Source organism: Burkholderia sp. Bp9090, from assembly GCF_003857985.1.
Lineage (GTDB): Bacteria > Pseudomonadota > Gammaproteobacteria > Burkholderiales > Burkholderiaceae > Burkholderia.
In genome coordinates, this window is record NZ_QTPV01000026.1 from 1 (window position 1) to 57,671 (window position 57,671).

General features: G+C 62.3%; 46 protein-coding genes, 1 tRNA gene, 2 pseudogenes and 1 CRISPR repeat array (1 of these 50 running past the window's edge). Of the genes and pseudogenes, 35 read left to right on the forward strand and 14 right to left on the reverse strand.

From position 1 onward, the window contains the following. Positions 1-596 (forward strand): AAA-associated domain-containing protein (locus tag DIE16_RS22310; RefSeq protein WP_185735501.1); only part of this gene is annotated, 596 nt, incomplete at its 5' end. Between the two features lie 70 nt (positions 597-666). Here DIE16_RS22310 and DIE16_RS22315 read toward each other — a convergent pair. Together DIE16_RS22315 and DIE16_RS22320 are read right to left on the reverse strand one after the other, a co-directional pair. After that, on the reverse strand, positions 667-1,161 hold the full coding sequence (locus DIE16_RS22315) for a hypothetical protein (protein ID WP_124893424.1): 495 nt from the start codon (positions 1,159-1,161) through the stop codon (positions 667-669). Continuing rightward, entirely contained in the window at positions 1,158-1,709 is a 552-nt protein-coding gene (locus DIE16_RS22320; protein WP_044846387.1) for a hypothetical protein, read from the reverse strand. The genes DIE16_RS22315 and DIE16_RS22320 overlap by 4 nt, the downstream gene beginning before the upstream one ends. Positions 1,710-1,996: 287 nt before the next feature. On the opposite strand from DIE16_RS22320, the gene DIE16_RS22325 reads away from it, so the two are divergent. From DIE16_RS22325 to DIE16_RS22335, 3 genes are all read left to right on the forward strand, one after another. After that, positions 1,997-2,182, forward strand: coding sequence for a hypothetical protein (locus DIE16_RS22325; RefSeq protein WP_059527452.1), 186 nt, complete (start codon positions 1,997-1,999; stop codon positions 2,180-2,182). A 150-nt stretch (positions 2,183-2,332) separates the two neighbouring features. Beyond that, complete coding sequence (gene otsA / locus DIE16_RS22330; RefSeq protein WP_124571286.1) at positions 2,333-3,754, forward strand: alpha,alpha-trehalose-phosphate synthase (UDP-forming); 1,422 nt, start codon at positions 2,333-2,335, stop codon at positions 3,752-3,754. 4 nt (positions 3,755-3,758) lie between these two features. Then, positions 3,759-4,340, forward strand: coding sequence for an AAA family ATPase (locus tag DIE16_RS22335; RefSeq protein WP_124893460.1), 582 nt, complete (start codon positions 3,759-3,761; stop codon positions 4,338-4,340). Positions 4,341-4,391: 51 nt separating this feature from the next. Here DIE16_RS22335 and DIE16_RS22340 read toward each other — a convergent pair whose 3' ends face one another. Both DIE16_RS22340 and DIE16_RS22345 read right to left on the reverse strand, forming a co-directional pair. After that, positions 4,392-5,759 carry an MFS transporter gene (locus DIE16_RS22340; protein ID WP_124893425.1) on the reverse strand — a complete coding sequence of 456 codons (1,368 nt, stop codon included), beginning with the start codon at positions 5,757-5,759 and terminating at the stop codon, positions 4,392-4,394. 181 nt (positions 5,760-5,940) lie between these two features. Beyond that, positions 5,941-6,321 (reverse strand): DUF5594 family protein, encoded by a 381-nt coding sequence (locus tag DIE16_RS22345; protein WP_124893426.1) that lies wholly within the window; start codon positions 6,319-6,321, stop codon positions 5,941-5,943. A 117-nt stretch (positions 6,322-6,438) separates the two neighbouring features. Between DIE16_RS22345 and DIE16_RS22350 the strand changes: the two genes are divergently transcribed. Continuing rightward, positions 6,439-6,825, forward strand: coding sequence for a hypothetical protein (locus DIE16_RS22350; protein WP_124893427.1), 387 nt, complete (start codon positions 6,439-6,441; stop codon positions 6,823-6,825). 184 nt (positions 6,826-7,009) lie between these two features. On the opposite strand, the gene DIE16_RS22355 is transcribed toward DIE16_RS22350, so the two are convergent. Beyond that, entirely contained in the window at positions 7,010-7,384 is a 375-nt protein-coding gene (locus DIE16_RS22355) for a hypothetical protein (protein WP_124487155.1), read from the reverse strand. A gap of 143 nt (positions 7,385-7,527) precedes the next feature. On the opposite strand from DIE16_RS22355, the gene eco reads away from it, so the two are divergent. Further along, entirely contained in the window at positions 7,528-8,028 is a 501-nt protein-coding gene (eco, locus tag DIE16_RS22360) for a serine protease inhibitor ecotin (RefSeq protein WP_044846395.1), read from the forward strand. 117 nt (positions 8,029-8,145) lie between these two features. Here the strand turns inward: eco and DIE16_RS37185 are convergent. Further along, a pseudogene (locus DIE16_RS37185) lies at positions 8,146-8,484 on the reverse strand (TetR family transcriptional regulator C-terminal domain-containing protein); the annotation flags it as partial. A gap of 144 nt (positions 8,485-8,628) precedes the next feature. Beyond that, positions 8,629-8,859 carry a hypothetical protein gene (locus tag DIE16_RS22370; RefSeq protein WP_124487156.1) on the reverse strand — a complete coding sequence of 77 codons (231 nt, stop codon included), beginning with the start codon at positions 8,857-8,859 and terminating at the stop codon, positions 8,629-8,631. Positions 8,860-8,878: 19 nt separating this feature from the next. Between DIE16_RS22370 and DIE16_RS22375 the strand changes: the two genes are divergently transcribed. Further along, entirely contained in the window at positions 8,879-9,997 is a 1,119-nt protein-coding gene (locus DIE16_RS22375) for a right-handed parallel beta-helix repeat-containing protein (RefSeq protein ID WP_124571291.1), read from the forward strand. 379 nt (positions 9,998-10,376) lie between these two features. Here DIE16_RS22375 and DIE16_RS22380 read toward each other — a convergent pair whose 3' ends face one another. Both DIE16_RS22380 and DIE16_RS22385 read right to left on the reverse strand, forming a co-directional pair. Next, positions 10,377-10,829 carry a hypothetical protein gene (locus DIE16_RS22380; RefSeq protein ID WP_124613460.1) on the reverse strand — a complete coding sequence of 151 codons (453 nt, stop codon included), beginning with the start codon at positions 10,827-10,829 and terminating at the stop codon, positions 10,377-10,379. 65 nt (positions 10,830-10,894) lie between these two features. Continuing rightward, positions 10,895-11,290 (reverse strand): hypothetical protein, encoded by a 396-nt coding sequence (locus DIE16_RS22385; RefSeq protein ID WP_124893428.1) that lies wholly within the window; start codon positions 11,288-11,290, stop codon positions 10,895-10,897. Positions 11,291-11,430: 140 nt separating this feature from the next. Here DIE16_RS22385 and DIE16_RS22390 point away from each other — a divergent pair, with 140 nt between their 5' ends. Beyond that, a complete protein-coding gene (locus DIE16_RS22390; protein ID WP_124893461.1) occupies positions 11,431-11,784 on the forward strand; it encodes a helix-turn-helix domain-containing protein in 354 nt (117 codons plus the stop codon). Positions 11,785-12,274: 490 nt separating this feature from the next. On the opposite strand, the gene DIE16_RS22395 is transcribed toward DIE16_RS22390, so the two are convergent. Further along, the gene (locus tag DIE16_RS22395; RefSeq protein WP_124893429.1) at positions 12,275-12,655 is read right to left on the reverse strand and encodes a hypothetical protein; all 381 of its coding nucleotides are present in this window, start codon (positions 12,653-12,655) and stop codon (positions 12,275-12,277) included. 23 nt (positions 12,656-12,678) lie between these two features. Between DIE16_RS22395 and DIE16_RS22400 the strand changes: the two genes are divergently transcribed. From DIE16_RS22400 to DIE16_RS22490, 18 genes and pseudogenes are all read left to right on the forward strand, one after another. Beyond that, the gene (locus tag DIE16_RS22400) at positions 12,679-13,200 is read left to right on the forward strand and encodes a hypothetical protein (protein ID WP_260434426.1); all 522 of its coding nucleotides are present in this window, start codon (positions 12,679-12,681) and stop codon (positions 13,198-13,200) included. Between the two features lie 9 nt (positions 13,201-13,209). Continuing rightward, positions 13,210-13,892, forward strand: a pseudogene (locus DIE16_RS22405) (P-loop NTPase). A gap of 27 nt (positions 13,893-13,919) precedes the next feature. Then, the gene (locus DIE16_RS37190; RefSeq protein WP_260434427.1) at positions 13,920-14,093 is read left to right on the forward strand and encodes a hypothetical protein; all 174 of its coding nucleotides are present in this window, start codon (positions 13,920-13,922) and stop codon (positions 14,091-14,093) included. Further along, positions 14,090-14,437 carry a site-specific integrase gene (locus DIE16_RS37195; protein ID WP_260434428.1) on the forward strand — a complete coding sequence of 116 codons (348 nt, stop codon included), beginning with the start codon at positions 14,090-14,092 and terminating at the stop codon, positions 14,435-14,437. Before DIE16_RS37190 ends, DIE16_RS37195 begins: the two co-directional genes overlap by 4 nt. A 523-nt stretch (positions 14,438-14,960) precedes the next feature. Further along, the gene (cas1f, locus tag DIE16_RS22420; protein WP_124893431.1) at positions 14,961-15,980 is read left to right on the forward strand and encodes a type I-F CRISPR-associated endonuclease Cas1f; all 1,020 of its coding nucleotides are present in this window, start codon (positions 14,961-14,963) and stop codon (positions 15,978-15,980) included. After that, positions 15,977-19,519: a type I-F CRISPR-associated helicase Cas3f gene (cas3f, locus tag DIE16_RS22425; protein ID WP_124893432.1), complete on the forward strand. Its 3,543-nt coding sequence runs from the start codon at positions 15,977-15,979 to the stop codon at positions 19,517-19,519. Before cas1f ends, cas3f begins: the two co-directional genes overlap by 4 nt. A 370-nt stretch (positions 19,520-19,889) precedes the next feature. Beyond that, entirely contained in the window at positions 19,890-21,278 is a 1,389-nt protein-coding gene (gene csy1, locus DIE16_RS22430; protein WP_124893433.1) for a type I-F CRISPR-associated protein Csy1, read from the forward strand. Further along, a complete protein-coding gene (csy2, locus tag DIE16_RS22435) occupies positions 21,275-22,321 on the forward strand; it encodes a type I-F CRISPR-associated protein Csy2 (RefSeq protein ID WP_124893434.1) in 1,047 nt (348 codons plus the stop codon). Before csy1 ends, csy2 begins: the two co-directional genes overlap by 4 nt. 79 nt (positions 22,322-22,400) lie before the next feature. Continuing rightward, on the forward strand, positions 22,401-23,417 hold the full coding sequence (gene csy3 / locus DIE16_RS22440) for a type I-F CRISPR-associated protein Csy3 (RefSeq protein ID WP_124893435.1): 1,017 nt from the start codon (positions 22,401-22,403) through the stop codon (positions 23,415-23,417). Between the two features lie 5 nt (positions 23,418-23,422). Next, positions 23,423-23,989, forward strand: coding sequence for a type I-F CRISPR-associated endoribonuclease Cas6/Csy4 (gene cas6f, locus DIE16_RS22445; protein ID WP_124893436.1), 567 nt, complete (start codon positions 23,423-23,425; stop codon positions 23,987-23,989). Between the two features lie 130 nt (positions 23,990-24,119). Beyond that, positions 24,120-24,626: direct repeats of the CRISPR family, unit length 27 nt; unit sequence TTCGCTGCCGCGTAGGCAGCTCAGAAA. A 472-nt stretch (positions 24,627-25,098) separates the two neighbouring features. Further along, entirely contained in the window at positions 25,099-25,524 is a 426-nt protein-coding gene (locus DIE16_RS22450; protein ID WP_124893437.1) for a hypothetical protein, read from the forward strand. A 785-nt stretch (positions 25,525-26,309) separates the two neighbouring features. Further along, on the forward strand, positions 26,310-28,595 hold the full coding sequence (locus DIE16_RS22460) for an ATP-dependent nuclease (RefSeq protein WP_409364463.1): 2,286 nt from the start codon (positions 26,310-26,312) through the stop codon (positions 28,593-28,595). Then, positions 28,592-30,466, forward strand: coding sequence for a UvrD-helicase domain-containing protein (locus tag DIE16_RS22465; protein ID WP_124893439.1), 1,875 nt, complete (start codon positions 28,592-28,594; stop codon positions 30,464-30,466). Before DIE16_RS22460 ends, DIE16_RS22465 begins: the two co-directional genes overlap by 4 nt. A gap of 47 nt (positions 30,467-30,513) precedes the next feature. Further along, the gene (locus tag DIE16_RS22470; RefSeq protein ID WP_185735502.1) at positions 30,514-30,837 is read left to right on the forward strand and encodes a hypothetical protein; all 324 of its coding nucleotides are present in this window, start codon (positions 30,514-30,516) and stop codon (positions 30,835-30,837) included. Between the two features lie 182 nt (positions 30,838-31,019). After that, positions 31,020-31,994: a DUF2971 domain-containing protein gene (locus DIE16_RS22475; protein ID WP_124893441.1), complete on the forward strand. Its 975-nt coding sequence runs from the start codon at positions 31,020-31,022 to the stop codon at positions 31,992-31,994. Between the two features lie 12 nt (positions 31,995-32,006). After that, positions 32,007-32,348, forward strand: coding sequence for a hypothetical protein (locus DIE16_RS22480; RefSeq protein ID WP_124893442.1), 342 nt, complete (start codon positions 32,007-32,009; stop codon positions 32,346-32,348). Between the two features lie 1,134 nt (positions 32,349-33,482). Continuing rightward, positions 33,483-42,878: a hemagglutinin repeat-containing protein gene (locus DIE16_RS22485; RefSeq protein WP_124893443.1), complete on the forward strand. Its 9,396-nt coding sequence runs from the start codon at positions 33,483-33,485 to the stop codon at positions 42,876-42,878. Between the two features lie 8 nt (positions 42,879-42,886). Continuing rightward, positions 42,887-43,240 carry a hypothetical protein gene (locus DIE16_RS22490; protein ID WP_260434429.1) on the forward strand — a complete coding sequence of 118 codons (354 nt, stop codon included), beginning with the start codon at positions 42,887-42,889 and terminating at the stop codon, positions 43,238-43,240. Here DIE16_RS22490 and DIE16_RS37200 read toward each other — a convergent pair. Then, positions 43,230-43,376 carry a hypothetical protein gene (locus tag DIE16_RS37200; protein WP_260434430.1) on the reverse strand — a complete coding sequence of 49 codons (147 nt, stop codon included), beginning with the start codon at positions 43,374-43,376 and terminating at the stop codon, positions 43,230-43,232. The two genes, DIE16_RS22490 and DIE16_RS37200, sit on opposite strands and share 11 nt — an antisense overlap. Between DIE16_RS37200 and bcpO the strand changes: the two genes are divergently transcribed. The 5 genes from bcpO to DIE16_RS22520 all read left to right on the forward strand — a co-directional run bounded on the left by bcpO (position 43,324) and on the right by DIE16_RS22520 (position 48,918). Continuing rightward, positions 43,324-43,476: a CDI system lipoprotein BcpO gene (gene bcpO, locus DIE16_RS22495; protein WP_231151932.1), complete on the forward strand. Its 153-nt coding sequence runs from the start codon at positions 43,324-43,326 to the stop codon at positions 43,474-43,476. The genes DIE16_RS37200 and bcpO overlap by 53 nt on opposite strands. Before the next feature lie 24 nt (positions 43,477-43,500). Then, positions 43,501-45,258, forward strand: a complete 1,758-nt coding sequence (locus DIE16_RS22500) for a ShlB/FhaC/HecB family hemolysin secretion/activation protein (protein WP_124893445.1) — start codon at positions 43,501-43,503, stop codon at positions 45,256-45,258. 403 nt (positions 45,259-45,661) lie between these two features. After that, a complete protein-coding gene (locus tag DIE16_RS37205) occupies positions 45,662-46,243 on the forward strand; it encodes a hypothetical protein (protein WP_124893447.1) in 582 nt (193 codons plus the stop codon). A 657-nt stretch (positions 46,244-46,900) separates the two neighbouring features. Beyond that, positions 46,901-47,335, forward strand: coding sequence for a hypothetical protein (locus tag DIE16_RS22515; RefSeq protein WP_243895233.1), 435 nt, complete (start codon positions 46,901-46,903; stop codon positions 47,333-47,335). Between the two features lie 140 nt (positions 47,336-47,475). Next, positions 47,476-48,918, forward strand: a complete 1,443-nt coding sequence (locus DIE16_RS22520) for a DUF746 domain-containing protein (protein ID WP_260434431.1) — start codon at positions 47,476-47,478, stop codon at positions 48,916-48,918. Between the two features lie 293 nt (positions 48,919-49,211). Here the strand turns inward: DIE16_RS22520 and DIE16_RS22525 are convergent, their stop codons facing one another. From DIE16_RS22525 to DIE16_RS22535, 3 genes are all read right to left on the reverse strand, one after another. Next, positions 49,212-50,399: a phage integrase central domain-containing protein gene (locus DIE16_RS22525; RefSeq protein ID WP_124893450.1), complete on the reverse strand. Its 1,188-nt coding sequence runs from the start codon at positions 50,397-50,399 to the stop codon at positions 49,212-49,214. A 163-nt stretch (positions 50,400-50,562) separates the two neighbouring features. Further along, positions 50,563-50,637, reverse strand: a tRNA-Arg gene (locus tag DIE16_RS22530). A 147-nt stretch (positions 50,638-50,784) separates the two neighbouring features. Next, a complete protein-coding gene (locus tag DIE16_RS22535; RefSeq protein WP_006478164.1) occupies positions 50,785-50,967 on the reverse strand; it encodes a rubredoxin in 183 nt (60 codons plus the stop codon). Between the two features lie 199 nt (positions 50,968-51,166). Between DIE16_RS22535 and DIE16_RS22540 the strand changes: the two genes are divergently transcribed. The 4 genes from DIE16_RS22540 to parC all read left to right on the forward strand — a co-directional run. Further along, on the forward strand, positions 51,167-51,574 hold the full coding sequence (locus DIE16_RS22540; RefSeq protein ID WP_124487169.1) for a DUF4399 domain-containing protein: 408 nt from the start codon (positions 51,167-51,169) through the stop codon (positions 51,572-51,574). Between the two features lie 217 nt (positions 51,575-51,791). Then, positions 51,792-53,777 carry an ATP-binding cassette domain-containing protein gene (locus tag DIE16_RS22550; protein WP_185640880.1) on the forward strand — a complete coding sequence of 662 codons (1,986 nt, stop codon included), beginning with the start codon at positions 51,792-51,794 and terminating at the stop codon, positions 53,775-53,777. 266 nt (positions 53,778-54,043) lie between these two features. Then, positions 54,044-56,026 (forward strand): DNA topoisomerase IV subunit B, encoded by a 1,983-nt coding sequence (locus DIE16_RS22555; RefSeq protein ID WP_124487170.1) that lies wholly within the window; start codon positions 54,044-54,046, stop codon positions 56,024-56,026. Between the two features lie 62 nt (positions 56,027-56,088). After that, positions 56,089-57,671 carry the 5' portion of a DNA topoisomerase IV subunit A gene (gene parC, locus DIE16_RS22560; protein WP_044846423.1) on the forward strand. 739 nt of this gene lie beyond the right edge of the window, so 1,583 of the gene's 2,322 nt are visible here — the first part of the coding sequence; it begins with the start codon at positions 56,089-56,091; its stop codon lies beyond the right edge, outside the window.

Consider the following 57,671-nt stretch of genomic DNA (forward strand, 5'->3'; position numbering starts at 1 on the left):
ATCCGCGCAACCGGCTGGATCCGGCCTTCCGCAAGCTGGTCGACGACATCTACGCGAAGATGACGGCCCGCCAGACCGGCGAGGCGACGAAGAAGGGGCTCGAGCTCGGCAGCTGGCTGCCGCAGGTGTCGACCAACCTGATGGCCGGCCTGATCGAGACGCTCGCGATGGCGCCGTACCACGGCCGTGCCGACATGCCGGAAATCGCGCGCACGCTGCATCTGGAGGTCGACGACCTGTTCCCGATCGCCGAAGTGCTGCAGTACCTCGGCTTCGCCGACGTGCGCGAAGGGGACGTGTTCCTGACGCCGCCGGGGCGTGTGTTCGCGGAATTCGGCACGCAGGAGCGCAAGCTGATGTTCGCGGATCACCTGCTGAAGCACGTGCCGCTCGCCGCGCGGATCAAGAAGGTGCTGAACGAGCGCCCGGGCCATCGTGCGCCGCGTGTGCGTTTCGAGCAGGAGCTGGAGGATTTCCTGTCGGACGGCGCGGCGGAGGAAACGCTCGACGCGGTGATCGACTGGGGTCGTTACGGCGAGATCTTCTCGTACAACGACCAGACCGAAATCTTCAGTCTCGAGGACGTCGAGTCCTGAGCCGTCGAGCCGGGCCGTCTGGCCCGGCATCCGCACGCACGGCGCCTGCCAGGCGCCGCGCATCGCATCGTTACTGCAGGTTACCCCACCGGTCGACCGCCGGTTCGGCCGACGCCCACTTCCAGTGCGTGCCTTGCTGGCACGCATTCGCGAAATACCAGTCGGCCTTGTCGCCGTCCTTCACCGAGAACGCGAATTCCTTGCACAGCGCAAGCGCCGTCGAGTACGCGCGCGTGACGCGCACCTCGCCCTCGCCGTTTTCGAGCGGCAGCGTGTTCTTCACGTTCCACGGCTTCACTTCGCCGACGGCCACGCTGCCGGCCGCCTTCGCGATCGCGTCCTGCTGGTTCTGATGGAGCTGTTTCATCGTGCGGTTGACGGCCTCGTCGGTCGCCGCCTGCACGGCGATCCCGACACCGACGCCGACGGCCGGGTTCGCGGTGACGAGGCCCGTCGCCGCGCCGGCGAGCGCGCCGCTCGCCGCGCCGACCGAGCCGCAGCCCGACAGCGCGGCGCTGGCCGCGCACAGCGCGCCGATCGCGGCGATTCGGATCGCGACGCTCATTGCAGCGCGCCCCAGCGTTCGGTCGCCGGTTCCGCCGACGCCCATTTCCACACGGGACCGTCGCGGCAGATCGTGGCGACGTAGAACGCCGATTGCGCGGCCTTGTCGGCCTTCGCGGGCGTGTCGACCGCGAACACGATTTCCTTGCAGTCGAGCGGGCCGATGCTGATCATCCGGCTGACCGTCACGCGGCCCTGTTCGTCATCCTCGATCGGAAACGAATGGTGCGTCGTCCACGGCGCGACGCCGCCGACGTCGAGCGGGCCGGCCGCCTTCGCGATCTGTTCCTGCGTGTAGCGGTGCGCGACGCGCTGCGTGTACTGGACGCCCGCACGCGCACCGGCGACGGCGCCGAGGCCGATGCCCGTCGCGACGGCGGCGTTGTTGGTGACCTTGGAGGCGATCGCGGCGCCCGCGATACCGGCGCCGGCGGTCGCGCCTTCGCTGTACAGCGAGTTGCAGCCGGACAGCAGTGCGGCGGTGGCGAGCGCGGCCAGCACGATGCGCGCCGGCGTGGCCCGGCGCGGCGGTTCGAAACCCATGTTCATCCCTGAGTGCAAGTCCTGTCTGGGTGAGCGGCGACGCATGCGCGCCCCCTTGCCGCGTCATTGTTTCGCAATGGTCATAGGAAAACTGCAAAGCTTTGACAAATGGCCGGCGGCGGGTCGCGCGCGTACGCGCGGCGCTATTGTCGGACAGATGGCGGAGCCGGGGTCAAAACGTTACAAATTGAAGGTAATTGTTACCGTGGCATGCGAGGAAGCGACCTAGACTGTTTTGTTATGGAATGTTTCTACGACGGCTCCGAGCCGCGCGCCATATGAGACACCCAGCCATGCGCCGTTCGAAACGGTTTTCTCCCCGGCCGCCCGATGCGGGTGCCGAGCGCCCGCGTCCGCAGACCGACGCGCCGGCTGGCGCGCCCGACGAGACGCCGTCCGACGGCGATCACAACCAGGGCGGCGCACGCCCGGAAGGGCTCGACTATCAACGCGACCTCGGCCAGGAGCAGGACGCTTGAGGCTGTCGCCGCTGTATTCCGCTGCCGCATTTCATTGCGCGCCTGGTTGCATCGCTCACATCTGAATCGCCGCGCGACTGCCTTCGGGCCGTCGCGTCCGCCTTGGCGCGCGCTGCGCGTCATTCAATCGAATCGAGGAGGGGAAGCCGCATGAGCAGATTGATCGTGGTATCGAACCGTGTCGCCGCCGGCGAGGACACGCGCCCGAGCGCAGGCGGTCTCGCGGTCGGCGTGATGGATGCGCTGAAGGAAACCGGCGGCGTCTGGTTCGGCTGGAACGGCGAGATCGTCGGTACGCCCGACACGCAACCGGCGATCCAGCGGGACGGCAACGTCACCTATGCGACGGTGGGGCTGACCCGGCGCGACTACGATCAGTACTACCGCGGTTTCTCGAACGCGACACTCTGGCCGGTGTTTCACTACCGCAGCGATCTCGCGCGCTTCGACCGGCAGGAGTACGCCGGTTATCTGCGCGTGAACGCGATGCTCGCGAAGCAGCTCGCCGCGCTGCTGCGGCCCGACGACCTGATCTGGGTGCACGACTATCACCTGCTGCCGTTCGCGCATTGCCTGCGCGAGCTCGGCGTGAAGAATCCGATCGGCTTCTTCCTGCACATTCCGTTTCCGTCGCCCGACATGCTGCGCGTCGTGCCGCCGCACGACGAGCTCGTGAAGTTCATGTGCGCGTACGACATCGCGGGTTTCCAGACCGACGCCGACAGGCAGGCGTTCACCGACTACATCGAGCGGCGCGGCATCGGCGCGGCGAGCGACGACGGGATGCTGCATGCGCACGGCCGCGTCGTGAAGGTCGCCGCCTATCCGATCGGCGTGCATCCGGATGCGATCGCCGAGGCGGCCGTCCAGTATGGCTCGCGCAAGCCGGTGAAGATGCTGCGCGACGCGCTCGGGGGCCGCAAGCTCGTGATGAGCGTCGACCGGCTCGACTATTCGAAGGGGCTCGTCGAGCGCTTCCAGTCGTTCGAGCGGATGCTCGCCAACCAGCCGGGCTGGCAGGGGCGCGTGTCGCTCGTGCAGATCGCGCCGCCGACGCGCTCCGACGTGCAGACCTACCAGCGCATTCGCGAGACGCTCGAAGGCGAGGCCGGCCGGATCAACGGCCGCTTCTCGCAGCTCGACTGGACGCCGATCCAGTACCTGAACCGCAAGTACGAGCGCAATCTGCTGATGGCGTTCTTCCGGATGTCGCAGGTCGGCTACGTGACGCCGTTGCGCGACGGGATGAATCTCGTTGCGAAGGAATACGTCGCGTCGCAGGACCCGGCCGATCCGGGCGTGCTCGTGCTGTCGGAGTTCGCGGGCGCGGCGGCCGAGCTGAGCGGCGCGCTGCTCGTCAATCCGTACGACCTGTCGCAGATGGCCGATGCGCTCGAGCGCGCGCTGTCGATGCCGCTCGCCGAGCGGCGGGCGCGGCACGAAGCGAACCTCGCGCGGCTGCGCGAGAACAACCTGTCGGTCTGGCGCGACACGTTCGTCGCCGACCTGCGCAGCGTCGCGGCGGCCGCGTCGGTCACGCGGCGCGCGGGCCGGCGGGCCGCGCATGTCTGAGCGGATGGCCGGGCGCGTGGAGGAGGGTGGCGCGGCGGACGATGCGGCCGCCCGCTTCTTCATCGTCACGGGCGGCCCCGGCTCCGGCAAGAGCACGTTGCTCGATGCGCTCGAGCGTACCGGTTTCGCGCGCTCGCACGAGGCCGGGCGCGGCGTGATCCGCGACCAGATGGCGATCGACGGCCCGGCGCTGCCGTGGCGCGACCGGGCCGCATTCGCCGAACTGATGCTGAACTGGGAGATGCGTTCGCACCATCTCGCGCGAGGCGCGCGCGGGCCCGTGTTCTTCGATCGCGGCGTGCCGGACGTGATCGGTTACCTGCGGCTGACGGGCCTTGCGGTGCCCGCACACGCGGAGGCCGCGGCGCGGCGCTTCCGCTATCACCGGCGTGTGTTCATCGCGCCGCCGTGGCCCGAGATCTACACGCACGACACCGAGCGCCGGCAGGATTTCGCGGAGGCCGTGCGCACCTACGACGCGATGGTCGACTGCTATACGGCGTATGGTTATCGGCTGATCGAGCTGCCGCGCGTGAGCGTGAAGGCGCGCGTGCGCTTCGTGATGGACGCGCTCGACGCTGCCTGAGTTGCGGGCGCGGCGCGCTGCGGCGTCAGGTCGCAGCGTGAAGTCGCCGCATCAGGCCGCAGCGTCGGGGCGCGGCGACGCGATGCGCAGCATGCTGACCACCGCGGCGACCGCCGCGAACACCGTGGCGACATAGAGCGCGATCGTCGGACCGCGGTCGGGCGCCAGCCCGAAAATCAGCGCGACGAGCGCGGCACCGAGCGTCTGGCCCGTCAGGCGCGCCGTGCTCAGCATCCCGCCCGCGCCGCCGCTGCGCTCGCGCGGCGCCGACGACAGCATCGCGCGATTGTTCGGCGACTGGAACAGCCCGAAGCCCGCGCCGCACAGCGCCATCCGCCACACGATGTCGACGGTACCCGGGTGCGCGCCGATCGTCGCGAGCGACAGCAGCCCGGCCGCGAACAGCGCGAGCCCGATGCCGCCGAGGATGCCGGCCGAATAGCGGTCCGACAGCACGCCCGCGAGCGGCGCGGCGAATACGATCACGAGCGGCCACGGCGTCATGTAGAGGCCGGTTTCGACCTGGGAGAAGCCGAGCGAATGCTGCAGCCAGAACGGCAGCGCGACGAACGCGAGCATCTGCGACGTGAACGACGCGACCGACGTGCAGATCGACAGCGCGAACATCGGGATGCGCATCAGGTCGACCGGCAGCAGCGGCGCCGGCTGCGACAGCTGGCGCTTCACGAAGAAGTAGCCGACGCCGAACGCGACGGCCAGCTCGGCCGCGACGTACGCGTGGCTTTCGCCGTGACCGAGCCCGTCGACGGCCATGATCAGCAGGCCGAACACGCAGGCGTTCATCAGCGCGCTCGGGAAATCGTACGGCGCGTCGTGCAGCGGGTTGGCCGGCAGCGCACGCAGGCTGCCGAACACCGCGGCGATGCCGATCGGCACATTGACCGCGAACAGCAAGGGCCACGACGCGAACGACAGGATCGCCGATGCGACCGTCGGGCCGATCGCCGACGACAGCGCGACCACCATCGCGTTGATCGACAGCCCGCGCCCGAGCATCGACGACGGGTAGATCATGCGCACCAGCGCCGCGTTGACGCTCATGATGCCGGCCGCACCGAACCCCTGGATCACGCGCATCACCGCGAGCGTCGGCAGCGAGCCGGCGAGCGCGCAGCCGAGCGACGCCGCGGTGAAGAGCGCAAGACCCGCGATGTAGATGCGGCGATAGCCGACGCGTTCGCCGAGCGACGCGAGCGGCAGCAGCGTGATCGTGACCGCGAGCTGGTACGCGTTGACGATCCAGATCGATGCGGCATCGGACGCGTGCAGGTCGCGCGCGATCGTCGGCAGCGCGACGTTCGCGATGGCGCCGTCGAGCACGGCGAGCGTGATGCCCAGTGCGACGCAGACGATCGCCCAGTAGCGTTGCGGAAGCGGCAGGCCGGTATCGGCGTTCATGGCGGGAGCTAAAGCGTGGTTGTCCGCGTGCCCGGGTGCCGGTTGCGTGCGCAACCATGCTTGCGGGTGGAGGCGGCGGTGGACGGTCCGGCCAGCCTGGCGGCGCCGGCGCGGGGCCGGTCGAGTGTATCACCGGGCCGAATCGCGCGACGCCGACACCGCCGCCGGCCGGCACGCGCGTTCAGCCTTCGAAATCGAGGCCGCCGAGCCGCACGAGCGGGTCGGCCTGCGTGCGCGACGCGAGGTCGATGTCGCGCGCGCCCTCCCATGCGCTCAGCTTCCGCGGCAGCGCGCTCAGGTAGTGCTCGAACCGCATGGGCCCGTCGGGCTCCATCAACCGTTCGATCTCGTCGGTGTCCCAGGTCAGTTCGAGGTTCAGCGGATGCACGAAGCCGCTCACGTGCTCGTGCGGCGCGCTGCGGATCCGCACGCGCGTCGGTTGCCCGTGGCCGCCGTACGGGACGACGTCGGTCAGCACGTGATCGGCGAAGAAGGCGGCGATCGCCTGCGCGATGCGCGGCGCGAATTCGGTATCGAAACGGCGGGCGGTTTCGGGCTGCATGAAGGCGTCTCCAGTGTGCCGAAAATCGTAGCACGGCCGTGCCGCGTTTCGGCGTGCGTGATACCCGTAATGGCGCGTTACCACTTGCTGCATCTATTACGGCCGGGCGCAGCCACAATGCATCGCATCCAGTACCACTTCGCGTGGGAGTCCATCATGAAAAAGATTGCCGCTGTATGTGTCCTCGCCGGTTCGCTTGCCGTGGCGGGCCCGGCGTCCGCGCATGGCCGCGACGGGGGCGCCGTCATCGGCGCGCTGATCGGCGGCGCGGTGCTCGGCGCGATCGTGACGTCGGCGATGAATCCGCCCGTCGCGTATCAGGCGCCGGCCTATCAGCCGCCGACGTACTACCAGGCACCGGCCTACCAGCAGCCGGCTTATCCGACCTACCAGCAGGCGCAATACCAGGACGACGGCCCGAGCTATTGCTACGACCGTTATCAGCGCGCGTACGTGTGCGGCGCGCCCGTGTCGGGCGGCTATGCGCAGCCGGCGGGGTGGTAAGAAGCGGGCACGCGCATGAGGCGCGGGCAGGTTCGGCGTTGCGTAGCCGGCCGCCCCGGTTTCCGGTGGAGCGGACGACAAAAGGCCCTCGCGGTGATGCGAGGGCCTTGCTTTTTGACGGTCGTCTAGCGGCTCGTATCGGCCTTACGTGGGGCGTGCGTGGATACAAACGGTTGCAATTGCGTCAGTGGCGATGGCCGCCGCCGTTGCCTTGGCCGCGCCCGCCGCCGTCGTCATTCCAGTCGGCGCGGCGTCCGTCGCCGCGGCCCCAGCCGCCGTGACGGGCGCGTTCGCTGCGGTCGCGATCCCAGCCGCCGCGGTCACGATTCCAGCCGTCGCGCCCGCGATCCCAGTCGCGGCGTCCGCGGTCCCAGTCGCGCCCGCCGCCACCGCCCCAGATGTTGACCGTCCCGTACACGGGCGACGCCCCGTAGGCCGGCCCGTACGCGTAGCCGGGATCGGAATAGTAGGGCTGTCCGTAGCCGTATCCGGCGTCCGGACCGACGACGCACCCGGCCAGCAGCGTGGCGACGCCGGCGGCAGCAATGAGCTTCAGCATGATGATCTCCGTTGGTTTCCGTATAAGTACCGCGCGCGGGGATCGCCGGCTGTATGCAATTGTGTCGTGAAATTACAGCGCCGTAAGGTCTTGGAGCGAAAGTGTTAGCATCCGGGGCCTATTTGTTTTTCAGGAGCACATCGATGAAATTCGCGATCCGGGCCGTCCTGGCCGCCCTTTGCGTGACGACCGCCGCCGCCTGCGCGGCCGGGCCCGCATCGGCGCCCGCCGTGCCGGCCGAGTCGATCAAGATGTTCCCGCAGCCGACGGCCGGCCAGCAGCGCGCGGTGATCGCGCTGCCCGCGCTCGAGAACGAAGGCGACGCGCGCGTCGAGCTGATGATCGGCAAGACGCTGCAGACCGACTGCAACCAGCAATGGTTCGGCGGGGAACTGACCGCCGAGGACGTGAAGGGCTGGGGCTATACGTACTATCGCCTGACCGACGTGAAGGGGCCGGCGTCGACGCTGATGGCCTGCCCGGGCCAGGCGCCGCAGCAGCGCTTCGTGCAGGTGCGCGGCGACGGCCAGCTGCTGCGCTACAACAGCCGCCTGCCGCTCGTCGTGTACGTGCCGGACGGTTTCGACGTGCGCTACCGCGTGTGGCATGCGTCGAAGGACGTGCAGCACGCCGTGACGCAGTAACGCATCGGCGCGGTCGTGCAGGGGCGCTTGCCGCTGCACGGCCGCGTGTGGTTTCGCTTGCGGGCTGCTTTCCGAGGTCCGCCGTTTTATCCGCCGCTCGCGTGTGCGAGCACAGCATGCGGCCAGCGCGGCTTGCGCGACCGCCTCCAGATCGCGACGGCTCGCACCGTCGCGCGCCTGAATCGACATCCCCTGTTGCACCGTCACGTAGTAGCGCGCGATCGCGTCGAGGTTCGCATGTGCCGAGAGCTCTCCGGTCGCAACGCTTTCGCCCAGCCGCGCGTGTAACGCGGTGACGGTCGGCTCGCGCATCGCGATCAGCATTTGCCGGACCGTGTCCGAGCGCTCGGACGGATGCAGTGCCGATAGCACGATCAGGCAGCCTGCGGGTCTCGAGCGGCGCGTGAAGACGCGCGCCGTCTGCACCAGGTAGTCCTTGATGGCGTCGTGTGCCGCATGTCACCGTGATGGCGCGATGATGAATGGAAGAGGATAACGAACGGTTTTGCAGGCGCACGGCGGAATTCATTTACAAAGTAATCAAGCGTACTTACGATGACGCCAATCTGGGCTAGCGGAACTTCGTATGCGTACGGTCGATCAGGCGATGCTTGCCGCGCTGTGCCTTTGGCTTGCTGCATGCGGCGGCGGTGACGGCAGCGCGGCTCCGGCATCGCAAACCGTTGCGGGCACATCGACATCGTCCGTCGCACCTGCCGGCGCTGCATCCGGCGCATCGGCTGCATCGACGAATTCCGGCAGCCCGGCACCGACCGCTGCGCCGGCCGGTTCCGCGTCCGGCACGACGCTTCTGCCGTCCAGTGGCGCCAAACCGATTCTGGTCGCCGATGTGACGGTCTCCCCGGCTGCCGACGGCAGCGACCAGGCCGACGCGTTGCAGAAGGCATTCGACAGCCTGCGTGCCGGCCAGCGCCTGGTCATCGCGCCGGGCCGCTACGTCGTCGGGCATTCGCTTGCCGTGACGGTGCCGCAGGCGGTGATCTCGGGATACGGCGCGACGCTGGCCGCGACGAATCCAGCCGACCAGACGATCGTGATGAGCGGCGCCGGCTCGACGCTCGTCGGCGTGACGCTGGCCGGCACCGGCACCACGCGGCTCACGACGCCCGAGTCGACCAAGGTCGAGGTCACGGGCTCGGACGTTCAGGTGCTCGGGGTGACGATCCAGGGCGGCGCGAGCGCCGGGATCTTCGTGTTCGGCGGCAACCGTATCGCGATCGTGGGCAATACCGTGCGGGCGACGCTGGCCGACGGCATTCATACGACCTACGGATCGACCAACGTGCTGGTGCAGAACAATACGGTGACCGGCACCGGCGACGATCTGATCGCCGTGGTCAGCTATCTCGGCGACGGCCGCCTGAGCAGCAACGTGCTGATCGACCATAACGCGGTATCGGGCAATTCTTGGGGGCGCGGCATCACCGTTGTCGGCGGGCAGGCGGTGACGATCTCGAACAATACGGTCGACGGCGTCGAGAAGGCGGCGGGGATTCTGGCCGCGCAGGAGGACAGCTGGAAAACCTACGGGGCTTCGAACGTCGTCATCACGGGCAATACCGTGACCAACATCCAGAACGCGAACGTGAACAACGGATTGCAGCCGACGCAGCAGGGCGCGATCGAGCTGGATACCTGGTCGGGAGCGGTGTCGGACGTCACGGTGGCGAACAACCGCGTGTCGGGTTCCGGATATGCGGGGTTCCGGGCGTACGGAAACGTGTGTTCTTTCAGCGTGACGGGCAACACGTTCTCGTCGATCGCCGGGTTGCCGGTCTCGTTGCTGACGAACGGTTGCGCGTCGAGCCAGATCGTCGTCGATGCGAACCGGCTCGCGGACGGCAGTGTGCTGGCGCTGCCGGCGGGCGCGTCGTCGACGGGGACGTTTGCCGTGACGGGCGCGAATGCGAGTCTGATGCCGCAGGTCAGGACGGGGCTGATGCGGTGACGGGGCGGTGGGGTCACAGGCCTGGCGGCCATTGGCCGGCACAGCCTGGCATACGTGGTTTCGGCGGAACACGCGGCCAGGCGTGAGTGTGGGCACCCGACGTTCGGACGCTGTGCGTGCCGACGGCGCGATTTTCAGGCTGAGGCGGAATTTCGGGAAATTGTTGGTCCCCCGACAGAATCCATGCTCGTCCGCCGGCTATGGGAATGGCCGGCAACCCTTGAAGAAATACCCCCAAAAATACCCCCAGGGGTGATCTGTAGAGGGCTCGGGCAGAACGATGCTCGGCACATATTCTGCCGTTGGCCCAAACCGGCCTTGTAGCGACACAAGATGCCGCGGGCATATTGCGGCCCAAATCTGCTCATCTGTCGACATGCTATTCATTGCCGGTCCCGACCGAGACGCACAGGAGCGGGCTGCCGTGGGCGGGAGCGTCGGGCGGTTCAAGTCGCAGCAGAAAGTCGAAGTACCGTCCGGTGAGCTTCCCAAGTTGTTCTTGTACTGCGCCGAGCCGGATCAGACATTGGGCGTCCCAGTTCATGCCCACGACGAGCTCGCTCGTTTCGCAGTTCCACTCGCTCAGTAGAATCGCAGCGGCGCGGGCGTTTTCTTCGGCGAACCGCTCGATGCGCTGCTCGATGTAGCGCACGTCGTCACGCATCAGCGTGCCGGAGATGCGCAGCGAGACGGCGTGTGCTACTTCATCGTGCCTCAGATACACCGTCGCGATACCGCCCAGATGTCGGGACACCCGATCGAGCTGTTCGTCTTCCAGATCGTCCTGGACGGGCAGTGCACCCGACAAGACGTAGCGTGCTGGTTCTTCCATCGTATCCTCAACTGATTCGGTTATCCTAGGTCCGCGGTCGATAATGGCGTATCAAGTCGCGCGTGTCAGGGCGCTGGCTGCCGGAACCTGTCCAGAATCTGCGCTTGGCGCCGCAGGAAGGCCTCCAGTTGCAGGTGCTCGTAGGCGAGTTCCTCAAGCAGCTCGACGTGTTCGGCGAGGCCGACGGGGACGAACGACGGCTCTCCATACCGCACGCGTTTGAAGATGGCGCCGGTCCGCGCCCATTTTTGGGAGAATTCTCCCAGTGTGTCTTCGACCGACTCCGATTCGTCGTCGGTGAGCGCACCGCGAATACGGGTCATGAAGGAGTGCGTGACCGCATCGGTCGCGAAATAGACGTCGGCCGGGTTCGCGATGCTCTCGGCGAACTGCTGGGCGTGGTGATGCCGGAAGTTGTCGAGAACGGACAAGGTGCCGCAGATTTCGTAGGTGAATGACATAGCATCTACTCCAGCAAAGGACTGCTGTTTTTCGGGGCGTATGCAGTCGAATTTCGCTGCACGCGCGATAACGTCGAAGCTCGATCGTGTACTTATCACGCTAGTCAACAAAAACGTATATGTCAACTGAGAATCCACGTTTGGATAACTTTGCTCTGCGTCTGAAGCAGGAGCGGCGGCGCCTGCGTATGACGCAGGACGAATTGGGCAACTCTGGTGGCGTTCGAAAACAGGCGCAGTCCAACTATGAGAAGGGTTTGCGGTACCCGGACGCCAACTACCTGGTTGGAATTGCAGAGGCCGGGGTTGATATTCAGTATCTGCTGACTGGTCAAACGTCAAATCCTGCGACGCTCCGGCTTGCCGATGAGGAGGAGCGACTTCTCGCAGGCTTCAGAGAATTGAAGAGTCGGGAGAAGAGGGGCGTGCTAGCGCTGGTCGACGCGATTAACGGACCCGTGTCGGGGGAGTCGGACGGCACCGAGGACAATTGATCGCAACGTGATGATGTAGCTGGCTGCGTCGGACGAGTGCTTCGCTTTTCGCGAGTTGCTGGCCCTTTCCGGGTAGCTAATTGTCGGCGGCCGAATAGCACACATCGTTCTCTGCCGATTCGGCGGGATTTCGAGCCACGCCTACCAATACACCGGCGCGCCTGACATGTACGTGGGGCCAGACGATCTCGATTGCCGTCATGGCGTATGACGGAGGCTAGGAGGTGCGCATCCTGCCGAAGTTGACCAATGAGGCGTTCTTGCTTCGACCCGTCAAAGGCACGCGAACGCTCTATGCGCATGGCGCCTAAAACCGGCGCAAGCCTATCCTGCCGTGTCTTGTCTTTTGTCGTTTCATCTCGCCGTTCGTCAATTACCACGCACGATGCAGTGTGGCCACGCAGAAAAATGGAGTCGTGGCAGCAAAAACACGCGTTCGCAGCGAGCAGGAAGGAGGCACGTCTCGCGCAACAAGACGATCCGTATGTAATTAAAAAATAGCGGATGACGTGGAGTGCGTCACGTCAATCCTTGGCCAGGCGATGTAGGAAAGCGAAGCGTTGTGAGCGACATGATCGGTCGGGCCCGCGATACAAGGCGCAACAAAAAAGGTTGATTGAACACGCGGCAGCATCAGTGCGGGCGCGAACTCGACCAGCAGGCGGCAACGCAGATGCGTAGCAAGTCGCATCGGTTGAACGCAGAGGTTTGGTCCTCGAGCATCGATCACATGATCAGATTCATCCGGCTCCAATCGTCGTTTGCTACTCAAGGCATGGTCGATCGCGAGTTGATGTTGCATCAGTGCGACGACGAAGAATATTTTGCGATACCGTGCAATTCCGGTCCGTTCCCATTCGATCCGATGCACGAAGTTCGGCTTGTATTCGGGCGTTGACGGCCATCGCAGCCATCAGCAAGATGGCCTCAAGGCAGTGTGTCGAGGCGGATCATGCCGATCGTAAAACGCTTTACCCAGCGCAATGGGACGCGGTAGCTCGCCGTCTCGACGCGCTGCCGCCAAAGCCTGCACACGAGCATCACGTCACTGTGCGCGAGGCGGTGAATGCAATGCGGTCGCAGATCAACGACGCGCAACAGAAGGGCTACACGTTCGAAGAAATCGTTCGGCAACTGACGGAAGAGGGCGTCGACATCAGCGCCAGCACTTTGCGCTATGCGATGCAACGCGTAGCGAAAAATCACAAGGCCGGGCGTGTGGAAAGAGCCGCCCCGCCTGGTCAGGCTACTGCGTCACCGCGAATCAAGAAGCCGAAGAAAACGAGACCGCCGACTGTCGATCAAATAGACAATCGAGACGGAAAGGATAGTCGAAGGGCGACGACCAATTCGGGGGCCATGGTGATTCAGGATGCGTTTTCGTTCGAGATTGCGCCGGACACCGAGAACCTGTAGAGGATGTGTATGGCGACGACTTACCCAATCTATCTGGTGGGCGGCAGCAAGGGCGGGGTGGGCAAAAGTCTTGTTTCGCTCGCGCTGGCCGACTACCTCCAGCGCCGTGATGTCCCGGTCGCGCTGGTGGAGACCGATACCTCCAATCCCGACGTGATGAAAGCGATTCAGGACGAGGTGCCGTGCATTGCATACAGCCTGGACGAGGCCGAGGGCTGGATCGGGCTGGTCAACTTCTGCGCGGAACGCCGGAACGCCGGGATACCGCGATTGTTGTGAACAAGGGCGCGTGCAGCCAGATGGGTGCCGCTCGTTTCGGTGCGACACTTGCCAGTACGCTCGGCGAACTGCGGCGCGAACTCGTCGTGCTGTGGGTAATCAACCGGCAGCGCGACAGTTTGGAATTGCTGCGTGCGTTCAGTCCGACATTTCCCGATGCGACGATCCCTGTCGTGCGCAACGGTCATTTCGGTCCGCCGGACAAGCTCACGCTGTATCAGTCGTCGCAATTGCGCAAAACGGTCGAAGCACGAGGACGCACACTCGACTTCCCGGATCTGGCGGATCGCGTCGCGGACGAGCTGCGTAGTCAGCGAATGTCGATTCGCGTCGCGTCGGAAACGATGCAGGCGCGAGCTGAATTGCCCCATTCTTGCGGAACGGGCAGTTCTCGCACGGACGACGCAGCTTGATTCGGCCCGCAGGGGCCAGCCTGGCGCGTGGCCCTTGCCCTGGTGCTGTTGATGGGCGATACCGGCCTGCGCATCGAGGAGGCCGTGGCGGCGGAGCGGGGTGGGCTGCAGTGGTGGCCGGCCGAGGACGAGGTTCCCGCGACCTGGATGCTGCTGCGCTTGGTCGGCAAGGGCAACAAGGATGCCGTTCTCCAAGATTGAAGTGGCCCGAAGAAATCAGGCAGGTCAAGGTGACGCGTGTGGCCGGCTACACGCCGCGTGCGGCACGGCGCGTGGTGACGCGGGCCCTCGGGCGCCTGCTCGAACAACTGCCGGATCTCGAGGAGCCGGCTCGCCGGCAACTGGTGGGCACCTCGCCGCACGCGTTTCGGCACACGTTCGGGGCGCAATCGGCTGCTGCCGGCATGGCGATTGAGGTCCTGCAGCAGGTGCTGGGTCATGGCTCGCTGCAGACCACCACCATCTACGTCAACGCCGAGCGGCAGTGTATGCTCCAAGAGAGCGCGAAGTATCATGCTCGGCTCGTCGCGCGACGTGGCGGCTAGACAGAATGCCGATCGGAGTTCGCCGTGACCGGAGTAACGCTGGCCCGAAGCACGCCACCCATGCTTTCTTGCGTGAGAAGGTTGTCGAACACGTCTTTGTGGGCGAGGCAATGCGGCGCATATGGCAGCGTGATGCGACACGTTCAATTCAAGGTGTTGGTGATCTGCGCAGCGCGAACAGCATTCACCATTAACTTGCCTGGCAATTTTCGGTGGCATACTGGTTACCTCCGCTCGCGAAGGGGCGAGTACATCAATAAAGTGAGAGAGGCCAGAAATGAGAGATTTCATCGAATGCCCTAGCATCCGGGCCTGTATCGATTTCACCGGTTCAGAGCGCCTTCTATCGATCCTCGAGCGGATGGATTACCAGTTGACGTCTATATTTTGGTGAAAATGCCGGTGAAGTTGTCAACTCAAACGCCAAATGCATCGGCCTGCCGGTTTCTAGGGTTAGAATTAATTTGCGCTACGGGCAGCGCTGCGCCATCCGAGGGCCAGGGTAGCCGATTTCTCGCCCGACATGGCCGTACAAAAACGCGGGGCAACGGTGGATTCCATCAAGGCATCGGATCTGAAAACGATCCTGCATTCGAAGCGCGCGAATCTCTACTATCTCGAACATTGTTGGGTACTCGTGAATGGCGGTCGCGTCGAATACGTCACCGATGCTGGAAAGAAAAGCCTGTACTTGAATATTCCCATCGCCAACACCACGAGCCTGTTGCTCGGCACCGGCACGTCCATCACGCAGGCTGCCATGCGCGAGCTGGCCAAGGCCGGCGTGCTGGTGGGCTTCTGCGGTGGCGGCGGCACACCACTGTTCAGCGCGAACGAAGTTGACTTCGACATTGCATGGATGACGCCGCAAAGCGAATATCGCCCCAACGAATATCTGCAATCGTGGGTGCGTTTCTGGTTCGATGACGGCCTGCGGCTGCAAGCGGCAAAGCGCATACAAACCGCCCGGCTAGACAGGCTGAATCAAATCTGGCATTCCCGTGCATTGCGCGAATCAGGGTTCTTCGTGGAGGCAACGCAACTCGAATCACTGGTTCGACAATTCGGAAAACATATCGAATCGGCGCTCGATGTCACGGCTTTGCTGACCGACGAGGCGCGTTTGACGAAAGCGTTGTTCAAACTTGCCGTGAACGCCACCGGTTATGGGGATTTCACGCGCGCGAAGCGCGGTGCCGGCACCGACGCTGCCAACCGCTTTCTCGATCACGGCAACTATCTCGCCTACGGCCTCGGCGCGACGGCTACCTGGGTGCTTGGTCTGCCGCACGGGCTCGCCGTGCTGCATAGCAAGACTCGACGCGGCGGCCTGGTGTTCGATGTGGCGGATCTCGTGAAGGATGTCGTCATCCTGCCGCAAGCGTTCCTGTCGGCGATGCGAGGCGACGACGAACAGCAGTTTCGCCGTGCTTGCATCGAGGCACTGGCGCGTGATGAGTCGTTGGACTTCATCCTCGACACGCTGAAATCGATCGCCACCGATATGGCGCACCTGACCGACACGCCGAGAGGCGAGGCATGAACGTGATGCTCGTGTCCCAGTGCACGAAGCGCGCACTGACGGAAACCCGCCGCATCCTCGACCAGTTCGCTGAGCGACGTGGCGACCGCACATGGCAGACACCAATCACGCAGGCTGGGCTGGACACGCTGCGCAAGCTGCTGCGTCAGACCGCTCGCAAGAATACGGCGGTGGCGTGCCATTGGATTCGAGGGAGAGGCCACAGCGAACTGTTGTGGATCGTCGGCGACGCGCGGCAATTCAACACCGAGGGCGCGACACCCACGGGAGCGACTTCGCACGATGTATTGTGCGCGGACGACGAAAGCCAGTGGCACCAGTTGCCATTGATGTCGGCGATGACGTCGCTGGCGGCATTGCTGCATGATCTCGGTAAGGCCACGCGTGCGTTTCAGCGTAAGCTGCGCGGCGTGGCCGATTCGCACGAGAGCCACTATCGCCATGAATGGGTGTCCGTCCGACTTTTCCAGGCTTTCGTCGGCGATGCGACGACCGATGCCGACTGGCTGCAGCGGCTTGCCGTTGCAGCCGAACCGGCCACCGACGCGCTCGCCTTCGAGTCGCAATGGCTCGATCATGCCGGCGGCCGGCTGTTGCGCGATGGGCTTGACGATGCGGCACGCGATGGTCGAAAACTCCCGTTCGCTGCCATGCCACCTCTTGCTCAGGCGGTGGCGTGGCTGGTGCTGACGCATCACCGATTGCCGTGCCTGAAAGTGCGGATCGAGTCGGATGGTTTGGAATTCGACGCGGCTAGCGGTCGAACCCAATGGCGTCGGTTCGGTGCGAAGACCAAAGACCTGTTGGGCTGCACATTTCGCGAGATCGATGCGCAATGGAACGAACCGCGCGACGAGATCGATCGTGCACAGTTGGAGTCGTGCTGGGATTTTCCACATTGTCTGCCCGTGTCGACGCCAGCATGGCGCAAGCAGGCGGCACGCTACGCGAGGAAGCTGATCGCGCTGTATGACGCCAGCGCTGGCCTGCTCGACGATGCGTTCGTGATGCACGTTTCGCGCCTTTGCCTGATGCTGGCGGATCATCATTACTCAAGCTTGAGCGACGAGGCTTCGCGCAGCGCCTATCGAAACCCGGGCTATCCGCTCTACGCCAATACGCTGCGCTATCGCTCGCCTGACGGCGGCCCGGACGATTCCGCCACGAGCGAGCCGATATTCAACCAGACGCTCGACGAACATCTGCTCGGCGTGCAAGCGCATGCATCGATCGTCACGCACTCACTGCCGACCCTCGTGCGCAGCCTGCCGGCGCTGCCGAATCATCGCGGCCTGAAACGGCGCAGCCGCGACGCACGCTTCCACTGGCAGGACAAGGCTGCGGATCTCGCGGCGAGCCTGCGCGAACGGAGTGCGCGGCACGGTGCTTTCGTCGTCAACATGGCGTCCACCGGATGCGGCAAGACGCTCGGCAACGCGCGCATCATGAACGGCTTCGCCGATCCGCAGCGCGGCTTGCGCTGCGTGTTCGCCATCGGCCTGCGCACGCTGACCTTGCAGACCGGACGCAGCTTCCAGCAGGGCCTCGGGCTGCGCGACGATCAACTCGCGATCCGCGTAGGCGGCAGCGTTACGCGCGAACTGTTCGACCATCGTGAGCGTCTGGCCGAGGCAAGCGGTTCCGGGTCCGTACAGCGGCTGCTCGACATGGATCTGGACGCCGACGGTTCCGTGCATTTCGAAGGGGACGACTCGCATCCGTTGCTGCAGCGCCTGACACATGACGCGCAGGTGCGTGCCTTGATCGCCGCGCCGCTGCTGGCCTGCACGATCGATCACCTGATGCCGGCAACAGAAAGCCTGCGCGGCGGCCACCAGATTGCGCCGATGTTGCGTCTGATGACAAGCGATCTCGTGCTCGACGAACCTGACGATTTCGACGTGGCCGATCTGCCCGCGCTGACGCGCCTCGTGCACTGGGCCGGGATGCTCGGCGCACGTGTGCTGCTGTCATCGGCGACCTTGCCGTCAGCGCTCGTGCGTGGCCTGTTTCTCGCATATCGCGACGGCCGCAGGCACCATCAGCGCAACCGTGGCGAGCGGCCAGGGGAGACACCCGCGATCGCCTGCATGTGGGTGGACGAATTTGCGCAGTCGAACCTGGATTGCGGCGATGAGCTGGCTTTTCGGGCGGCGCATCAGGCCTTCGTGGTCGATCGATGCCGACGTCTGGCGCAAGCCGAGACGCGACGGCGCGCACGACTGATCGATTTGCCGGAAAGTTGGCGCGGCATGGAAAGGTCGCAGCGCCGTGCCGAGTTCGCGCAGCGCGTGCTCGACGAGGCCTGGCAGTTGCATCGTATGCCGCAGAACTATTGTGTCGATGCATCGAGCGGCAAGCGTGTGAGTCTGGGGCTGATACGCATGGCGAACATCGAACCGCTTTACGAGATCGCGCTGGCGATGTATCGCCATGGCGCGCCTGCAAGCGGGGTGCGCGTGCATCTCTGCGTGTACCACTCGCAGTTTCCGCTGCTGTCGCGCTCAGCGCTAGAAGCCGTGCTCGACACGGCATTCGACCGGCGCGCGCGAGACGGCAGCGCGGACCGCTTTCTGGCGAACCCCGCCATTCGCGAGCAACTCGATCGTCATCCTGAGCCGGACCACCTGTTCATAGTACTGGCGTCGCCCGTGTGCGAGGTTGGGCGCGACTGGGATGCGGACTGGGCAATTGCCGAGCCGTCGTCGATCCGTTCGCTGATCCAGCTTGCGGGCCGGGTGCGGCGGCATCGCGCCGGCGCGGTGGCGCAGCCCAATATGGCCGTGCTGGACACGAACCTGCGCTACTTTGAGCACCGCGGCGAGGACGAGCCGGTATTCACGCGGCCGGGCTTCGAAATGCGCAGGATCAAGTCGGGTATCGTGCAGGACGATACGCAGAAGCTGCTGCATCTGGCGCGGCATCGGCTCGGAGAGATGCTCGACCCTTCGCAAGGCGAACGCGGCTGGGCGGTAGATGCGCGTGCACGCATTCTCGACGCGGCTGACTCGCCGCTGAAGTCGGCGCTGGCCACACTCGAGCATCGACGCATGTGGGACACGATGCTGCCACGCGATCCGACGGAAACGTGGCGCACGCCGGATCGACGCGATGCCACGCAGCACTGGCGCCGCCGCGACGGCGACGCGCGGCACGTCTGGCTGACCGGCGCAATGCCGCAATTGCAGCCGTTTCGCGACGATCCGGTGCAGCGGGTCGATCTGGTGCTGATGCCGGATGAGGACGAAGAAGAGTTGCAACTGCGCGCGATAGTCGAGGACCGTGCCCGGGGCGGCTCGATGCAGGTCGACTGGGACGACATGTGGCGCGTCACGTCTATCGAAGAAGCGTCGCGAGGGCGTGGGATCGGCGCGTGGGCGCATGGTGATCTGCTCGCCTTGCTGCGGAAGTGGGCCGACGAGCATGGCGAGGATCTGGCCACAAGCGCTTGCCGGCTTGCGACGATCAGCCTGCCTGAATCCGAAGCGAAGGTGGGTTGGCGGTATGACCCGGTGTTGGGGTTTGAGCGGGATATGTAGGCGGTGAAAGCGCGCCCGAGGAAGGCAATGGTTTATTTGATTGCAGAGAATCAAGTGCTCTACGCAGATATTGCAGCCCAATAGTGTGACGAAGCTCGAGCGATGCTCGGTGATTGATCAGGGATGACGGTCGAGATTCGGTAGCGCACTCGGATATAAGCCTGCACGCGCAGCGATGGTCGGCTACCGCCCACTCCCGGCGTGCCAGCGAGAAACAGTTCCAGGAGAGTGCGCGATTGAATGTATCCGTGACGCGGGCCGATTTGTTTCCAAGTCGGCCGCGAAATAATGGGGCTAGGAGTTAAAGCCTCGAGGCCACTCGTTCGACTGAATCGAACATGCAGTGTTTTTTTGATCGAGAGGAAACAGAATGTCCGATTTTTCCGAAACTCCGGGCCATTCAGGTTTTAGCACGGCCATAGATGCACTTCTGCAAGAACGTCTTCAGACCAAACTCGAAAAACTCCCACCCGACGACCCGAAACGCTCCGAACTGATCGCCGATCATTCCCGCCACGTCTGGCTGCGCGACGCCGCGCGGCGCGTGAAGCAGATTCAGGCCGTCACGCATTCCCTGAAGCCGATCCATCCCGATGCACGCGGCACGAATCTGTATGTGTCGCCCGCTGGCATGTCGAAAATCGATGCACTCGGTAGCCATGCCCTGGGCGAGAGATTCGCCACCGACGTGGTCGGCAACGCGGCCGCACTCGACGTCGTGAAACTGCTGAAGATCGAAAGCTCGGGGCTCACGTTGCTGGCCGCGCTCGAAGCCGGTGACGCAGACGCACTGAGCGCGCTCGATGACGACCCCGCCGAAGCCGAAGTCATGCGCCAAGCCTTCCTCGGTCTGATTCGCGAGCGCGAAGGCAGCGCGGCATCCCATGAGCGCGCGAAGCAGGTCTACTGGCTGACCGGAAGCGATGCCGCCGACGATTCGCACTTTCATCTGCTGGCGCCGCTATATCCCACTTCGTTGGTGCAGGCCGTGTACGACGACGTGAACGATGCCCGGTTCGGCGAGGCCAATAAGCTCGCCCGCCAGGCTCGCCGCGACGGCGCGGCATTCGATGATGTTTACCGTGAGTATCGCGATGTCGCCGTGCAGAAGCTTGGTGGCACCAAGCCTCAGAACATCTCGCAGCTGAACAGCGAACGACGCGGCGTCAACTATCTTCTGTCATCTTTGCCGCCGTCGTGGGAACGGCGACCGAGCGCCTATTTGCCGGTGCGCGCCACTTCCGTGTTCGATCGTGCGTTTGGCGCTCGCGCAGATGTGAGGGGAACGCTCGCCACCTTGCGCGCATTTCTCGGCAGCGACCCACCGGCCAACCGGCACGCACGTGCGCGACGCACCTCCCTCATGGCACAGCTCGGTGACGAACTCGTGATCTACGCCGGCGAACTGCACGCGCTAGAAGCGGGCTGGACACGCGGTGAGCCGTTCTCGAATCTTTCGTTAGACGAAAAGCTTTGGCTCGACCCTTCACGCGCCGAGCTCCCGGAGGAAAGTGTGTTTGCCGAGCGCTGGCTCGCGCTCGAATGGCCGGCGCGCGTGGCCGACCGCTTTGCCAAATGGCTGAACGCCCAGTTGCGCGACGCCTTGCCGGATATCGGCGCCGACGAGGCACATACATGGAAGAGCGAGATGCTCGCTTACGGCCACTCATGGAGTGAGCATCTGCGACAGCGGCGCCGGTATTTCGTCAGCGTGGCCAGGCCAGCCGTATCGGTACCCGAAACGCGGGGGGAAGCATGACCGCCCATCAAGCCGGCAACGCACGGCACGCGTTGCTGGCGCTGCCGCGCCTGCGCATCCAGAACGCCAACGCGATTTCCAGCCCGCTTACGCACGGCTTCCCGTCGATGACCGCGCTCATAGGCTTCATGTGGGCCTTGCAGCGTAACGTGTCGAAGCAGGGTATGCCGATCCGCCTGCATCGAGTGGGTGTGATCTGCCATCGCGCCGATGAACAAGTGGTGGACGGTTATGTGAAGTTGTTTCGGCTCACGCGCAATCCAGTCGATAAAGACGGTTCGACTGCAGCAATTGTCGAGGAAGGACGCATGCATCTCGACATCACCTTGCTGTTCGATATCACCGGCATCGAGCCGCAGCCCGATGCGGCTGTCGCTCACGACGATCAATTGAACGCGTATGCGAGGCAGATCGGCGACATCGTCGCCCGCATGCGCGTGGCCGGCGGCAGCCTATTGCCGACGCGGCGGATACCCGGCGTGCGCACCGAGCCATGGATTGCGCCGCTGGCCGACGAATACGACGAGCAGCTAGTGCAGTTCGCGCGATGGCGCAGGCAATGGCTGCCCGGTTATGCGCTGGTGGGACGCGACGACCTACTGGACGCACGGCATCGCATGCTGTGCGAGACGCAACCCGATGCAAGCCGGCTCGACGCCTGGCTGCATGCGTCGCGATTCAATCATCAACCTCTGTCTGATGAGCGCGATGCGCGCGGCCGTCTTCGTTGGGACGACCCGTTGCGCATGCGCGGTTCGGGCTGGATCGTGCCGATTCCTGTCGGTTATACGGCGCTCACGCCGCCGCAGCCTGCCGGTACCGTCGAGAACGCACGTGATGGCACCACGCCGTTCGTCTGGGTCGAATCCGTCTACACCATGGGGCAGTGGATCAGCCCGCATCGTCTGACGCACCCGCACGAACTGATGTGGGCAGCGGAGACGGACGCGGAGAAGGGCCTGTATCGCTGCCGCAGCGCTTATGCCGGTTCCGACGAGGGTGAAGCCGAATTGCCCGAAGAAGTTCTGCCGAGTTTTGACTGAGATCGATGTGCTGCACATGTCCGGTTCGTGGCGCCATGGACCGTAACGCATCACCCCATTCCATTCCGAGGTAAGCATCATGTCCGAAAAGATCATTCCCGCCAGCGTGCTCGCATTCGAACGCAAGCTCGACCCGTCCGATGCAATCTTCCATGCCGGCAACTGGGGCGACATCGAGGTCGCGGCGGCATGGACGCCCGTTGTGATTCGCACGAAGTCCGTGCGAGGCACGATTTCGAATCGCCTGAAGACGAAGGGCAACGATCCGGCGAAGCTCGACGCGATGATCGAGAGTCCGAATTTGCAGACCGTCGATGTCGCGGCGCTGTCGCCCGATGTCGACACCTTGCGCGTGCGATTCACCCTGCGCGTGCTGAGTGGCGCGGGTGCACCTTCAGCCTGCAACAGCACGTCGTATCGCGCGCGGCTGTCGGACATTGTGGACGGGTATGTCGGCCAGCACGGTTTTGCCGAGCTGGCCAACCGTTACGCGGCGAATCTTGCGAACGGGCGATTCCTCTGGCGCAATCGTATCGGCGCGGAGCAGGTGCGTGTCGACGTCGAGCAGATGCGCAACGGTGAGGCGGCGAAGCCTTGGAGCTTCGATGCGCTGCAGTTGAGTCTGCGCGCTGTCGGCGAAGTCGATGCATCGCTTGCCGAACTCGGTGCGCTGATCGCGGAGGGGCTGACGGGGAAAAAACATGTGCTGCTGCAGGTCACCGCCTTTGTCCGGCTTGGGCGCGGCCAGGAGGTGTTCCCATCGCAGGAGCTCGTCCTCGACAAGGCCGCGGCCGGCAAGAGCAAGACGCTGTATCACGTCGATGGCGTGGCGGCGATTCACTCGCAGAAGATCGGTAATGCGATCCGCACCATTGATAGCTGGTATGTGGGCGCGGACGAACTCGGGCCGATCGCTGCCGAGCCGTATGGTTCGGTGACGACACAGGGCAAGGCGTATCGCCAGCCGAACGACAAGCAGGACTTTTATAGCCTGCTGGACGGCTGGCTGCTGAAGGGTAAGACGCCGCCCATCGAGCAGCAGCACTTTGTGATGGCGGTGCTGATCCGTGGTGGCGTGTTCGGCGATGCGAGCTGACTGCGATGACGACACATTTCATCGATATCAGGCTGATGCCCGATCCCGAGTTCAACGAGGCGCATCTGTTTGGTGCGCTGATGTCGAAGCTGCATCGGGTGCTGGTGCAGATGCGTAGCGACGCGATCGGCGTGAGCTTTCCGGAATACAGTGTGCGCCCGAGGTCGATTGGGCGGGTGCTGCGTGTGCATGGCAGCGCGGACGGTTTGCATTCGCTGATGGCGCGGTCTTGGCTGCAGGGGATGCGGGATCACGTGGAAATCGCGACGCTGGCGCCCGTGCCGGACGGCGCGACGAATCTGGTCGTGCGACGACGGCAGTTCAAGACCAACGCGGACCGCCTGCGGCGGCGACGGATGCAGCGCAAGGGGGAAACGGCCGAGCAGGCTGCCGCCCATATTCCCGATTCCGTCGAGCGTCGACCTAATCTCCCGTATGTGCGTCTGCGCAGCGCGAGCACGGGGCAGGTGTTTTGCCTCTTCGTCGAGCAGGGGGGCGCGGTGGGCGAGCAGGTGCCTGGGGCGTTCAACGTCTATGGGCTGAGCCAGGGGGCGACGGTGCCTTGGTTTTAACCCTTTTCTTGGGCTGATTTGGTTGGCTTTTGAAATCAATGGGTTAGCGAGAGGGTGGAAATTTGGGTGGTTTGCCCTTTCGCGAGTGTTTGTTTTTTGGAAACAAGGGGTTGGAGAGAAAATGGGCCAGTTCGCTGCCGCGTAGGCAGCTCAGAAAGATTGCCATTTGGGTGATGGGGTGGCGGAAGAGTTCGCTGCCGCGTAGGCAGCTCAGAAAGCATCTGCCAACGAGACGGGGGCGGAAGGGGCATTCGCTGCCGCGTAGGCAGCTCAGAAAACCGAAAATAGCCGCGCTGATGCGCTGACGGAGTTCGCTGCCGCGTAGGCAGCTCAGAAATCTAAATCAGTAGATCAAGCCTCAATGGCAGAGTTCGCTGCCGCGTAGGCAGCTCAGAAAATGCGCAGCGGCGTGCCGTAGAACGGGCGATGGTTCGCTGCCGCGTAGGTAGCTCAGAAATACTGGAGCGAATGACCATGGACGACCAACAAGTTCGCTGCCGTGTAGGCAGCTCAGGAAATGAAGATCACCGATGACATGCTGACGGAGTGGTTCGCTGCCGCGTAGGCAGCTCAGAAATAACAACCGCTCCCGCTACAGGAGAAAGACCGGTCCGCTGCCGCGTAGGCAGCTCAGAAACATGCGGAAATATCACTGGTGGCGCTGATGTTCCTGCTCGGCCGGCTGTTGGCCATCACATGCCCCAAACCTTGTTGTAGCTACATTGTGCCCCATTTTGGCTTGAGTGCCATTGGCCGTTTTGCAACATGCGTCGCCGTCGGGGACGCGGCTCGGTGGGGAGCGCACGCGACAATGCCTGCTCGAGCAACGCTTCTTCGCGGCCGCGCGCACCGACCGGCGCAGCCGGCATGCCCATCATGATGGCTGCGCCGTATAGCCCTGTGCACGGTGCTGCGCGCGCCCAGCCCATGTCCGCCGGCGCCGCCGCGAGCTCGCGCGACACCGGCTGCCAGTCCGGGCCCCTCCCGTCGCGTCGCAGCCCGCGGAAGTGCCGGCGCAGCCAGCCGAGCTAGGCGCTCGGCGCTGCGATCGACGTTATGTGCGGTCTTTGAGCTGCCCAATACCACGTCCAGTCGGTAACGCGCGAGGGTTGATCGGTTACTCATGCGACAGTCTTATCCGCGCTGAGCACTATCTTGGCTGCAAGATCGAAAATGTCGCGTGGATTACGTCGCTCCCGGGTGCGGAGTTTGTTGGTACGGTAATTTCTGTCGTGGCCACATTACTATTAAAAAATCAATTCGATGCCGCGTGGGTTGGCCGCTACGTCAACGACCACGGTATTACGTCTACCGATATATTGATCAAGGTTATGTGGGCTATTTTCCTTGCTGGTTCATTCATCTGGGCATATCGCTACGTACGGAATCGTCACTCGCTCGATAGCTATCGGCGCTCGATAGTGGCGATGGCGATGCGGATTAAACAAGCTGGAGAACAAGACATAGGAAAAAACGCTCAAATTCGACGGTCGCGCGCACAGTGGCGATCCGGCAGAAGGAACTGGCAGCGCTGACACAAGTAACTTCCTTCGGACTCTCGGAGACTTTGCATAATTATCACTCTAGTCGGCCGGTGTTGACTCGGAGAGTTGTGTTTGAGATCGATATAGCTGGACTTGCCCCTGTATCTCCGGACACGCGCTAGAACAAACTCGCCAATATTGCGATCAGGTGTTCGACAGATGTCCGTAATGACGCCATCTGCGAAGACCTTGCCCTCCCACATCTACATTTCCTTGCCGACAGCCAGAAGTGGGGTAACCAGGGCGAAGGACGGAAACTTTACAGGTACATCGTATTCGTGACCAAGTTCGAGAAGTCGACCTTTCAGCAACCAGCGACAATCGAAGTGCCGACCCTCGATGACCAGGGGGCAACCGAAGTGCGTACCCGGATTTACGAATACCGGCCCCTTTCGTCCTCCTTCGGCCATGGTTCTGAGCCGAAGACGAAGTACCACATCGGGTTGCATCAGACTCCCTCCCTGACCATGGTTCACCTGAACTCACGTGGAGAGCGATATTTCAAGGCGCTATACGGCACTTGTCGATGAGTAGCTGTTCATAGTCGAATGATCAAGTGTCTGCAGTGGGACTGAAAATTGCAAGTCTGAATCTCCTCTGCTTTTTGTGGAGGTCGCCGGATGGCGGGCGTCTAGGTGCCAGAAATGGCACTTAAAAAAACAGATGCGCACTTACTCGTAAATTCGTGCTTTCATAGATACTATGAGGTCTTCCGCAAGAAGAAAACGTAGTGCGCGATTAACCCCGGGGGTAGGATGCACCTAAAAAAGCTAGCCTTGCGCAATTTTCGACGCCTGCGCAACGTCGTAATTGATCTCGCTTCGGATATCTCAATTTTCGTCGGCGCGAATAACAGCGGAAAGACGTCCGTTGGCCATGCGCTGCAGCTCTTCACTGAGCGGGGAAAGTTCAGCGTCCATGATTTCAGCGCCGATCAGTGGCCGCAGATCGTTGCGTACGGCGAAGGCGATGCCGATGCGCTCCTGCCCACGATCGAGGCCGATATCTGGCTGGAGATCAATGCTGACGACATCCACCGGGTGGTTGATCTGCTGCCCAGCCTGGCATGGGAAGGTTCGCTGGTGGGGATGAGGGTGGTGTTCGCACCCATCGATTCCGAGGCGACCCGCGCGCGGTACGCCGAGGCGCGTCGACGCGCACTCGAGGCTGTTGCCGGCGGAGAGGGCCTTGAATTTGATCCCTCGCCGCACAATTTGCAGGACTATCTGCGCGACCGGTTGAACGACGAATATGAGCTTCGCCACTACGTGCTCGACCCCACCCGGTTCGACGCGAACATGGTCGCACAGCAGGATTATGCCCCCGTGCCCCTGACCGGGCGTGATCGCAGCGGGCGCGACATTCTCAATGGTCTGCTGCGCATCGACTTCCTGCATGCGCAGCGGCATCTTGCTGACGCGCCGGGCAGCGCGCGGGCGGAGACCCTCTCGCGCGTGCTGAGCCGCTTCTACGAACGCAACCTCGAGCAGAAGGGCGAGGATCTTGTGGCGCTGCGGGCGCTTGCCGAGTCTGAGGTTTCGCTGAACGAGCATCTTGAGCGGGTGTTCGAGCCGACCCTGCAGCGTCTGGCGCAACTCGGTTATCCCGGTCTCAGCAATCCGCGGCTCGTGATTCGCTCGGCGCTCGATCCCGCATCCATCATGAGCAGCCCGCACGGCGCGCGGGTGCATTATGCGCTCGGCCCGGACGACGGCGCACCGGAGCCGCCGACACTGCCCGACAGCTACAACGGTCTTGGCTTCAAGAACCTGATCTTCATGGTGGTCGAACTCCTTGACCTTCATGCTCAATGGCTTGCGATCGAGGATAACAGGCCGCCTGTGCATCTCATCTTCATCGAGGAGCCTGAAGCCCATTTGCACGCCCAGCTTCAACAGGCCTTCATCCGCAAGGTGATGTCCATTCTCGCCTTGGGCGCGGAGGATCGAACACACTATACAAGCCAGGTCGTCGTCACGACCCATTCAACTCACATTCTGTACGAGCGCGGTTTCCGGCCAATTCGCTATTTCCGCCGCAGCCGCGCCGAGCATGTCTCGACCTCGGCCGTGCTGAACATGTCGGTGTTCTACGACGCAACCGACCACGATGTCCGGACTTTCCTCGAGCGCTATCTAAAGCTCACCCACTGCGACCTGTTCTTCGCAGATGGGGCGGTGCTTGTGGAAGGCAATGTTGAACGGCTGCTGCTGCCGCAGATGATCGCCAATGCGGCGCCACGCCTGCAGTCGACATACCTGACTGTTCTCGAGATAGGCGGCGCCTTCGGCCATCGCTTTAAGGCACTGATCGAGTTCCTCGGTCTCACGACCCTCATCATCACGGACCTGGACAGCGTCTTCGGGTCCCCGGCGCCCGTTGCTGGCGCTTTAGAGAACCGAGCGGATACCGCGGCACAGGCGCAGGCTGGCGACGAGGGGGCTGAGCCCGAGGAGGAAGATGAGGACGACGAAGCTGCTGAAGCCGGTGCCGCAGCAGAAGGCAGGCCCGGCAAGGTATGCATCGCGGGTCATCCCGGCGCTGTGACCTCGAACCAGACCCTGCTGCAATGGCTGCCGAAATGCGACACCGTGGCCATGCTTTGGGATGCTACAGACGACCAGAAGACGCAGGCACGGAGCGCGAACAGCGAGGCAATCGTGCGCGTCGCCTATCAGTGCCGCACCAATGTGACATGGGCAGGTGAGACACAAACTTTGGCCGGTCGCACGCTCGAAGAGGCATTCGCACTCGAGAACCTCGCCTGGTGCCAGGATATCGCGCGCAAGCCTCTGCAGCTTCGCATCGCCCGACCCGACAACAAGAATCTGACTGAGCTAACCCGTCGCATCCATCGGCGGGTCCAGGCGAAGAGCTTCAGCAAGACCGATTTCGCCCTGGCTCTGTTGGCCGAGGATCCGACGCAATGGTCGGTACCGACCTATATCGCCGAAGGGCTGCGCTGGCTCGAGGGCGAGATTGCCCCGCCGGTCGAGCCTGATGACGGCGATCAGGAGGGGCAGCCGGCTGGTGATCCCGTCATCGCCGCGGTGGTAGCATGACGAGCCGCATCGGCAGCCCGGACACTCAGGCCGACATCGATGTCCGCGATTGTCTCGCTCAGGTGCCTCCGCGCTCGTTCGTGATGGTGGCAGGCGCAGGATCGGGAAAGACCACATCGCTGATCAAAGCGCTCGCGCATCTTGGCGAGGCGCGCGGAAAGGCGCTGCGGCGCGCGGGTCAGCAGATCGCCTGCATCACTTACACGGAAGTTGCGGTCGGCGAGATTTCCGCCGACGTTGGCATAAGCCCGCTATTTCATATTTCGACCATCCACAGCTTCCTGTGGTCGGTCGTTCGCGCGTTCCAGTCAGACATCGCTGTCTGGGTCATCGGCCGTATTGAGGAGAAGATCGCCGAGAAGCGCGTCCATTGCGACAGACCTGGTACACGGGCCGCGACCAGGGCGAAGCTGGAGCAGGAGATAGCCGGTCTCGAAGCCGAGCTCGAGGCGGTCGGTCGGGTCGAGAAGTTCATCTACGGAACGGGCAGCCGTTACGCGGAAGGCATTCTCGGCCATGACGACATCCTCAAGTTGACCCCGGCGTGCATTGAGAACCATCCCTTGCTGCGCGAGATTGTGGCGCGGCGGTTTCCCTATATTTTTGTCGACGAGAGTCAGGACACTCAGCCTGTTGTTATCGAAGCGCTTCGGCAGATCGCTGGCGAGCAGCCCCTCTGCGTCGGCTTTTTCGGCGATCCGATGCAGAAGATCTACGGACACGGAACTGGTGCGATCGAGCCGCTACCCGGCTGGGCCGAGATAACCAAGCCGGAGAACTTTCGCTGCCCGACCTCGGTCCTGAGCGTGGTCAACGCGGTGCGTGCGGCGGGCGACGGTCTAGTCCAGACCCGTGGACGCACTGTGACCGTTGATGGACAGGAGCAGCCCGTGGTCGGCACTGTCAACGTATTCATCCTGCCAAGCGATGATCATAGGACTGCACGGCTCGGTGCCGTACGGGCATGGCTGGCCGCGCAGACCGGCGACGATCTGTGGACCAGCGACATGCGTGACGGCGATGTTCGGTTGCTGGTGCTTGTGCATCGCATGGCCGCCAGGCGGCTCGGTTTTGCTGCGCTTTATTCGGCGCTAAACGATCGCGCGCCGCAGAGCCTGAGTGAAGGCATTGCCGACGGGTCAGCGTGGCCGCTTCGGCCATTTGTTCAGCAACTGCTGCCGCTGATCGTCGCATCGCGTGCAAATGACCAGTTCACGATCATCTCGATCCTCCGCGCAAACAGTCCCTGCCTGGAACCAGAGCGGTTGCGCGGGCAGGCAGTGGCTCCTGTCCTCGCCGCCCTTCAGCAAGCAATCGAGCAACTGGCCGCGCTGCTGGCCGACGGATCAGTGGCGACGGTCCGCGACGTCCTTCGGCACGTCCGGAACACCGAGCTGGTGGCGCTCGACGACCGCTTCGCCGTACACCTCATGGATGACCCGGTCGACGACGGGTCGGCAGGATTTGGCAACGTTGCTGCGTTTCTGGGATGCAATGTCGGCGAACTCTGGGCGCATCGTAGATATATCCTAGAAGAGTCGCCATTCGCGACCCATCATGGAGTCAAGGGCGCGCAGTTCGAGCGCGTGCTCGTGGTACTTGACGACGAAGAGGCCTCTTATAACCAATACTCTTACGGCAAATATCTTGGCTATACACCCCTTTCCGACACTGACGAAGCGAATGTCGCAGAGGGGAGGGAATCGGTGCTCGACCGCACGAGGCGGTTATTTTATGTCTGCTGCTCGCGTGCGGTGAAGGATCTGGCAGTGGTGCTGTTCGCCGCTGATGTGGCCGCGGCACGCACTGCCGTGGTCGAGGCCAGACTGTTTCCAAACGCTTCGCTTCATGGAGTTGAGCAGCTCAGCTAAATCGTAAAAAATTACGCGATTTGCTCGGCATTCGGCGGACAGTCGTGTTGGATAATCGCTCACTCGATTATCCGACGGCGCAACCGCTGATCGTGGCAAGAGCGGACTTTGCGCTGCAGCCATCGAATGACCGACACGGGGCGGCTATCCTCGTCGCAACCCAGTCGATGGAACGGATTTTTGCTTTACATTGGAGTATTCATGCCAGCGAGGTCTGGGATAGCAATATCGGAATTCGGCGGGAGGATGAACGTTGCGATATCGACGACGATCCGTCCCACGGCCTCGACGGTTTTTGGACACCCGACAAAGACGGATTCTTGCTGTTGGCTTTTCCAACCTTTGTCGTTGATGGAGGTGAGGCTTTGTAGGTGCCTGAAATCAGCTGCGCAGATTGATTTTGTACTTGGGGCGGCCCGAGGCTAGGCGAACTTGTCGAGTACTCGGAACGGCGGCCCACGATTTCCCGCCAGCGTGATTCGAAAAGATCAGGCATGCAAGTTTGTTGGCTGGGCGTTTGCCGGCTACATGCCAATAATTATGCGATATATTTATGATGAGACCGCCTGTTCTGTACAAGTACCGCCACTTCAATGATCGGACTATCGAACTGTTGTGTGCCGATCGCGTCTACTATGCTGACCCGAGCACATTCAACGATCCGCTCGACACAAGACCATGTGTCGAAGCCGATTGCGATATCAGAACGCTCGAGCGTACCGTTCAGGAAATGGTGCGAAGGCGCGTCAACGCGGAGATGCGCGCTGCTGCGGATGCGGTCAAATACCGTGGCCCGAAAACGATGGCGCACATCGAGAAGCATAGCGAGGCTGCAGCGCTGAAGATGATCGACACGCTGCAATATCAAGCATCGGACCCGGAGTATTCCGATGACGTGCTGGATGCGTACACTTTCGTCGTCACAAGGGCCATCGAGGACGAGTTGCTGCGTCAGTACAACAAGGGAATTCTGTCGCTCGCAAGCCGGCATGACTGCCCGTTGATGTGGAGCCACTACGGCGATCAACACCGCGGTCTGTGCATCGGGTACGCGGCCCCAACTCACGAACAGGCGCCTGATTGGGCCATAGAGTTGCACGAGGTCGTGTATGGCGGAGACCGGAATGTGCGCGCGAGCCTCGTTGCCGCGATGGTACTGGAAGACAATGCACAGGCGCGGAGAGAGGTGGACTCGGCCGTTCTTTTGCGAAAAGCACCCGATTGGCAGTATGAAAAGGAGTGGCGTCTGCTCGGCTCGCGCGGCGCATCAGACTCGCCGCTGGAGATGGTCGAAGTCGTATTCGGTATGAGATGCGACAGCACTGTCATGCACACGGTGGCGCGTGCTTTGAGCGGGCGCGACAAGGAAGTAAGGCTATACGAGATGCACGAGGTCCGCGGAACCTTCGAGCTCACGCGAAGCGAAGTGGACGTAGGCGAACTGTCTGCGTACTACCCCCGGCGCGCGCAGACCATTTTCGAAGAGTTTGCCCCTTTCACGGAGCAGGACGACGAATCGCCTTGCTAGAGGCAAGGCTGCATGGATTCGAACCGCGTGCCGATGGCGGCTATTCTGCCGCCTGCCAGCCGGGGCGAACGTCGTGGTTGCTTTCGGCTTTACGCGGAACGCGCGAGAAACATCGTGACGGTACGTGTGACGGTATGGCCGTCACGCAATCTCTCTGTTTGCCTCGTTTCTCGGGATGGTTTAAACAAGAGCTGCAGTGTCGTCCATTGCGATCGCTGCGAAGCCGAGGAGTGCCGACAGAATTTTTCGGTATCGCTGGCGGTATCGGTGGGATGGGAACTCGCGGAGCCGCTGTCATATAAAGGCTTCGACGTGTTGATTGACAATCGAGTGGGCTTGATCTGCCGCGTTTAGTACGGTGACGGTGTAGAGAATCTGTTCCAGCTACCTCCAAGCCTACACGCCAAAGAGCGGAGCGGTCGAAGCTCTCTAGCGTTAGGAGCGTAACTGGGGGGTTACTCGCCGATACCAAGATCATCGAGAAAATTACGGCCCCCACAGTCTGAAGTGGGTCGCCATTACGAGCTACCTCACGGCCCGATGTAGTAACCCGCGTGTCGTTTGATTGATAGGCTACCTGAAGCAACTCCGGACGATTGTCGCGGTGGAGGCACTGATACCGGCAAGCGCAGATGACCAGGTCACGTGACGTGCGTTGTCCGGTGTTGGAAGCCAGTGTCGCTTTCACCGCGCCGAGCCCCCGAGCTTGTCGGCTTCAGAATCCGCCAGGCGATCTACGGCCCAAATATCCCACGTGTACGGAACGCCCACGGATACGCGTCGACACATCAACACTGCGCAACCGACTCGCAGTGTGTTGCGTATTAGCGACATGGGCGGTCGATGCACTGCGTCCTGATATGCGAGGGAACTTTGTCACATTGTTTTGGTGAAAATTTTTTAGGTAAGAGGGGAATTGTTAAATAAAAAATGATCTCATCGTCATAATGTGAATGATTGGTGCAAGTTTTTTTGAGCATCGCGCGTTGCTGCTATGCGCAAATTCCGGCACTTAGGAATGGTGTTGCTGATCCGCGCTTTATCGTGTGGATGCATAGCGGCGCGAGGGGCGTGACATATGACGCCCTACCTGGTCAGCCACGAAGGCCGAGCGCTTTTTCTTCGATCAATCCATGGTGGATCGGGGTGTTGTTAAGCTTATGGCTATTTGTGGTTGAGGAAAATGTTTAGGCGAGTCGAAGTATCTATTAACTGAGCGAATTTGATCCGAACCGACCCGACAGCATTAGCGGCAAGCGCACAGTCATCGCTCGTCCGGTATTCGTTTGCGTCTTGCAATCCCTGACAGTGCGCGGGAAGGCGTTTCGGTAGATTGCGGCGTGAGGGGCCGCTATTCCACCGCAATCTCAAGTTAAGAAAAATTGAGAATCTTCGGCAGCGTTGCGTTCGACGTTAGAGAGCGTCCCTGTACTTGTGCAAGGCGTTCCGATCCATCTGCTTGACGTCTAAAAAAGCGTTGCCGTATCCATGAATAAGAACCAATATCGTCTGGTGTTCAGCCGCGTGCGCGGCATGCTGGTAGCGGTCGAGGAGACCGCTCATGCAACGGGGAAAGTCAGCGAGGGAGAGGCACCGCGCTCCGTTGCCAATCGCGCATTGAGCGCTTTGGCGAGCTTCGCCTTGCGTCATGCCGCGTTCGCGGTGCTGATTGCGGCCGGCGTTACACCGATGTGGGCGAGCGCTCAGGTCGTGGGCGCTGGTGCCAACGCACCGTCAGTCATCCAGACGCAAAACGGTCTTCAGCAAGTCAACATTACGAAGCCTAGCGGCGCGGGTGTGTCGCTGAACACCTATTCGCAGTTCGATGTGCCCAAAGTCGGCGTTATCGTCAATAACTCACCCACGCTGACGAACACGCAGCAGGCGGGGTACATCAACGGCAACCCGAACCTTAGCCCGAACGGTTCGGCCAAGATCATCATCAACCAGGTCAATAGCAACAACCCTTCACAACTGAAAGGTTTTGTCGAGATCGCCGGCCAACGCGCCGAGATGATCATTTCCAATCCGTCGGGATTGGTGGTCGATGGCGGTGGCTTTATCAACACCTCGAGAGCAATCCTGACGACTGGCACGCCAAACCTGAATGCGGACGGGTCGCTGGGTAGTTTCAGTGTGACACGCGGCCTCATCACGGTACAAGGCGCAGGCCTGAACGCCACGAATGTGGATCAGGTCGACCTCATTTCCAGAGCCGTACAGGCGAATGCAGCCATCTATGCCTCGAACCTGAACGTGATCGCTGGCGCGAATCAGGTCAGTCACGACACGCTCCAGGCGACTCGAATTCAGGGGGATGGTGCAGCCCCTGCCGTTGCAATTGACGTGGGTCAATTGGGCGGTATGTACAGTAATCGAATTTTTCTGGTGGGAACCGAGGGGGGCGTCGGGGTCCGGAACGCAGGGACGATCGCGGCCGATGCGATGGGCCTGACGTTGACCACAGATGGTAGGTTGGTGCAGTCGGGCAAGATCAGTTCGGTCGGCAACGTCGCGGTATCCGCCGCGGGTGGAATCGAGAACAGTGGCACGACCTATGGCCAGCAGTCGGTCTCGCTGAATACCGGCGCCGATGTGACGAATACCGGAACAGTCGCCGCGCAACACAACGTGGGCGTGACGGCGGGTTCGCTGAATTCGACGGGCCTGCTTGGCGCGGGCGTGAACAGTGACGGTACCGTCACGCAAGCCGGCGATCTCCAAGTCACGACCACGGGCCAGTTGAACGCGACCGGCAAGAATGTCGCGGGCGGCAATGTATCGGCGACCGGCTACGGCGTGAACCTCGCCGACAGCACGACGGCTGCGAACGGCAACCTGTCGCTGAACGCGACGGGCGGCGACGTGAATCTCTCGAACGCGACGACGAGTGCGCAAGGGGTGGTGACGGCCAACGCCGCAGGCACGGTCATCAACGATCACGGTAGCCTGACGAGCGGTGGTAGTACGACGCTGACGGGCGGCAACGTATCGAACCAAGGCGGCACGGTGTCGTCGCAAGGACCGTTGTCCGTGACGGCCGCCGGGCAGATCGCCAACCAGGCCGGTGTGCTCGTGTCGGAAAGCACGATGGCGCTGCGCGGCGGTAGTGTCGCGAACAACCAGGGCACGATCCAGAGCGCCGGCCATGCGACTGTCGACGGTGTAACGATCGACAATACGGCCGGCCGCATTACATCGCTCAATACCGATGGAATGGTGCTGACGGCAACCGGCCAGCTCACGAACGTGGCAGGCACGACCGCAAACGGTGCGCAAGGCGGTGTGATCGGCGGCAACGGCGATGTGACCGTCCAAGGCGGCAATATTGCGAACCACGCCACGATTACATCCAATACCAATCTTCATGTTTCCGGGCAATCGGTCGACAACAGCGGCGGAGCGCTTCAAGCTGCCCAGGGCGTGACGGTCGATGCCGGCACGCACCTCGCCAATAGCGGCGGCAGCATCGTCGGCCAGACGGCTGCGTTGAGCGGCACCACGCTCGACAACAGTTCCGGTACCGTGCAGGCGGATCAGGTTTCGTTGACCGCAACCAACGTGGTGAACCACGGCGGCACGATCACGCAGACCGGGACCGGCACGATGGCCGTCAATGTCGCGGGTACGCTCGACAACTCGAGCGGCGGCACGCTTCAGACCAACAGCACCGATCTGAAGCTCGCGCCCGCGGCACTTGTGAACGACGGCGGTACGATCACGCACGCCGGCACCGGTACGTTGACGCTCGGCAATGGATCGGGCTCGGTGTCGAACATCGGCGGCAAGATCGCCAGCAATGGACATATCACGGCACAAAGCGGTTCGCTGAACAACACGTCGGGTTCGATCAATGCCCAGGCCGGGTTGACCGCTGCGGTTGGTGGCGTGTTGAACAACACCAACGGTAAGCTGCTGTCCAATACGGACCTGGGCATCACCAGCGGCACGCTGACGAATGACGGCGGACAGATCGGCGCGAGCATGAATGCGACCATCCATACCAGCTCGATGACCAATCAGGGCGGAACGATTGTCGCGCCGAACTTGTCGGTGACCGCCGATTCGACGCTCGACAACAGCGGGGGAACGCTCGAAGCGAACCAGATGGCGCTGACCACGCCGAACCTGACGAACCATGGGGGGACGATCACGCAGTTTGGATCGTCGGCGATCGGCGTCAATGTGAGCGGCACGCTGGACAACTCCGCGGGCGGCGTGATTCAGACGAATAGCACGGACCTCACGCTTGCTCCGGCCCAACTGAACAATGCGGGCGGCACGATCACGCATGCCGGCACGGGCACGCTGACGGTCAAGCCCGGCAACGGCGCTAGCGCGCTGAACAATGCAGGCGGCACCATCGTCACCAAGGGCCAAGCGGTGGTTGACGCGAGCACCTGGGACAACTCGGGCGGTATCCTCGCCGCACAGGGCAGCATCACCGGCACGATCGCGGGCGACGTGAACAACGCGCAAGGGCTGGTCCGTGCAGGCGCATCCCTGTCGTTGACGAACGGCGGCGCGCTGGTGAACCAGGGCGGACACATTCAGGCCGGCCAGACGGCGGCGGGCGATGCGAGCACGCTCAGCATCCAGTCGGCATCGATCAACAATGCTGATGGCTCGATTGCTGACCTCGGCGCCGGCAAGATGACCGTGCAGGGCGGCAGCCAGATCACCAACAGTCACGCGGGCGGCGTCACGGGCATGGGCGCGATCACCGGTAACGGCGACGTGACGGTCAGCGCAGTATCGATTTCCAACACGCAGGGCGGCCAACTGAGCGGCGCAAACCTCCACGTTCAAGGGACGACCCTGGACAACAGCGGCGGGCAGATCGGCAACGTCGCGAATTCGAGTGGCGATGTGGACGTGACGACGACCGGCACGGTCACGAACACGAACGGGCAGATCAGCTCCACGCATGACCTGACGGTAACGGCTCCGACGCTGCAGGGCGGCGGCACATACAGCGCGGCCCACGATGCCAACGTGAACCTGCAGGGCGATTTCTCGGTGACGCCCGACTATCAGTTCAACGTCGGTCACGATCTTGCGTTCACGTTGCCCGGCACGTTCAACAATAGCGGCAACGTGCAATCGGTCAACAACCTGAACGTCAATGCAGGCAATATCGTCAACTCGGGCGCACTGTCAGCAGGCGGGTTGCTGCATACGCAATCGGGCAATCTGACCAACACTGGTGCGATCGTCGGCGGTAGCGTGTCGCTCAATGCAACGGGCACGGTATCGAACCTCGGACCGACGGCGCTGATTGGCGCGTCGGACAGCAACGGCACGCTTGAAATTCTCGCGAATGACATTGAGAACCGCGACGATACGACGGCGACCGACACGATGGCGACGACGGCCATCTTCGGTATGGGCAAGGTCGTACTGGCCGGTGGCAAGGACGCCAGCGGCAACTACACGAATGCGGCCCTGATCAACAATTCGTCGGCGTTGATCCAGTCCGGCGGCGGCATGGAATTGCATGCCGACAAGATCACGAACACGCGTCGCGTGATGACGACTTCGACGGGCTCGGTCGATCCCGCGACGCTGGCGCAGTTCGGCGTACCGATCAAGGGCCAAACGGGGCAGGTCGGTGTCAAGGACCCGACGAGCATCGGCGGCGTGTATACCGATCCGCCCCACGGCGGTCAGTGGAACAGTACGTATCAATACACGACCTACTACGCGGATAGCGCGACCGCGACGACCGTGACCAGCATCAGCCCGGCTGCTCAAATCGTGTCGGGCGGCAGTATCAATGCATCAACGGTCGCCAGCCTGCAAAACTACTGGAGCAGCATCACGGCCGTTGGCAATGTCCAGATGCCGAAGAGCTACGATGCCAACGGGTGGGCTGCCACCGGACAACAGGCCCCGAGCGTGACGGTGTCGTACTCCGGGCAGTATCACTACAACAACTACGACAACAGCGAATACAACTGGCAGTTGCCGTTCGGCAATGCGCCGTTCGTGACGAGCCGTCCGGGCGGCTATACGCAGGCGGCGCCGGCATCGGTCAAGCAGTACTCGCTGCCGAGCTACGATTCGACCTTGGGTTCGAACGGGACGATTTCCGGAACCGGCGTGAGCATTAACAACACGGCGGGCAACGCGTCGATCCCGTCGCTGGGCTTGCTGCCCGGGCAAGCCGTACCCGGCCTGACGATCGGTGGACTGAGCGGCAGCGCTACCGGCACGAAGTCGGGCGCCTCAGCAGTGCACGGTGGTGTGACCACGGTCGATCCGGTCATCGCGAGTGCGACCGCATCGAACGTGCTGAACAACCTGACGATCCCGCAGGGTGGCTTGTTCAAACCGAACCCGTCGCCGAACGCGAGCTACGTGATCGAGACGAATCCGGCGTTCACGAACCAGAGGAATTTCATCTCGAGCGACTATTTCTTCAGTCAGATCGGCGTTGACCTTACTCACATTCCGAAGCGCCTGGGCGACGGCTTCTATGAGCAGCAGTTGGTCCGTAATCAGGTCACGTCGCTGACCGGCCGTGCGGTGCTCGGTCCGTACACGGATCTGCAGTCGATGTACCAGTCGCTGATGGCGGCAGGGGCTTCGCTCGAGAAGTCGCTCAACCTGCCTCTGGGCGCGAGCCTGTCGGCGGAGCAGGTGTCGCAGCTCACGAGCAACGTGATCATGATGGAGACACGCGTTGTTGACGGGCAGTCGGTGCTGGTGCCGGTCGTGTATCTCGCGAAGGCCAATCAGCAGAACGTCAACGGTCCGCTGATTACCGCGACTGACCTCGATCTGAAGGACGCACAGAACTTCACGAACAGCGGCACGGTGAAGGCGGACAACGCGCTGTCGATCCAGGGCAAGCAGATCGACAACGCATTCGGTGCGCTGCAGAGCGGCGGGCTCATGTCGTTGACGACGACGGGCAATGTCGATTTGACTTCAGCTAAGGTCAAGGCTGGCAGCCTGAACCTGAATGCAGGCGGCGACCTGATTCTCGATACCGCAGTGAAGACCGACAAGCGGGTCAGCCGCGACGGCGCAACAAGCATCACGACGACACTCGGACCGACCGCCCAACTCGACGTGACGGGGGATGCGGCGATCAAGACGGGCGGCAACTTCCAGCAGAACGCGGGCAACCTGTCGGTTGGTGGCAATCTCGGTATGAATGTCGGGGGCGATTGGAATCTGGGTGCGGTGCAGACTGGCGAACACAAGATCGTGCAGCGCGCGAACGGTGTGTCGAATACGGACATCAACAACGTAGTTGGCAGCTCGGTGAAGGTCGGAGGGCAATCGAGTATCGGCGTCGGCGGGGACGTTACTGCGAGAGGTGCGCAGATCGATCTCGGTCAGGGGGGCACGATCGCGGCCAAGGGTACCGTTACGCTTGGCGCTGCAAGTGCAACCTCGACGGTGAACAGCAACAGTTCGGGTAGTGATAGTCACGGCAGTTACGCCGAGACACTGCACACATCGGATCAGGCGCTTACCGGAGCGATGCTTAAGGGCGGAGACACCATAACGCTTGCGTCGGGCAAGGACATCACGATCAGCGGCAGTACCATCAACCTCGACAAGGGCAATGCAAACCTGCTGGCGAAGGGGGACGTGAATGTCGGTGCGGCGACCGAAACGCATACGATCGAATCGCACGAAACGCATAGCCATAGCAACGTAGTAAGCGGCGTGAAGGTCGCAAGCGGCACAGACCAGACCGCAACGTATAGCAAGGGCAGCACAATCTCGGCGGATGGGATTACGGTCGAAAGTGGCCGGGATATCAACGTGACGGGAAGCAACATCGTCGGCACGAACGACGTAAGCCTTGATGCGGCGCGTAACGTGAATATCACCACGTCGCAGGACACGGTGCAATCGTCGTCGTATTACGACAAGAAGGAAAGCGGCTTGCTGACCAATGGCGGGCTGTCCGTGACCTTCGGTAGCCGCTCGATGGGCCAGGCGGACCAATCCAAGCAGGTGACGAACAACGCAAGCGTCGTCGGCGCATCGTCCGGCAATGTGTCGATCAGCGCGGGCAAGGACGCGACCATCACCGGCAGTACCGTAGTCGCCGGTCAAAATCTCGACGTGACCGGCCAGAACGTTGTTGTGAATTCGGCCTATGACACGTACAACGACGCGCAGTCGCAGCACTTCAGCCAATCGGGCTTAAGCGTCGGCGTGAACGGCGGTGTGGTGGGCCTTGCTCAGTCGATGGCGAGCACGGTTCGTCAGGGCGTGCAGTCTGGCGATTCACGTTTGGCAGCAGTGCAAGGTGTAGCGGCAGCCGAGCAGGCTTATCAGAGCCGTGATGGATTGAAGAATGCGGCCACTGCCCTGTCGAACGGCAACGTCCGCGAAGCCGCGAACGGCGTTCAGGTTCAATTGAGCATCGGATCGAGCCACAGCAGCAGCAACGAGACGACATCCATCACACAGGCCAAGAATTCGTCGCTCATCGGCAACGGCAACGTGCATGTGACCGCGACGGGCACGCCCGACGCGAACGGCAACGCACAACCAGGAGCCGGCGATATCACGATGACCGGTGCGAACGTGTTGGGTAAGAACGTGTCGCTGGATGCGAACAATGCGATCACGCTGCAAAGCGCGCAGAGCACCGAGCATGACACGAGTTCGAACAGTTCGTCGGGCTGGAACGCGGGCGTCGGAATCGGCGTCGGCAAGCAGACCGGGATCAGTATTTTTGCGAACGGCACGAACTCGCACGGCCAAGGAAATGGCAGCGCCGTGACGCAGACCAACACGACCATCGCGGCGGGCAACACGCTGACGATGAAATCGGGCGGCGACACAACGCTGACGGGCGCGCAAGTGTCAGGCGACAAGGTGAGGGCTGACGTGGGTGGCAATCTCACGATGACGAGCGTTCAGGATACGTCGAATTACGCGAGCAACCAGCATAGTGCGGGTGCGAGCGGTAGCTTTACGTTCGGCTACGGTGGCGGTGCCGAAGTGTCGATTGGACACACCGGCATCGATGCGAACTATGCTTCGGTCAATCAGCAGACCGGGATCGTTGCCGGCAAAGGCGGGTTCGACGTGAACGTGGCGAACCATACGCAGCTCAACGGCGCGCAGATCGCGAGCGCAGCCCCTGCCGAAAGCAATACGCTGACGACGGGTAGCCTCGGGTTCAAGGACATCCAGAATTCGATGTCATACTCGGCATCGTCGGAAGGCTTCTCGACTTCGAGCGGTCCGAGCTTCGCGCATACGGGTGATAACGCGAGCGGCGTGACGAAGGCAGCGGTGAGTCCGGGGACGATTACCGTCAAGTCCGATCAACAGAATGGCACCGACAGCACTGCAGGCTTGTCGCGCGATACCGCGAACGCGAACCAGACCGTTAAGAACACGTTCAACTTGCAGCAGACACAGAACGATCTGGCGTTCGCGCAGGCGTTCGGCAAGGCGGCGACCTTCGCGGTCGCTGAAGCGGCAACGCAGCTTGAGAACAGCAGCCCGCAAATGAAGGCGTTGTTCGGTGAAGGCGGCGCGGGACGCGACGCGCTGCATGCGGCGGTGGCGGCGATCGGCGCAGCGCTGTCGGGTGGCAACATCGGCGGCGCGGTGGCGGGTTCGCTCGCGGGCGATGCGTTGCAGTCGCTGGCGCAGCCAATTATCGATCAGGTGGTAAGCCAGTTGCCGCTGGATGCGCAGTCGGCTGCACGCAAGGCACTGAACGAGGTCGTTGCGACAGCAGGCGGTGCGGCGGGCGGCGCGTTGGCCGGTGGTGGTTCATCGGGGATGCTCGCGGGAGCAGGCACGGCGGCGAACAATGAGCTTTACAACCGTCAATTGCACGAAAGCGAAGCGCAAAAACTCCAACAGCTTCAGAAAAATCAGTCGCCCCAAGAGCAATACCGCCTTGCCGCAGCGGAGTGCTCGCTTGTGCATTGTGCAGACAACATCCCGGACAGCGATCCGAACAAGGCCGTGCTGCAAAAGATGCAGAATGACGGCGCGCAGTTCACCTACGAGCAAGGGGTACTGAAGAAGGCCGGTGCGTTCGATGGGTACGGCAAGCTCGATTCACTGTCCGATGCCTATGATCGGAATCAGATTTCCAATCGTCTTGTCGGTGCTGTGCAGGGTGTCGGAAGTACCGCAGCGGGAATCGGCGCTGCAACAGGTGGCTGCTATACGCTCGTTGCTTGTATCGCTGGGGCGGCAGTAGCTGGCGTGAGTTTCGATTACGCAAAGGCAGGCTTTACGCAGCTTGTGAACGGTAACCCGACGCCAACCTATGGCGAACTGGCATTGCAGAGTTTGGGGATGAGTCCGGGCGGCGCTGCGTTGACTTACGCAGGCTTGGGTCTCGGCGCGGCAGTCGGTAGCGTGGCTGCGAATAATGCGGCTGCACAGGCAGCGGCGAAGGGCGTACCGCAATCGGTTGAGTCGATTCAAGCTGGGATCAAGTACGACCTGATGCAGCAAGTTGCTGATTTGCGCGCATCGCTGACCGGTACTCCTAGAACAATGGGAAATATGGGGGTTGCGCAGATTAGCCTTCCTGGGGTTCAGTCAGAGATGGCTGCGTCTAGTCAAATCACCAATCCAACCGCCGAGCAACGGGCACTTGGGTTTGTTGGGATAGGACCTGATATTTTCTCTAGCACGGTTGTTCCTTTGCCAAACGGATATCCGCTGCTGCGGAATGTAGACTCGGAAGCGAAAATATTGAACAACGTCGCCGCTCAACTCGGCGACAATACGTCAGTTAGTGGGGTGATTAATCTTTTCACGGAGCGGCCGCCATGCACAAGCTGTTCAAATGTGATTCAGCAATTTCAAAACAAATACCCGAATATTAAAATTAACGTCATGGACAGCAATGGCGTGTTGAAGCCGTCTAAATAGGAGGTGGCATGTTGCACGACGAACGGGTTCCATACGAAACCCTTAAAACATGGGCCTTGCAGAGTTACTTCGAAGGGTGTCGTGACTTGGCAATTGGACAAGGGTGGCCTCACGGTCAAATTATGGGGTATGTGTCGTCCGCATTCGAGGATGGTTTTGATCGAGATATCGAAAATTTGATGTGGAATGTAATTCTCTTTATCCTCTCCGGCGGAATGCATCCCGATGTTGAAGATGGAATCAAGAGGGTTATTCTCGACAAGATTTATTCTATTGGGCTAAATAATCTTTTGCAAGGCGTGCCGACCGAGGAGGCCGAATTGTTCCGGCATGATTTGCGAATTCTTAAATTTATCCCGTGACGACACAAGCAATGGCGATAGCGATTGGGAAATTTTCGATAGCGTCGCTCGTCGTGATGGTGTCGCTTGCGGCATGCGAGACGGTGCCGCCCGACGCGCCGGCGCGCCCGCCAGCCAAACCAGAGATGTCGCCCATTCTCCCCTCATGGTCGACGATGACGTGGGTGATGGGTTTCTGGAAATGGACAGGTACGGAATGGGTCTGGATTCCCGGTCACCTTGCCCCCAAGCCTTAAAACAACTTCAACACACGCATCCGAATGAGAATTCGTTCGTCCGCCGTCCTACTGTCGATTGCCTCCCTCGTGCCATTGACAGGATATACACAGCAGGTACCGTCCCCTGCCGACCAAGCCGCAGCCGCGCGCGCCAATGCGGAACAGGACCGGCAGGCGCAGCAGCAACGAGATGCGCAGCAGCGCGATGCGGCCGTGCGTGCCCCGTCCGTGCGCTCCGACGTGCCGAAGGTCGAAGCGTATCCGGCGCTGCCGACGGAAACACCATGCTTTCGTATCGATCGCTTTACGCTCGACGTACCTAACTCTTTGCCCGACACAACGAAGGCACAGGGCGCGTCCGCGTTACCGTTGGATCGCTTCGCGTTCGCCCGCGAATGGCTGAGCCACTACGCCGGGAAATGCGTCGGCAAGCAAGGCGTTGACGTGCTTGTCAAAGGGCTATCACAAGCGATTCTGGCGCGCGGCTACGTTACGACTCGCGTGCTTGTCCCCGAGCAAGACCTGTCGGCTGGCACGCTGAAACTATCGCTGATTCCCGGTGTGATTCGTCACGTGCGCTTCGCCGACGAAAAGCTGCGCGGCACGTGGAAAACTGCATTCCCGACCGGCGATGGCGAAGTGCTGAACCTGCGCGACCTGGAACAAGGTCTTGAGCAAATGAAACGCGTATCGAGTCAGGATGTCTCGATGCAAATCGTACCGGGAGATCTGCCCGGTGAAAGCGATGTCGTGCTCGACGTGAAGCGCGGCAAGCCGTGGACCGTCGTTGCATCGATCGACAACTCCGGCACGCGCGCCACCGGCAAGCTGCAAGGCAACCTGTCGGTCGGCATCGACAACCCGCTCGGCCTGAACGATACCTTCAACGTTGGCGTGAGCCAAGACCTTGAGTTCGGCGACAAGCGGCTCGGCTCGCACGGCTGGAACGGCTTCTATTCGATTCCGTGGGGTTACTGGACGGCAACGCTATCGGCGTACACGAACACCTACTACCAGCAGATCGCGGGCGTGAATCAGGCGTTCATCGCGAGCGGCAACTCGAAGACGGTCGATCTCAAACTGGCTCGAGTGCTGGCCCGCAGCCAGAACGACGTGCTCGGGGGGTACTTCCGGTTGTCCCGCCGTTTCGGCAAGAGCTTCATTGAGGATACGGAAATCTCGCAGCAGCGCCGCAACAACACGATTGTGGAACTCGGCCTGACCGACCGGCACTACTTCGACGGCGCGCAATTCGACGGCTCGCTCGCGTATCGCCAGGGTGTCGGCGGATTCGGCGCGCAGGACGACACACTGGCGACGAGCGGCCCGACTTATCGCTTCAAGATGGCCGTACTCGACGCGAACCTGTCGGTGCCGTTCGCGATCGGCAAGCAGCCGTTTCGTTATGTCGGCACGTTTCACGGCCAGTACACGGGAGATACGCTGTACTACCTCGATGACCTGACGATCGGCAGCCGATACACCGTGCGTGGCTTCGACGGGGAAACGATGCTGGCGGCGGCGCGCGGGTTCTATTGGCGTAACGAGCTACAAATGCCGATCGGCCAGACGGGGCAAGCGGCGTATGCGGGTCTCGACTATGGCCGCGTATGGGGGCCCCAGCCGATTGTGCTCGTTGGTACGCAGTTGGCCGGTGCTGTCATCGGCGTGAAGGGAAGCATCGCGACGCGCTATGGTGCCTACGCGTATGACCTGTTTGCGGGCACGCCTGTTTATAAGCCATCCGGCTTTCCGACTGCACGCGTCACGATTGGATTCCAGCTGACTTCGCAGTTTTAAGTGGGGGGGCTCCTGTAATGGAAGACAGGCGGTTGGATGAATCGAATGTGTCGAACGTCACGCAACCGGTCCGGCTTCCGCCACGTCACCCGTGGTTGAACCGTAAGCGTCGCGCGATGGAAAAAGTGCGACAGGCATCCGTCGAGCCGCCCACACCCGAGCGGACGCCTGTTCCTACTACCGAGCCACGAATTATCGTGAAGCGGAAGCGGCGGCCGGTTTTCGATTGATATTTCGAGTTTGATTGGCCGCATCTAGGCTCCCCTCCGGGTCTAGATGTTTTGCGCGGTAAGCAGTGTCTCCGTGCCTTTTTATGCAGAAACTACACCGAGTGGCTTGGGTCAAGTCATACAGGTGGGGTGTTTTTTATTTTATTAGTTATCTTTAACAATTGAGAGAAAAAATGAAGAAGCTGGTACTGGTTGGTCTAATGGGCTCGGCGGTTCTGCTGGCGGCGTGTGGCGGCGGTGATGGAAGCAGCGGCGGCGCGACGTCGGGAAGTTCGACGGGTTCGACCTCGCAAACCGCGTCGAATACGGACGCCGCGTTTTCCTGCCCGGCTGACTACAAAAAGCTGACGCTCACAAACAGCAGCGTCGTCGCGAACGTGAATATGAATCTGACGACCGACGACGGCATTGCGACGCTGACAATCAAGACGCCGTCTAACGGCATTACCGGTGATTTCACGGTGTGCCTTGGGAAGCCGAATCCGACGCCCGCTGGAGTGACGGCAGACTACACCTACGAGGTGAAGTCCTCAGGCGATCTCCGCTCAATGGCATCCTCGACGTTGGCTCTGAACTTTACGACGAATGTCAAACCCACCCAAAACCCACCGGTTATCGAATACGCGAACGTGTCGGGCGGCACCGTAACTTACCAGTCGGTGCTCCAGGGTGCATCGGTCTCGGTTGCGCCGAACTACAGCCTGTCGGCAAACGCACAGGTCGCTGGCTACTACGTGGTGCGTCTCACGAAGTAACGCCTCGATTTCTATTTTGATGTGCCTCGTTTAGGTGCTCCGGACGCGGCAGTTGTCGAGTCTGCGTCCCTCTTTCAGATATGGATTCCGTTGATGCGCAACGTAGTAATCGGAAGTCTGGTGGTGTTCTTCACCACGGCGGCGTTCGCTGAGTATAGCGAGACCTGGGTGAGTCCAGGCGAATTGAAGAGTTTGGAGGCGGGGCACAAGAGTGCGCGCGCTAAAACGGCACTTGTAACAGGATCGAAGCAGCAAGCATCTTCGTCGCGATCCCAAGGACGTCCTTCGAACCAGCCGCCTTCAGATCCAATCGCGGCATTTGCTCGCGACGACCGTGGCGCTCATGAGCAGCGGAAATCTCGGCCAGCCTCGGCGCGGCCTCATAAGCCGACGGCCGTTCAGCAGAAGGTGAGGAGAGAGGACGTTGGAGAAAGTCACCGCAGCAAGGCGGTTACCGCGTCGATGGTGTGATGGAGGGTACCGCAAGACAGACCACCGCGGCGGCTGTTACTTAGTCGCTTCTTCAAAATGATGAAACGACCCCCCCGTTGATGTTGCTGTACCGATTGCTCAAATGTTGCTTGACTGACTGATATGGCTCGAAACTCCCCCCGTCGAACGAAGCGTAAGCCGCTCACCAAGGAGCAGCTTTTGCCGATGTCGAACGATACAATTCGAACGCTGTCGCTTGAAGGTCATGTCGCATTGTCCGTTCTGCGCAGCGGCCAAGGCGATGCGGTACAAATCGGCCGGCTCGCACAGATCGTCTATCTGTCGTATTTCATGCGTGACGTGACAGCAGCTGGTTCCGACATCGAGCAATTTCGGATCGCCGAGATTATCGTAGAAGACTGCGTGACCAGAGCACTCAACGGCGAACGATGGGTGTTGAAGGACGAGGACTTTGCCGCTGTCGAGCGTATCTTGCTCTTGTACGATGCTCAGCTCGCGGCTGCGCCCGCGTATCGATTTGCGGATGCGTGGCAGCAGTTTCAGCGCGTGATCGTCACGCATTACCGGACGCCCATCGAAGGATCGCGTATTGACGCATCGGAAATTGGCATCGATGCCGTCAATGCGCTGATTCAATGAACTCCGCGGCTGTTCGATCGTAAGGTTACGTTGACCATGGAGCAGACAACTGAGGACGGGTGCCAAGTTACGGATCGGCGCTGCCATGCCCCACAGAAATTCGCCCGTTGCCCTGAATATCTAGAGTTTTGACGATTGCGATGTCCAGAACAGTCAAGTCATTGCTGCCCGGTACACGTCGAACGAATCATGAGACGACACCGACACGACGCTTCGATGCCACGGTTGGCGCGATCACCGCGAAGGAACCCGTCGATGACGCGCTGACCGAAGACGTGGATCTAACGGATTACCTGATGCAGGCGTGGTACGAATTGATTCATCTTTCGCCGACGCCAGTACCGCGATGTCCGCATTGCGACGGGCTGCGCATTCGTCCCGATCGACCGTCCGGCAAGAGTAAGCTCCCGATCTATTTTTGTCATGCGTGCAAGAAGAGCTTCAACCGGCTGACCGGTACGCCGTTTGCAAACCTCAAGAACCTCGCAAAGGGCACGGAAATGATCCCGCTGCTGTCGCGGCAGATGTCGTTGTTGCAGGCAGGCGAACGGTTGGGGCGCACGCAGAAGGCCGTACTTTCGTGGTTGCTAGCGTTTCGCCGCTATCTGCTCGAACTCGATCCGTCCGGGCGGTGGGAGGCCCGTGTTCGGCTCGGCGTGCGGGTCGCGCCACGTGCGCGTTGTACGAGATGCGGCTTCGAGGGTGGCTTCCTTGCGGGTGGATTTGATCCTCAGCGGCGGCGGCGGATTCGTTGCCCGAAGTGCGGGCGCAGCCGGCTCCTGGATGTATTGCAGGACCAGGGCGAGGGCATCAAAGGCGAAGTGATCCACGATGCTATCGACACGGCAATTCGAGCGCGCCATAAGGTGCATCCAGAGATGCCGGTGCCAGTCGTGGTGCGTGCGGCAAGCGTCAGTGATGCAGCGCTCGAAGTGAAGGCTCCGGATCGCGTTCTGTGGAGTGAGCTGGAACTGCCAGATCGTCGACTGCCCCCGGGACCTGTCGAGCGAGTTGAGGATACTGTGCTGAGCAAGTTCCTGCTCGAGCGGATCGAGGCCGCATTGAGTCACAGCGCCATACCTCCACAGTGCCCGTGGTGTAGCAGCGAGCACACGGAATATCATCCGCAGCAGCGGCCGAACGGATTGCCGGGCTTTCGATGCCGCACATGTCTGGCCTATTTCACGCGAATATCGAACACGCCGCTGAATGGCCGGCACATGCGCAAGCACGCTCTGCAGCTGGCACGGATGTTGGGATGGCGGGAGACCAGTAGGGCTGCGGCCATCGAGCTTGGCATTGACCCAACGACGGCTCATCGTTGGGTGTATGGCATGCGTCAATGGTTGCTGAAGCTTGATCCGAGCGGTCGCATGGAAGAACGAGTGAAGCTAGGCGTTGGCAGGGAATCGATTGTGTGCATGTGTGAGAAATGCGGGCATACAGGGCCGATCCAACTGTCGGGCCCGACGAACCGTCCGTTGGCTGCGAACGGCGAACGACAATACAAGTTTCGGTGTGGCGGTTGTTCACGTCATAGTCGAACGTGGCTCTCGCCAGTCGACCGCGGCGTAGCGTCATAGGTCGTCAACACCGGGCGCTTCGAAGGTGCGCATTTCGAAGCGTAAGCTTTAGGAGGGCGAGGTGCTGACCGGACGAGCCGGTAAGTGCTATCGGAATGAGCAGACTCGAGGTGGCCTCGCAGTTGTGTGCGGCTGGCAAGCGCTTCTGATTCGATGACGTTTTCTGATCGTCGAATGTGCCGAAAGAGCTCTCTGTCGGCAAATCCCTCTGTCTCCATCTCGATGAAGGGGCTTCTAGCGGTAATGGCAATGGCTCTGTTTTAGCCGATGCGGTGATGAAGAGGGGTAGATACTTACAAGCCAGCTTTGAGTTTATCGAGATGATCAGCCCAATGCTGCATCATCCTGCGTCGTTCAGGTAAGTATTCGGCATGAACGTAGGCTGCTGTTACCTGATTGCGCTCCGCATGCGCGAGCTGACGATCTACGACGTCCCGGCTGTACCCTAGTTCACGTAACATCGTGGCGGCGAGTCCACGGAAGCCATGTCCTGTCATGCGCGATTTGTAGCCCATGCGGTAAAGCGCGAATAACATGGTGTTGTTCGAGATCGGTGCACGGCCATGTACGCTATAGAACACGTGTGGCCGGTCGCCATTGATCTGCCGGAGTTGCTCTAACACCACCAGCGATTGCCGTGACAGCGGGACAATATGTGGGTCCCGCATCTTCATTCTCTCGGGCGGGACTCGCCACTCTGCAGCAGCCTCGTCGAACTCGGCCCATTGAGCGCGAATCATTTCCTTCGTGCGGACAAAGGTGAGGGCCATTAATTCTAGCGCCAGCCGGGTAACTGGCTCACCTGGGTACGCGGCGATGTCGCGCATGAGCTGTGGGATCTCCAACGGCTTGACCCTGGCCATGTGCTGCACGCCCGGCCCCTTTTTTAAGATCGTTTCCGCATCGATGTCAGCAGACGGGTTACGGGTGCAACGGCCAGTCATGATGGCGTACTGGAATACGGCGCGCGAACGCTGCAACAGTCGCTTGGCGGTTTCCCGGACGCCCCGTGCTTCGATTGCGCGGATGATCTCCAGCATTTCCGGCGCTTCGATGCTGGAGATGGGGCGTGAGCCGATCTTCGGGAATGCATCGATTTCCAGCGAGTGGATGACTTTCTCAGCGTAGGTCTCGGTCCATCCTGCGCGCTGATTGTCGAACCACTCGCGCGCAACTGCCTCGAACGAACTAGCGGCTGCGATGCGCGCCGTTCGTTTGACTTCTCTCTTTGCTTCATTGGGATCGATACCCGCCGCAAGCTTTTCCCGAGCCTCGTCCCGCTTTTTGCGTGCGACTGCTAGTGAAACGTCCGGGTACACGCCGAGTGCCAGCAACTTTTCCTTGCCGTTGACGCGATATTTGAGCCGCCAGTAGCGCTGACCGGCCGGGGTAACGAGCAGGAACATTCCGCCGCCGTCGAACAACTTCACAGGCTTGTCGCCAGCTTTCGCGTTCTTGACGGCTTTGTCGGTCAAGGGCATGGGGGTATCCCTCCAAGGGGTATCTTGGATACCCCGAGAGATACCCCCAAATACCCCCGGCTGTCGCAGTACGTCATGGGACGTATACGGAATTGAAAAACCCGGTGAGCCTTATGCTATCACGGGTTTGTCGGAATTCTGGGGATCACATGAGATGGAAGATTGGTCCCCCCGACAGGAATCGAACCTGTATCTAGCGCTTAGGAGGCGCTTGTTCTATCCATTGAACTACGGGGAGAGCCATGTCCGCGATATCGCGTGCGGAAGACGCGACCGGGACGGCGATGTGGACAGCGCGCAGAGTATAGCAAACGCGCGGCGCATCGGCGGACGGAATGCGTGCCGATACGCGCCGCGCGCCCTGGTCGTGTCCGAAAAAGCCGAATCAGAAATCGACGACGACGAAATCTTCCTTGCCCACGTCGCACAGCGGGCAGCGCCAGTCGGCGGGAATGTCGGCGAAACGGGTGCCGGCGGGGATGCCCTCGTCGGGCAGGCCTTCCGCTTCGTTGTAGACCCACCCGCAAATCAGGCAGACCCAGCTCTGGTATTCGGTTACTTCGCTCATGTGGCGCTCGGGATGATGAAAGTCGGTGACGCCGTCCGCGGCGTGGCCGGCGGACGAAAGGCGCAATGGTACCGGAATTTCGCCGAACGCCTCCGCAACGTCGTTTTAAACGTACGCATCGCGAACAACGACCGTCATCGCGCGGGCCGGGCGCGCAGTGTATGCTTCGTGAGCCTTTCAAATCTGAAGGAGAAAAACGATGCTCAACAAGAAGAAATGGATCGCGGGTGTGGTTTGTGTCGCGGCGCTGGCCGCGTCGACGCTCGCGCGTGCCGAGGCGCGCGTGTACTTCGCCGAGCCGAAGGATGGCGCGACGGTCTCGAGCCCCGTGCACGTGAAGTTCGGCCTTGAAGGGATGGAACTCAAGCCGGCCGGCGACATGACGCCGGACACGGGCCACCATCACCTGCTGGTCGACGGCAAGCCGGTGCCGAAGGGCGACGTGATCCCCGCCACCGACCATTCGCTGCACTTCGGCAAGGGCCAGACCGAAACCGACCTGAAGCTGCCGCCCGGCCAGCATACGCTGACGCTGCAGCTCGGCGAAGGCGCGCACCGCTCGTACGGTCCCGAGCTGAGCTCGACGATCACGGTCAACGTGAAGTAATCGCGCGTTCCGCCTGCGGGCGCCCGGCCGGGAAACTGCTGCCGGATGCCCGCCGCCGGCCCCGCATGACGCCAACGCGCGCGATGCCGGCCCCGCCCGCCGAGCGCGCGCCATCATGCCGCCGCAGCAAAAACGCAGCGCTTAAGCAGCACAAAATGATTCGCCCTCCGGCCTAGTCCATCCGGCCATCCCGGCGCAGGCGTCCGCCACCGGTACAATGGGCGCTTCCGATTTCTCTCTTCGCCGTCTCCCCATGTCGCTTTATTCCATTACCGGCGCGCAACTCGCGTTCGGTCACGTCGCGTTGCTCGATCACGCGGACTTCTCGCTGGAGGCCGGCGAGCGCGTCGGCCTGATCGGTCGCAACGGCGCGGGCAAGTCGTCGCTGCTGAAGATCGTCGCCGGGCTCGCGAAGCCCGATGACGGGCTGATTACGCGCCAGCAGGAGCTCGTGACCGTCTATGTGCCGCAGGAGCCCGAATTCGAACCCGGCGCGACCGTATTCGACGCCGTGGCATCGGGGCTCACGCACACGCGCGAAGTGCTCGAAGAATACGATTCGATCGCGCATCGCCTCGCTGAAACACCGGAAGGCGCCGAACACGACGCGCTGCTCGCGCGGATGAACGCGCTGCAGTCGTCGCTCGATGCGCACGACGCATGGAACTGGCGCACGCGCGTGTCGATGACGCTCGCGCAGATCGGCCTGACGGACGGCGACGCACAGGTAGACGCATTGTCGGGCGGGATGCAGAAGCGCGTCGCGCTGGCGCGCGCGCTGGTGCTGCAGCCCGACGTGCTGCTGCTCGACGAACCGACCAACCACCTCGACTTCGACGGCATCCGCTGGCTGGAAGAACTGCTGGTCGCGCAGCGTGCGGGCCTGTTGTTCATCACGCACGATCGCGCGTTCCTCGACCGCGTCGCGACCCGTATCGTCGAGCTCGATCGCGGCCGGCTGCTGTCGTATCCGGGCAATTTCTCCGCGTACCAGACGCGCAAGGCGCAGCAGCTCGAAGTCGAGCGCGTGGAAAACGAGAAGTTCGACAAGCTGCTCGCGCAGGAAGAAGTGTGGATCCGCAAGGGCGTCGAGGCGCGCCGCACGCGCAGCGTCGGCCGCATCGCGCGGCTGGTGCAGATGCGCAACGAGCGCGCGGAGCGCCGCAATTCGCAGGGCAACGTGAAGCTCGACGTCGCGCAGGGCGAGAAGTCGGGCAAGATCGTCGCGGAACTGACGGACGTGACGAAGCGCTACGGCGAGCGCACGGTCGTCGACACCTTCTCGACGACGGTGATGCGCGGCGACAAGATCGGCTTCGTCGGCCCGAACGGCGCCGGCAAGACCACGCTGCTCAAGCTGATCCTCGGCGAGCTGAAGCCCGACGCGGGCACGGTGCGCACCGGCACGAACCTGCAGGTCGCGTATTTCGACCAGATGCGAGCGCAGCTCGACCAGGAAAAGAGCCTGGCCGACACCATCAGCCCCGGTAGCGAATGGGTCGAGATCGGCGGCGTGCGCAAGCACGTGATGAGCTATCTCGGCGACTTCCTGTTCGCGCCGGAGCGTGCGCGCTCGCCGGTGAAGTCGCTGTCGGGCGGCGAGCGCAACCGGCTGCTGCTCGCGCGCCTGTTCGCGCGTCCGGCCAACGTGCTGGTGCTCGACGAACCGACCAACGATCTCGACATCCCGACGCTCGAACTGCTCGAGGAGCTGCTGGCCGACTACGACGGCACGGTGCTGCTCGTCAGCCACGATCGCGCGTTCCTCGACAACGTCGTGACGTCGGTGATCGCGGCCGAAGGCGACGGCAAGTGGCGCGAATACGTCGGCGGCTTCACCGACTGGCAGATCCAGAGCGAGCGTTCGCAGCAGCTCGCGCAGCAGGAAGCGGCGAAGCGCGCGGTGAAGGAAGCGGCGCCGGTCAAGGAAGACGCGGCGAAAGGCGCGGCCGGCCGCAACGCGCAGCGCACGGTGAAGCTGTCGTTCAACGAGCAGCGCGAACTCGATGCGCTGCCGGAGAAGATCGCGGCGCTCGAGGAAGAACAGAAGACGATCAACGCGCAACTCGAAGATGGCTCGATCTTCGCGAAGGATCCGCAGGAAGGCACGCGCCTGACCGAGCGGTTCGCGGCGATCGACGACGAGCTCCTCGCCGCGCTCGAGCGGTGGGAGACGCTCGAGGCAAAGCGCAAGCCGGTCTGACGCACCACGCGTGGCGGCCCGGTGCGTCGGAGCGCCGGCCGGGCGGCCGGCAGCGCCGTGCGACGATCTTGCGACGGCGCGCCACGCGGAACCAGTAAAATACCGCGCGTCCCGGGTCGCTCGGCGCACGCCGCGCGCCCGCTTTCGGAGCAGTCCAAGCACACCGTTGTTTCGATTCGCTTTTTTACGGAACTCAACGTTTTGTCCACGACGTTATCCACACGAGGTGTGGACAACGTCCCGATGAATGACGAAATTCAGCGCCTATGTCAACGAAGAAGCCCAGCGCGGCCTATAGCGAAGCATCGATCAAGGTGCTCAAGGGCCTCGAGCCGGTCAAGCAGCGGCCCGGCATGTACACCCGTACCGAAAATCCGCTGCACATCATCCAGGAAGTCATCGACAACGCGTCCGACGAGGCGCTCGGCGGCTACGGCAAGCAGATCACGGTCACGCTGCACGCCGACCAGTCGGTGTCGGTCGAGGACGACGGCCGCGGCATCCCGTTCGGGATGCATCCCGAAGAGGGCGTGCCGGTCGTCGAGATCGTGTTCACGCGCCTGCACGCAGGCGGCAAGTTCGACAAGGCCGCCGGCGGCGCGTACACGTTCTCGGGCGGCCTGCACGGTGTCGGCGTGTCGGTGACGAACGCGCTCGCGACGCGTCTCGACGTGACGGTCTGGCGCGACGGCAAGATCGCCGAACTCGGCTTCGCCGACGGCGACGTCGTGAAGCCGCTCGCGACGCAAGGCGCGGGCCGCGGCGAGAAGAAATCCGGCACGCGCGTGCAGGTGTGGCCGAATCCGAAGTACTTCGATTCGCCGAACCTGCCGCTCGGCGAGCTGCAGCGTCTGCTGCGCTCGAAGGCCGTGCTGCTGCCGGGCGTCGAGGTCGTGCTCGTCAACGAGAAGACCGGCGAGCGCCAGGCATGGAAATACGAGGACGGCCTGCGCGGCTACCTGCTCGACGAGATGAACGGCAGCGAGCTGCTGATCCCGCTGTTCGAAGGCGAGCGTTTCGCCGATGCGCGTTCGACCGACGACACCTTCGCCGAAGGCGAGGGCGCGTCGTGGGTCGTCGCATGGAGCGAGGAAGGTTCGCTCGTGCGCGAGTCGTACGTGAACCTGATCCCGACGCCGGCCGGCGGCACGCACGAGTCGGGTCTGCGCGACGGCCTCTACCAGGCGGTGAAGAGCTTCGTCGAACTGCACAACCTGCAGCCGAAGGGCGTGAAGCTGCTCGCGGAAGACGTGTTCGCGCGCGTGTCGTTCGTGCTGTCCGCGAAGGTGCTCGATCCGCAGTTCCAGGGACAGATCAAGGAACGCCTGAACAGCCGCGACGCGGTGAAGCTCGTGTCGTCGTTCTCGCGTCCGGCGCTCGAACTGTGGCTGAACCAGCACGTCGAGCACGGCAAGAAGCTCGCCGAACTCGTGATCAAGCAGGCCCAGGCGCGCACGCGCGCGGGCCAGAAGGTCGAGAAGCGCAAGAGCTCGGGCGTCGCGGTGCTGCCGGGCAAGCTGACCGATTGCGAGACGGAAGACATCGCGCGCAACGAACTGTTCCTCGTCGAGGGCGACTCGGCGGGCGGTTCGGCGAAGATGGGCCGCGACAAGGAGTACCAGGCGATCCTGCCGCTGCGCGGCAAGGTGCTGAATACGTGGGAAACCGAGCGCGATCGCCTGTTCGCGAACAACGAGGTGCACGACATCTCGGTCGCGATCGGCGTCGATCCGCACAGCCCGGACGACACCGTCGACCTGTCGAACCTGCGCTACGGCAAGATCTGCATCCTGTCGGACGCGGACGTCGACGGCTCGCACATCCAGGTGCTGTTGCTCACGCTGTTCTTCAAGCATTTCCCGCAGCTGATCGAGCGCGGTCACGTGCACGTCGCGCGGCCGCCGCTGTTCCGCGTCGATGCGCCTGCACGCGGCAAGAAGCCCGCGCAGAAGCTCTATGCGCTCGACGACGGCGAACTCGAGGCAACGCTCGACAAGCTGCGCAAGGACGGCGTGCGCGAAACGCAGTGGAGCATCAGCCGCTTCAAGGGTCTCGGCGAAATGAGCGCGGAGCAGCTGTGGGACACGACGATGAATCCCGACACGCGCCGCCTGATGCCGGTGAAGCTCGGCGAGCTCGACTACGAGGCGACGGTTGCGCGCATGACGATGCTGATGGGCAAGGGCGAGGCAGCCGCGCGACGCGGCTGGCTCGAGGAAAAGGGCAACGACGTCGAAGCGGACATCTAAACCCGCGCGGCCGGGCATGACGCCCGGCCCGGCCTCACGCCACTTACGAATACGGAATACAGATGGACGACAATACTTCCGATCTCTTCGCCGGGTCCGACGCACCGGAAGCCGATGCGCTGACGCTCGGCAACTACGCGGAGCAGGCGTACCTCAGCTACGCGGTCAGCGTCGTGAAGAGCCGCGCGCTGCCCGACGTGTGCGACGGCCAGAAGCCGGTGCAGCGCCGGATCCTGTTCGCGATGAACGAAATGGGCCTCGGCCCCGACGCGAAGCCGGTGAAGTCGGCGCGCGTGGTCGGCGACGTGCTCGGTAAATACCACCCGCACGGCGACCAGTCGGCATACGACGCGCTCGTGCGTCTCGCGCAGGATTTCTCGCTGCGCTATCCGCTGATCGACGGGCAGGGCAACTTCGGCTCGCGCGACGGCGACGGCGCGGCGGCGATGCGCTACACCGAAGCGCGGCTCACGCCGATCTCGAAGCTGCTGCTCGACGAGATCGACCAGGGTACGGTCGACTTCATGCCGAACTACGACGGCTCGTTCGAGGAGCCGAAGACGCTGCCGAGCCGCATGCCGTTCGTGCTGCTGAACGGCGCGTCGGGCATCGCGGTCGGCCTGGCCACCGAAATCCCGTCGCACAACCTGCGTGAGGTCGCGGCGGCGGCGGTCGCGTTGATCCGCAATCCGAAGCTTTCGCACGCAGAGCTGATGAACCTGATTCCCGGCCCGGATTTCCCGGGCGGCGGCCAGATCATCTCGAGCGACACCGAGATCGCGGCGGCCTATGAAACCGGCCGCGGCAGCCTGAAGGTGCGCGCGCGCTGGAAGATCGAGGATCTCGCGCGCGGGCAGTGGCAACTCGTCGTCACCGAGCTGCCGCCGAACACGTCGGGCCAGAAGGTGCTCGAGGAAATCGAGGAACTGACCAACCCGAAGCTCAAGCTCGGCAAGAAGACGCTCACGCCCGAGCAGCTCAACACCAAGAAGGCGATGCTCGACCTGCTCGACGCGGTGCGCGACGAGTCGGGCAAGGAAGCGGCGGTGCGGCTCGTGTTCGAGCCGAAGTCGCGCACGATCGACCAGACGGAATTCGTGAACACGCTGCTCGCGTACACGAGCCTCGAATCGAACGCGACGCTGAACCTCGTGATGATCGGCGCCGACGGCCGGCCGGGCCAGAAGGGGCTGCTGACGATCCTCGACGAGTGGGTGAAGTTCCGCCAGCTGACGATGACGCGCCGCTGCCGCCATCGTCTCGCGAAGGTCGACGACCGCATCCACATCCTCGAAGGGCGGATGATCGTCTTCCTGAACATCGACGAGGTGATCCGCATCATCCGCGAGTCGGACGAGCCGAAGGCCGCGCTGATGAGCGCGTTCGGCCTCTCCGACCGCCAGGCCGAGGACATCCTCGAAATCCGCCTGCGTCAGCTCGCGCGGCTCGAGAAGATCAAGATCGAGAAGGAACTCGAGGCGCTGCGCGACGAGAAGGCGAAGCTCGAGGAACTGCTCGCGAACGAAAGCGCGATGAAGCGGCTGATGATCAAGGAGATCGAGGCCGACGCGAAGCAGTACGGCGACGATCGCCGCACGCTGATCCAGCAGGAAAAGCGCGCGACGTTCGAGGCGAAGGTCGTCGA

Bases quoted from the DNA above. Each gene is read 5' to 3' on its own strand.
- DIE16_RS22520 (WP_260434431.1), top strand. From the start codon at position 47,476: ATGTCCAGAACAGTCAAGTCATTGCTGCCCGGTACACGTCGAACGAAT.
- DIE16_RS37200 (WP_260434430.1), bottom strand. From the start codon at position 43,376: ATGGGCGACATCTCTGGTTTGGCTGGCGGGCGCGCCGGCGCGTCGGGC.
- cas6f (WP_124893436.1), top strand. From the start codon at position 23,423: ATGACGACACATTTCATCGATATCAGGCTGATGCCCGATCCCGAGTTC.
- cas1f (WP_124893431.1), top strand. From the start codon at position 14,961: ATGGCCGTACAAAAACGCGGGGCAACGGTGGATTCCATCAAGGCATCG.
- DIE16_RS22525 (WP_124893450.1), bottom strand. From the start codon at position 50,399: ATGCCCTTGACCGACAAAGCCGTCAAGAACGCGAAAGCTGGCGACAAG.
- DIE16_RS22550 (WP_185640880.1), top strand. From the start codon at position 51,792: ATGGGCGCTTCCGATTTCTCTCTTCGCCGTCTCCCCATGTCGCTTTAT.
- csy1 (WP_124893433.1), top strand. From the start codon at position 19,890: ATGTCCGATTTTTCCGAAACTCCGGGCCATTCAGGTTTTAGCACGGCC.
- DIE16_RS22535 (WP_006478164.1), bottom strand. From the start codon at position 50,967: ATGAGCGAAGTAACCGAATACCAGAGCTGGGTCTGCCTGATTTGCGGG.
- DIE16_RS22340 (WP_124893425.1), bottom strand. From the start codon at position 5,759: ATGAACGCCGATACCGGCCTGCCGCTTCCGCAACGCTACTGGGCGATC.
- eco (WP_044846395.1), top strand. From the start codon at position 7,528: ATGAAATTCGCGATCCGGGCCGTCCTGGCCGCCCTTTGCGTGACGACC.
- DIE16_RS22380 (WP_124613460.1), bottom strand. From the start codon at position 10,829: ATGGAAGAACCAGCACGCTACGTCTTGTCGGGTGCACTGCCCGTCCAG.
- DIE16_RS22350 (WP_124893427.1), top strand. From the start codon at position 6,439: ATGCATCGCATCCAGTACCACTTCGCGTGGGAGTCCATCATGAAAAAG.
- csy3 (WP_124893435.1), top strand. From the start codon at position 22,401: ATGTCCGAAAAGATCATTCCCGCCAGCGTGCTCGCATTCGAACGCAAG.
- DIE16_RS22475 (WP_124893441.1), top strand. From the start codon at position 31,020: ATGATGAGACCGCCTGTTCTGTACAAGTACCGCCACTTCAATGATCGG.
- otsA (WP_124571286.1), top strand. From the start codon at position 2,333: ATGAGCAGATTGATCGTGGTATCGAACCGTGTCGCCGCCGGCGAGGAC.
- cas3f (WP_124893432.1), top strand. From the start codon at position 15,977: ATGAACGTGATGCTCGTGTCCCAGTGCACGAAGCGCGCACTGACGGAA.
- csy2 (WP_124893434.1), top strand. From the start codon at position 21,275: ATGACCGCCCATCAAGCCGGCAACGCACGGCACGCGTTGCTGGCGCTG.
- DIE16_RS22540 (WP_124487169.1), top strand. From the start codon at position 51,167: ATGCTCAACAAGAAGAAATGGATCGCGGGTGTGGTTTGTGTCGCGGCG.
- DIE16_RS22325 (WP_059527452.1), top strand. From the start codon at position 1,997: ATGCGCCGTTCGAAACGGTTTTCTCCCCGGCCGCCCGATGCGGGTGCC.
- DIE16_RS37205 (WP_124893447.1), top strand. From the start codon at position 45,662: ATGAAGAAGCTGGTACTGGTTGGTCTAATGGGCTCGGCGGTTCTGCTG.
- DIE16_RS22355 (WP_124487155.1), bottom strand. From the start codon at position 7,384: ATGCTGAAGCTCATTGCTGCCGCCGGCGTCGCCACGCTGCTGGCCGGG.
- DIE16_RS22320 (WP_044846387.1), bottom strand. From the start codon at position 1,709: ATGAACATGGGTTTCGAACCGCCGCGCCGGGCCACGCCGGCGCGCATC.
- DIE16_RS22490 (WP_260434429.1), top strand. From the start codon at position 42,887: ATGTTGCACGACGAACGGGTTCCATACGAAACCCTTAAAACATGGGCC.
- DIE16_RS22345 (WP_124893426.1), bottom strand. From the start codon at position 6,321: ATGCAGCCCGAAACCGCCCGCCGTTTCGATACCGAATTCGCGCCGCGC.
- DIE16_RS22385 (WP_124893428.1), bottom strand. From the start codon at position 11,290: ATGTCATTCACCTACGAAATCTGCGGCACCTTGTCCGTTCTCGACAAC.
- DIE16_RS22335 (WP_124893460.1), top strand. From the start codon at position 3,759: ATGGCCGGGCGCGTGGAGGAGGGTGGCGCGGCGGACGATGCGGCCGCC.
- DIE16_RS22315 (WP_124893424.1), bottom strand. From the start codon at position 1,161: ATGAGCGTCGCGATCCGAATCGCCGCGATCGGCGCGCTGTGCGCGGCC.
- DIE16_RS22465 (WP_124893439.1), top strand. From the start codon at position 28,592: ATGACGAGCCGCATCGGCAGCCCGGACACTCAGGCCGACATCGATGTC.
- DIE16_RS22515 (WP_243895233.1), top strand. From the start codon at position 46,901: ATGTCGAACGATACAATTCGAACGCTGTCGCTTGAAGGTCATGTCGCA.
- DIE16_RS22480 (WP_124893442.1), top strand. From the start codon at position 32,007: ATGGATTCGAACCGCGTGCCGATGGCGGCTATTCTGCCGCCTGCCAGC.
- DIE16_RS22500 (WP_124893445.1), top strand. From the start codon at position 43,501: ATGAGAATTCGTTCGTCCGCCGTCCTACTGTCGATTGCCTCCCTCGTG.
- DIE16_RS22555 (WP_124487170.1), top strand. From the start codon at position 54,044: ATGTCAACGAAGAAGCCCAGCGCGGCCTATAGCGAAGCATCGATCAAG.
- DIE16_RS22485 (WP_124893443.1), top strand. From the start codon at position 33,483: ATGAATAAGAACCAATATCGTCTGGTGTTCAGCCGCGTGCGCGGCATG.